Here is a 57,196-nt window from a genome sequence, read left to right as displayed (position 1 = left end):
GAGATGCTGACCGGACGTGCCGATCTACAGCAGCGGCTGACCGAGATGTGGCAGATGTTGCTGCCCGCTGTGGTGCCGCGCCGACGCCTCCCGCGGGCGATGTCAGTTGCCGAGGACGCCCTTATCGACTGGAGCGATCGGTAGGAGCCAACCACGGTTCGGACGTCGCCGTGACGGACATCGCCGACAGCACCGCGCCGTCGTGCTCGAACTGAATACGGAAGACGCCGTCGGTGGAGTCCGTGTCGACGATCACCGAGCACGGGTTGGTCCACTCGGCGAATCCCATGAACCTCACCTCGCAGGAGGTGAAATCCAGTGCCGGTGTTCCGGTGGCCAAGCGTAGAGCCTGACGGGCTGCCTCGAGCATCGTGACGCCCGGCAGGTACTCGACCGAATGGTCGAACATCGCCAGGTTGCGCGGATCCGGCGCGACGGCGATGGTTCCGTCGGATGTGTGCCGCGCCAGCACCACGTCGGACGGATCGAGGCGTCCGACGGAGGACGGCGGGACCACCTCGGTTCCGGCCGGCAGGAAACGGAAGTGGGGGTCGGCAACGGTCGACTTCCGAACCTGCGAATACACCTCGGGTCCGATGGTCCGGACCGACGCCGTCCCCGACGCGACGAGGTGGGTGCCGTTCAGGAGTCGGGCCGAGAGCTTCATGTTGTCCAGCGACTCGTTCTCGAACGTCACGTCGGTCGTGATCGACTCTGCGACAAGCGAGTCTTCGATGTCGTCGACCGACAGCGGGTCCAGGATCTCGAAGCGAGAGTGCTCGATGAACACCACGTGATCGAGTGGCACGCCGTGGTTGACGTGGGAGAAGAGGCTGATTGCCTGGCGTAGAGCCTCGGCCACCATCAACGAGTCGTGGGTTCGGCGAACCGGCGCGAACATGCGATGCGACGTGGGGAACTGGACCGCCGCCCGATGGGTGCCGTCGACGGTCTCGTAATCGGTCAACAGAACGTCGGCCGGAGACCGCCGATGCACGAGGTGTCGTGGAACGGTTGCTGCGTAACTCAAACTCATGAAGCCCCTTAAAACCGACCGACCCGGTTTTTAATAGCACTGTCGAGCCACCGGGATCGCTCGTTCAGTATGTCGCGGACGACCGACAAAACTGACATCGGTCGACGGGATTCATTCATTCGATATACAGAAATAACCGTCACGATCTGTTATCTAGCTCGAACTCGCGGTACCACATGTCCGGTACGTTCCTGCGCCGCGCCTGGGCTCCGGTGGCCTACCCCCGACAGCAAAAATCCCCACCCGGCGAACCGGACGGGGACTGCGCTCCCCCACCTGGACTCGAACCAGGAACCCTTCGATTAACAGTCGAATGCTCTGCCAATTGAGCTATGGGGGATTACCTCGCGGCGTCACACTCTCGTGCGAGCCGTTGGAAACAATAGCGCACACCCCCTTGCTACTACCAAATCGGGTTCTGCCGAGTACCAAATCGCCCTGCTCGAGGTTCGTCGGGCAAGATGGAAGAACAGCCGCACGCCCTATGGGAGGACCTACTGATGATTCGTTTGGTACTGGCGGCCGGAGCTGCTTACGTACTCGGTGCCAAGGCGGGACGTGGCCGGTACGAGCAGATTCGCAAGACGGCGAGCGCCGTCGCGTCGAGCCCGGCCACCAAGAAGGCGATCGAGGTCGGCCGTCAGAAGCTGTCCGATTCCCTGAACACCCAGCCACGACTGGAACCGATGAAGCCGATCGACGACGAGACCCAGGTCTTCGTTCCCCGCGATCAGCTGCGGCGCTAACCGACCTCGGCCACACTCCCGACGGCGAGCTCGAGCAGACTGCGGCGGTACTGCTCGAGGGCGATGAGGTCGCCGAACAGCGCGTTGTAGTCGTCGGGCTTCTCCACCGGCGACATGCGCTGCAGTTTCGATTTGAGTTCCGCCACCTGTTGGCCGACCCATACCTCCTGGAGTCGCGCGAGCACGCCCGAGATGTAGCGGGTGAGGGCGTCGTCGGCCACGCGCATCGGATCGACGGCGAGCTCGGTGACCAACGACACGACAACGGCGTCCTTGGCCTGTTTGGCCACGGCGTCGACCCACTCCCCTCCGCCCAGCCCGGCAGCGGTGCCGCCGGCAGCGGCCACTGCGTCGCGCACGGCCGCGTACGCCGGGTGATGGAAGCTTTCCGGCGGGAGCGAATCGAATACCGTTCCTGCCATCGCGGGCATCTGCAGTACCGCCTTGAGCGCTTCCCGTTGCGGCCACAGGGACGGATCGGTGGGATTGGGGCGCGGCGGCCCGGCGGGGGCTTCGGCGGGCGCTGCCTGACGCTTCTCGAACGCCACGCGTTTTCCACTCGAGTCGCCTCGGGCACCCTTCTTCGCCTCGTCGCGCACGCGGGCGAGCACCATCGCGGTGTCGTCCCACCCGGTCCAGCCGGCGAGCTGCCGCGCGTACTCGTCCCGCAGCGACGCATCCTTGATGCGGGCGACCACGGGGACGGTTCGCTTCAATGCTTCGACTCGCCCCTCGGGCGTATCGAGATCATGTTCTCGCAGCAGCGATTTGACGACGAAAGCGAACATCGGGGTGCGCCTGGCCACGAGATCGCGAACGGCGTTGTCGCCGGATTTCAGGCGTAGATCGCACGGGTCCATTCCGTCCGGCGCGACGGCGACGAACGTCTGACCGGCGATCTTCTGATCACCCTCGAATGCCTTCATCGCGGCGGCCTGGCCGGCCTCGTCGCCGTCGAAGGTGTAGATCACTTCGCCGCGAAAGTAGCTGTCGTCCATCATCAATCGACGCAGCATCGCCAGGTGATCCTCGCCGAATGCGGTTCCGCAGGACGCCACCGCAGTCTTGACGCCTGCCAGGTGCATCGCCATCACGTCGGTGTAGCCCTCGACGATGACGGCCTGATGCGATTTCGCGATCTCCTTGCGCGCCAGATCGAGGCCGAACAACACCTGAGACTTCTTGTACAGCATCGTTTCCGGGGTGTTGATGTACTTACCCGGCATCGTGTCGTCGTCGAACAGCTTGCGCGCGCCGAAGCCGATGACGTCGCCGCTCTGACTGCGAATGGGCCACACCAGCCGACGCCGGAAGCGATCGATCGGCGTCCCCCGCTTACCGGGTGTCGCCAGCCCCGCGTCGACTATTTCCTTGGCCTCGAAGCCCTTGCCCAGCAGGTGTTTGGTGAGGGTGTCCCAGCCGTCGGGCGCGTATCCGCAGCCGTAGGCCAGGGCGGCGTGGCCGTCGAAGTTGCGCTCGGTGAGGTAGTCCCGCGCAGCCTGGGCGTCGGGACCTCCGAGCCTGCCCGCGTAGAACTCCTGCGCGGCCGCGTTCGCGGCGATCAGGCGCGCTCGGGTGCCGCGATCGCGTTGAACCGACGGCCCTCCGCCCTCGTAGGAGATCGAGTAGTTCAACCGATCGGCCAATTGCTCGACGGCCTCGACGAAGGAGATGTGCTCGATCTTCTGAAGGAAGGAGTAGGCGTCACCGCCCTCGCCGCAGCCGAAGCAGTGATAGTGACCGTGATTGGGACGGACGTGGAACGACGGAGACTTCTCGTCGTGGAAGGGGCACAACCCCTTCATGGAGTCGCCGCCCGCGCGCTTGAGAGAGACGTAGTCGCCGACTATGTCTTCGATCCGTGTGCGTTCGCGAATGGCGGCGATGTCGCGTTCAGGAATTCGGCCGGCCACGAAGGGCAGTCTAGTCCCGATCCCGACGCACCCACATTCGGTCGCGAGCGGTCAGCCCCAGCTGGCCTGAGCTCCGAGGGAACGCTTGTCGATCAGTTCGAGTCGGCTCTCGGTGTACGACGCGATCTGGTCGACGACCACTCGGGTGCGTTCGGCATCGCTGTCGGCCCGCTGCCAGGCGGGCACCAGGATGGGGTCCAGCTCGCCCGGAGCCGAGCGCATCAACCACTCGGCGACGCGGTGGATGCGATCGCGCTGACGCTCCTGGCGGATCTTGTGTCCGGCGTCGGACATCACGTACCGCAGGGCCATGGTCTTGAGCAGCGCAACCTCTGAGCCGACGATCGACGGCACCACGAGATCGGCGTCGTAGCGACTCAACGGCGCGGTGCCGTACTTCTCGTGCGTGCCCTCGATGGCGGCGGTGGCGAAGCGGCCGACGAGTTCACTGGTCATGTGCTTGAGCGCCACCGATGCGGCGAGAGTTCCGTCGTAGCGTCCGACCGCGACCACGACGGGCATCCTCGACAGGCGATCCGCGGCCTCGATCAGTTCGTCGACATCGAGTCCGCGAAATTCGGAGACGCCGAGTTCTGCGAGGGCGCGTCGCTCGATCGGATCGGACAGCGCCCGCAGGTCGATTCGAGCGTCGATCACACCGTCCTCGACGTCGTGCACCGAGTACGCCACGTCGTCGGACCAGTCCATGCTCTGCGCTTCGAGGCACTTGTGTTTGTCCGGGGCACCGTCACGCACCCAACCCAGAATGGCGGAGTCGTCGTCGTAGGCACCGAATTTCGCGCCCGGGGCTGGTCGGATCCAGGGGTACTTGGTGGCGGCATCGAGCGAGGCTCGGGTCAGGTTGAGCCCGACGCTGCGACCGTCGGCATCGAGGATCTTCGGCTCGAGTCCGGTGAGAATGCGCAGGTTCTGCGCGTTGCCCTCGAACCCACCGCAATCCTGGGCCACTTCGTCGAGGGCGCGTTCGCCGTTGTGCCCGTACGGCGGGTGGCCGATGTCGTGCGCCAGCCCGGCCAGGTCCACCAGATCGGGATCGCTGCCGAGTCCTTCGGCGATGCTGCGGCCGATCTGGGCAACTTCGAGCGAGTGCGTCAACCGCGTGCGTGGGGTGTCTCCGTCTCGCGGTCCGGTGACCTGGGTCTTGTCGGCGAGCCTGCGCAGTGCGGCGCAGTGCAACACGCGCGCTCGATCGCGCGCGAAGGCGCTTCGGTGCGAGGCGTTGTCTGCCCCGGCCCGCAGTCCCGCGGTCTTGGGCGGTTCGGGGACGAATCGTTCGACGTCGTGGGCCGAGTACGTGCCGGTCATCTACTGGCCTGCCGTGTAGGAGAAGTCCGCGGTGAAGTGGGTCAGCTGATACCACAGCAGAGCGCCTGTCTCCCTGGCGATTCCGTGCGCCTGGGATTCTCTGGTGTAGACAGCCGGACCGGTGCGCGTCGGCGAGGTCCAGGCGTCCAGGCCCGCGTCGCGCGCCATGGTTCGGGTGCGAAGTGAATGCCACGGATCGCTGACCAACACCACCGACGACTTGCCCTGCTCGCGCAGGGTGTTGCTCACGGCCTCGATGCTCTCCAGTGTGTCCGAGCCGGTCTCGACGGCAACGATGGCGTCGGCGGGAACGCCCTGATCGATCAGATAGTTGCGGCCCGATGCGGCCTCGGTGAACAGGTCCCCCTCCTGCTTGCCACCGACGGTGACGATCTCGGGGGCTATACCCTGCTCGTACAGCGACGCGGCCTGGGACAGTCGTGCCTCGAACACCGTCGAGGGGGTGCCGCTGTACTGCGCGGCACCGAGCACCACGATGGCGTCCGCCTTGGAATAGTCGTCGATGCGCGCCACCTGCCACACCCGCACTGCTGTTCCCGCGACCAGCACCAGCGACATCAGCACCACTCCCGCGACGAGCCGACCGGTCCAGCGTCCGAGCGTTCCGAAGAAGCCCAGGCGCTCGGGACCGGGGTCCGGGGCATACCGATCGTCGTACGGATCTCCGTACGAATCTCGGTCGAGAGTTGAATTCACCCCTCGAGTTTGCCAGGCCTGCTCGTCGGCGTGGTCACGGCGCGCCCCGAACGACCTACAGCCACCCTCTGTCCTCGGCCACCCGTACCGCCTCGGCCCGGGTAGTGGTGCCGGTCTTACCGATGGCCGACGACAGATGATTGCGTACCGTGCCCTCCGAGAGGTGGACCTGAGCAGCGATGGATCCCGCCGTCCCGCCCTTGGCGGCCGCCCGGAGAACCTCCTGCTCTCGGGCCGTCAGTGGAGAGACGCCGTCGGTGAGGGTTTCGGTCGCCAGCGCCGGATCGACCACGCGAAGCCCCATGTGCACGCGCCGAACGGCGTCGGCCAACTGCTTGGCTGGGGTGTCCTTGACCACGAAACCCGACGCACCCGCATCGATCGCGCGCCGCAGGTAGCCGGGTCGCCCGAATGTGGTGACGATCAGCACTCTCGACTCCGGTGCGATCAGGGCCAGTTCGGCGGTGACCTCGATACCGTTCTTGCCGGGCATCTCCACGTCGAGCAGGACGACGTCGGGTCGATGTTCGAGAACGGCAGCGGCGACCTCGTCCCCGCGTCCCACCTCGGCGACGACGTCGAGATCCTGTTCGAGCCCCAGCAGAGCTGCCAGCGCTCCCCGCACCAGGGCTTGGTCGTCCGCCAGCAGGAGTGTGATGGTCATTGCGCCTGCGTCCTATTCACCGTGTACCTCCACCCTGAAACCACCGGTCGGCACCCGGGCGATCGTCAGTGCACCACCCGCGGTGGCCACTCGTTCTCCCAGACCCCGCAGACCGTTGCCGCCGGAATCCTTGTCTGCCGGTCCCACTCCGTCGTCGACGATGGAGATGGTCGACGCCGTCAGCGTCACTCGGCAATGTCGTGCGCTCGAGTGGCGGACCACATTGGTCACCGCCTCCCGGATCACCCAACCGAACAGTTCTCGATGTCGCAGTGGCACCACGTCGGCGTCATCGGGAAGTTCGGCATCGATTCCCGCAGCGGTCAATGCGGTTCGTGCACTGGCCAACTCGGATCCGATGTCGACCTGTCGCATGCCCCCGACGGTGCTGCGCACATCGGCAAGTGCTTGCCGGGCAAGGGTTTCCAGTTCGGCGATCTCGACGGCCGCTCGGGCGGGGTCGATCTCGATGAGCCTGCCGGCCAGTTCGCTCTTGACGGTGATGACTGTCAGGGAATGACCGAGGATGTCGTGCACATCCCGGCTCATGCGCTCGCGTTCGGCCACGATGGCCAGGTCTGCCAATTGTTGCCTGGCGACGGCCAATTCGTGATTGCGCTGGAAGACCTGAGTGATTCCCCATGCCGCGGCCGCGCTGATGAGCAGCTGGAAGGCGAAGAAGTTGTCGCGCTCCCAGGAATCGACGAAGCGTGGAGCCGCTTCGACGATCACCACCATCGCCGCCACCAACGCCCAGGCCTGCCGGACCGGCAGGGTCATCATCGCCAGCACCGCTATGTAGACGGTCGCGCCGAAACCGGTGGTACCGACCAAGGCACTCATCGCGAAAGTCAGGGCCACCATCACCCCGAGCGCGATCCATGCCTGCGACGTCGGCAGTGGATGTCCTCGGCGGTGTCCGTTGCGGAAACGCCAGAAGGTGGATGTGAACACGACACCGAAGCCGAGAATCACGACGATCCCGAAGACCCGGGCCGGCACGGATTCCAGAGACAGAATCTCGTTCAACGGATAGATCAGATAGATGAGCCAGATGGCTCCGAACATCCAGCCGTACCGCCAGACCCGGCCCTCGGGGAGATCGGCGGTGAACGTGGTCATGTCGCCCACGGTATCCCTGTGGGCGACACGATCAGTGGTTTCGGTCTCAGGCACGCTTGGTGTCTCTCCGGAACAGCATCGCCGCGCCTGTGACGAAGATCGTCGCCCAGACCACCAGATTGATCACGGCGATCAGCAACGTTCCGGTTTCGGTCCCGGCGAACGCGGCCCGGGACACGGTGGCCAAGCCGTAGAGCGGGGTGAACTGGGCCAACATCGGGAACCATCCGCTGTCACCGAGGGGAACGAAGAGTCCGCCTGCCAGCGCCAGGAACGCGAGCACGGGTCCGAGGATCTGCATCACGTTCTCCGAGGGCAGCAGGTAGCCCATGAACAGTCCGAACGCGGCGAACACCGCCGAGCCGATCCAGCCGATCAGGCCGCTGGCGATCCACACCCAGATCGGCATGTCCGCCCCGAGGAACTTCGCGACGACGAACACCACCACGATCGAGGCCGCGCCCATCGTCATGGCCACGAGCACCTTGGTGACGATGTAGGCGACGGGCCTGAGCGGCGTCAGGCGAAGCTGTCGGCTCCACCCCTGTGCCCGCTCGACCGATACCATCGCTCCCCCGCTGGTCGTTGCCAGCATCGCTCCGTAGACGGCCATGCTGATGGCGATGTAACCGGTGACGTTGCCGTGCGCAAAGGGATAGTCGGTGCGGTAGTCCGACTGCGTGCCGAAGATGACGAAGAACACCGGCGGCATGACCAACGTGAAGATCAGCGTGCGCTTGTTTCGGAACAGTCTGCGGATTTCGAGTCCGAGGAACGTGGTCGAGAATCCGCCCCAGGCAACGGCTCTGCCAGATGTGCGGGTGGTTGTGGACTGCGTGGTCGTGGTCATCGGATGCTCCCGGCGAGGTTGTTTTCGGAGTCGGTGGTCAGGGCGAGGAATGCGTCCTCGAGGTTGCGCGAGACGATTTCGAGATCGGTCGCGTGTGCGTCGTTGAGCAGGTACCGGGCCACCGCGTCGGAGTCGCGTCCGTGGACGATCACCTTGTCGCCACGCGTGTCGACGCGGTCCACTCCCGGCAGAGCCAGCAGCACCGACTGGTCGACGCCGGGCAGCGTGGCGGTGACGGTGCGCCCTGCCGCCAGGTTCTTCACCTCGGCGGCGCTGCCGTCGGCGACGATCTTGCCGTGCCGCACCAGCACGATGCGGTCCGCGTACGCGTCGGCCTCGTCGAGGTAGTGCGTTGCGAACAGCACCGTTCGGCCGGTGCTGGCGTCCTGGCGAATGGCGTTCCAGAAGTCGCGACGTCCTTCGACGTCCATTCCGGTGGTCGGCTCGTCGAGCACCAGCAGGTCCGGATCGGGTAGCAGTGCCAGCGCGAATCGCAGTCGCTGCTGCTGTCCGCCGGAGCATTTGGCCACTCGGCGATCTCCGATGTCGGCGATGCCGGCCCGGGTGAGGACTTCCTTCACCGACCGTGTGCGGGCGAACAGTGCCGACGTCAATTCGACGGTTTCTCGGACGGTCAGGTCGCGAAGCAGACCGCCGGTCTGCATGACGGCCGAGATGCGGCCCTGGGCGATCGCGTCCGCGGGTGTTCCCCCGAACACCGACACCGACCCGGTGGTGGGTGTCGCCAGGCCGAGCATCATGTCGATGGTGGTCGTCTTTCCCGCTCCGTTCGGTCCGAGAAATGCGACGACCTCGCCCGGTTCGATGGACAGGCTGAGCCCGTCGACCGCCCGGACCGAGCCGTAGGTCTTGGTGACGTTTCGCAGTTCGACTGCCTTCGTTGTGGTCATGGGAATCACTCTGCTGCGATCGAGCAGCGTCGACCTCGTTCGAGCGTCACGATTGCGAGGTGACAACTGTCATGCATCCACATCGACCTGCTCGATCTCCTCGCCGCCCAGCCGGTAGATTTCAGCGCATGGCAGTCCAGCACCGGCGGCACAGCAGCGCCACAGTCGTTCGAAAGTCAGCCGCCCGAAGCTCGGTCCATCGATTTCGTCGTCTCGCCGCCGTGGGTGCCCTGACCCTGTTCGCGGCCATCCTGCTCGCGCCGGGGGTCGCCTCAGCAGAGGCTCCGTCGCGCCTGCCCACGCAGATCACCGACAACGTCCAGGCACTCGACCCCGACTCGATGGCCGAGGTACAGACCTCCGTCGACGACCTCTACGGCAGCAGCCAGCTTCGGTTGTGGGTCACGTACGTCGCGGACTTCGACAACATGTCGGCGGCGAGCTGGGCCGAGCAGACTGCATCGAGGAGCGATCTCGGGCAGCGCGACGTTCTGCTCGCGGTGGCGACCGTGGACCGTTCGTACTACCTCGGTGTGAACACCGGACTGTCGCAGATCACCTCGTCCGAGCAGGAAGATATTCGGGTCAATGACGTCGAACCCGCACTGCGCGAAGAAGATTGGTCCGGTGCGGCCATCGCAGCAGCGGGTGCGCTCGGCGACGCGTATGCCTCGAGCGGCAGCGGCGGCTCGTCCGCACCCCTGCTGATCGGCGTCGGCGTACTGGCCGTGGCCGGTGGCGGAGCCGTCGTCTACTCGTCGCGGCGCAAGAAGGCCCGCGTCGCCGCCGAGGTCGAGGCCGTGGCGAAGATCGACCCGAGCGATCCGGCCGCACTGGCCGCCTTCCCCATCGACGTACTCGACACCCGTGCCAAGGAAATCCTGGTCGAGACCGACAATGCAGTACGCGCCAGCGAAGAGGAATTGAACCTCGCTCGTGGAGAGTTCGGAGATTCTGCGGCCGCACCCTTCATCGCCGCCCACGACAACGCCAAACGGGCCCTCGCGTCCGCCTTCGAGATCCGCCAACGCCTCGACGACGCCATTCCGGAAACTCCCGATCAGCGTCGCGCGATGCTCGTCGAGATCATCTCCTCCTGTGGCCAGGCCGATCGCGAACTCGATTCGCGGGTGGAGGAATTCGACGGGTTCCGCGATCTCGTGATGAACGCAGACGCCTACCTCGACGAGCTGACCCAGGCGGTCGTCGGCTTGACGGTGAGAATTCCGCAATCCGAGTCGGTTCTCGCGCAGCTGCATTCGGAATTCGCCGCCTCCGCCCTGGCCTCGATCGCAGACAACGTCACGATGGCCAAGGACCGAATGGCACTGGCCGAGGACAACATCGAGGCCGGCCGCAAGGCGGCAGCACTCCCGCCCGGTAAGCAGGGACCTGCTGTGACCGCCATTCGAACGGCCGAACGAGCCGTCGATCAGGCCAAGACCCTGCTCGACGGCGTCGACCATGCGCGAGACGACATCCGGCATGCCATCGCCACCCTGCCCGACGCCATCGCGGACGTTCGCCGCGACATCGAGCAGGCGCGTGGTTTGGCCGAACACGGTGGGGCCGAACTGCAATCGGCCATGACGGCGGCGCAGGCGGCTCTGAAGAACGCCGAGACGGCGCAGTCCTCGGACCCTCTCGGCAGTTACACCGCGCTCGCGGCGGCCGACGCCGAACTCGAGAAGATCGTCGACGAGGCCTCGGCGGACAAGGCTGCCGAGGACCAACTGCGGGCCCGTCTGGATCGCGATATCGCGGCCGCTCAGGCGCAGATCACCGCGGCCGCGGACTACATCTCGACCCGCCGTGGCGGTGTGGGGGCCGACGCCAGAACGCGCCTGTCCGAGGCCGAACGCCACCTCGGCGCGGCTCGGCAGCTGGGCCAGGACAACCCCGACGAAGCCCTCAAGCATGCTCACGCTGCCAGCCAATTGGCCTCGCGCGCATCGCAGATCGCCCAGTCCGATGTCCAGAACTGGGAGAATCGTCACGGTCCTCGCGGCGGCGGCAGCGGCGGCGGCAACATCGCCGGCGCAGTGCTCGGCGGCATTCTGATCAACAGTGTGCTTCGCGGCGGCGGGGGTGGCGGAGGCTTCGGTGGCGGATTCGGCGGCGGCGGGGGCTTCGGCGGAGGCGGCGGAGGCGGCGGTGGCGGCGGATTCGGTGGTGGTGGCGGCCGCTTCTGACCCACCCCTCGACAGCCGACAGGGCCCGATCTCATCGCGAGATCGGGCCCTGTCGGGTGAGTGAGGTCCTTTACGCGCCGATCAAACGGGAGGCGATGTAGCCCTCGACCTGATCGAGTGCCACGCGTTCCTGCGCCATCGTGTCGCGCTCGCGGATGGTGACTGCGTGGTCGTCGAGGGTGTCGAAGTCGACGGTGATGCAGAACGGGGTGCCGATCTCGTCCTGTCGACGGTAACGGCGACCGATGGCTCCGGCATCGTCGAATTCGACGTTCCAGTACTGACGCAGTTGCTGCGCAAGGTCTTTCGCCTTGGGCGTCAGGTCTGCGTTACGCGAGAGCGGAAGCACCGCGACCTTCACCGGTGCCAGGCGACGATCGAGCTTGAGCACGACGCGCTTGTCGACGCCGCCCTTGGCGTTGGGGGCCTCGTCCTCGGTGTACGCGTCGACGAGGAACGCCATCAGCGAACGCGTCAGACCGGCCGCAGGCTCGATGACGTACGGGGTGTAGCGGGTGTCGGTGGCCTGCTCGTAGTAACTCAGGTCCTGGCCCGACGCCTTGGAGTGCACCGAGAGGTCGTAGTCGGTGCGGTTCGCCACGCCCTCCAACTCGCCCCACGCACTGCCCTGGAAGCCGAACTTGTACTCGATGTCGACGGTGCGCTTGGAGTAGTGCGACAACTTTTCCTTGGCGTGCTCGTAGAGCCGCAGGTTCTCCGGATCGATACCGAGATCGGTGTACCACTTCATGCGGTAGTCGATCCAGTACTGATGCCACTCGTCGTCCTCGCCGGGCTTGACGAAGAATTCCATCTCCATCTGCTCGAACTCACGGGTGCGGAAGATGAAGTTTCCCGGAGTGATCTCGTTGCGGAAGCTCTTACCGATCTGGCCGATGCCGAACGGTGGCTTCTTGCGCGAGGTGGTCAGCACGTTGGCGAAGTTGACGAAGATGCCCTGTGCGGTCTCGGGACGCAGGTAATGCAGGCCCTCTTCGTTGTCGACCGGGCCGAGGAAGGTCTTGAGCAGACCCGAGAATGCACGCGGTTCGGTCCAGGAGCCGGGTTCACCGGTTTCCGGGTCGCGGATGTCGGCGAGGCCGTTCTCCGGCGGGTGGCCGTGCTTCTCCTCGTAGGCCTCGATGAGGTGATCGGCGCGGTACCGCTTGTGCGTGTGCAGCGACTCCACCAGCGGGTCGGAGAACGTCTCGACGTGGCCCGACGCCTCCCACACCTGCCGGGGCAGGATCACCGAGGAGTCCAGCCCGACGGTGTCGTCGCGGCTGGTGATCATGTTGCGCCACCACTGCTTCTTGATGTTCTCCTTGAGCTCGACGCCCAGCGGGCCGTAGTCCCAGGCCGACTTGGTACCGCCGTAGATCTCGCCGCACGGGTAGACGAGGCCTCTGCGCTTGGCGAGGTTGGCGACGGTTTCGACTTTGGACTTGGGTGCCACTGGCGGAGCTCTCCATCTTCGGTTACATCGTGTAAGAGGTGACGGGCGGTTTTCGCCCTGATCAGACTATCTGGCTCGGCGGGCTAAACCGAACAGCGGTCGGGTGCGGAAGTTGACATGCGCACCTGTGCATATCACAATGAATACGATTTGCAATAACAACTACTGCACTAACCTGGTGTCATGACGTCGCTCGTGCAGGGAGAGTCCGCCGACAACGAACCGGCGACCGAAGGAGCCGCAACCGTGTCCACGGATTCGACAGTGGAAGCAAGTTCGACCCACCGGCAGGACCCGGAGCACCCGTTGCACTCCGGCGATCCGTTCGCCGCCGCTCCCCCGGCTCACATCCCGCCGAAGGAGACTCTGACCGCGGCGGGCGACATCCTCCGGGCACTCGCGGCCCCGGTGCGCATCGCCATCGTGCTGCAGCTGCGTGAGTCCGAGCGGTGCGTACACGAACTCGTCGTCGCCCTCGGCGTCACGCAACCGTTGATCAGCCAGCACCTTCGAGTGCTCAAGGCAGCGGGTGTGGTGCGCGGAGAACGCAACGGACGCGAGGTCCTGTACCGATTGGTCGACGATCACCTCTCCCATATCGTCGTCGACGCCGTGGCCCACGCCGAGGAAGGCCGGAACCTGTGACCGACAAGTCCACCGACACCGCGACATCGCGACGACCCGTCGTCGTCGGAGTGCGGGCCACCAAGCAGCGCAGTGCCATCTCCGATCTGCTCGACACCATCGAGGAGTTCAAGTCCGCACAGGATCTGCACGACGAATTGCGCAAGCGCGGTGAGGGTATCGGGCTCACCACGGTGTATCGGACACTGCAGACCTTGGCCGACGCCGGGACGGTCGACGTTCTGCGCACCGACAACGGCGAGTCGGTCTACCGGCGCTGCTCCTCCGGACATCACCATCACCTGGTGTGTCGCTCGTGCGGTTTCACCGTAGAGGTGGAAGGCCCCACCGTCGAGAAGTGGTCGCAGAGCGTCGCCGAATCCAACGGCTTCAGCGACGTGAGCCACACGATCGAGATCTTCGGCACCTGCAGTCAGTGCACCGCAGCCCCCCAGTGATTCCGCTCAGGCGACGACCTCTGCGATGCGAGGTACCAACGCGTCGATGGCGAACGGAATCGACAGCACCGAGTTGTACGTGATCGCTCCACGCTGATCGGTGGACAACGGCACGATCGCATCGCGCCGAGCAGCATCGAGAGTTCCGAAGATCGGGTTCTCCGCCACCACGTCGATGTCGGCACCGGTACCGAGATAGAGCACCAGGTCCGCATCGAGCATCGAAATGTTCTCGGACGAGACCGGAACGAAGAAGTTGGTGCCGTCGTCCTGGGCGCGGATCGATTCCGGGACCTCGAAGCCCAGTGAGGTGACGAATGTGCCGCGGGCATCACCGGGCAGATATGCGCCGAACTGGCCGTCGTACGGAAGCACCACTGCTGCAGTCTTGCCCGCGAACTCCGGATGTTCGTTTCGAACCTGCTCGAGCGCGGCGTCGGTCTGCGCGTTCAACTGCTCACCGCGGTCGCGTTCACCCATCGCGCGAGCGATGGTGTCGGTGGCAACCTCACGATCGACGGCATAGGCAGCAGATCCTGCAGGTCGGGCGACCGTCGGCGCGATGCCGCTGAGCCTGTCGTACGTCGCCTCGTCGAAACCCGCGTTGAGTCCGGTGATGAGATCCGGCGCCAGCGAGGCGATCAGCTCGAAGTTAGGCTCGGACTCCGAGCCCAGCAGCGTCAACGGCGCGTCACCGACCAACTCGTCGGTCCAGGGACCGAGTCCGGTCTCGTAGAACGTGTACCCGGTGTTCCCGACGGGAACGGTGCCGAGCGCGATGACGGCATCGGCGTCGGACACCCCGAGGGTGACGATGCGCGTGGGCTTCTCGGCGATGGTCGTGCTGCCGTAGATGTGGTCGATGACAACCGGGAACGCACCGTCCGCCGACTGCGTCGCCGTGTCGACGTCGTCGGTGGTCGAACAGGCCGTCACGGCCGCACCGAGGGTGATCACCGCCACCACTACCGTGAGCATTCGGGTCCACCGCACAGTCATCGCATCCACCTCTACTAGAAACTAAGTACAGGCAAACCTTAGCTGACGAGTCAGGGAAGTAGGCCCTCACGCGCCTTCTCGACTCCGGCGAGCACCAGAATGAGCATCGTCAACATCGCCTCGTCGTCCAGACCGTTCGCGGGAAAGGTGTAGCGCAACAACACATCCGCGAGCTTGCCGTGGGTGTTGACCGAGATCGCGCCGAATTGCGAGTCCGCATTGCGGTCGGCAACTTTCTTGTGCAGAGCCGGCTTCAGCGGCCGGTCCCAAGCCAAGACCGCGGTGAGCGAGAGCACCTCGAGTTCGGGCGAGAGTCGAACGGCACGCAGCGAGCACAGAGCGCCCGCGTAGTCGAAACCGAGAGATCCCTCGTCGCCGAGTGTCACCGTCGCGAACTGCGAGAGCGCCAACTGGGCGCGGGCCTGCAACGAAAGCCCCTCGTCCGGCGTCCCGTTCGCGTCCTCACTCATACTTGACTCCACCGAATCGTCGGTCCCGCGAGGCGTATTCGATACACGCCTCCCACAGATCCCGACGGTCGAAATCCGGGAAGAGCTTCTTCTGGAACACGAACTCCGCGTACGCCGACTGCCACAGCAGGAAGTTCGACGTCCGCTGCTCCCCCGACGGACGCAGGAACAGATCCACGTCCGGCATGTCCGCCTCGTCGAGGTACTTGGCGACGGTGGCCTCGGTGATCTTCTCCGGGTTCAGCTTGCCCGCGGCCACCTGTCGAGCGATTTCCCTTGTGGCATCGGCAATCTCGGCTCGGCCGCCGTAGTTGACGCACATCGTCAAGGTCATCACGGTGTTACGTTTCGTCAACTCCTCGGCAACCTCGAGTTCCTTGATGACACTGCCCCACAACCTCGGGCGACGGCCGGCCCAGCGAACCCGGACGCCCATCTCGTTCATCTCGTCGCGTCGACGACGAATGACGTCCCGGTTGAAGCCCATCAGGAACTTGACCTCGTCGGGACTGCGCTTCCAGTTCTCCGTCGAGAATGCGTACGCGGACAACCACTGCACACCGATCTCGATGCAGCCACAGACGGCGTCCATCAGTACCGCTTCGCCCTGCTCGTGCCCTGCGGTTCGCGGCAATCCACGATCCTGTGCCCACCGACCGTTGCCGTCCATGACCAGAGCAACGTGACGAGGAATCAGTTCCGGCTGCAGGATCGGTGGCCGCGCACCCGAGGGGTGCGGGTCCGGCGGGCGCACCGCCGGCCGTTCGTCAGGCCGGGGTTGCGGCTCGCGTCGTCGAATCACGGTCCCCATCCTGCCCGACGGTGTCGGCGAACACGGAGTCAGGTTGGGCCAGCGGCACCTGGTGCGGGTGCGAGCGTTCGATGAGCGGAAGGGTGCGCAACTGTCGTTCGAGATGCCACTGCAGATGAGCCGCCACCAGGCCACTGGCCTGCTTGCGGACGGCATCGGAGGTGGTGACGGTGTAGTCCCACTCGCCTCGCTCGAGCGCCACCATCAGGTCGAGTACCCCGGTCGACGGCGTCGCCGAGCCCGGCGGTCGGCAATGCACGCACACCGCACCACCGGCAGCGACGTGGAACGCACGGTGCGGCCCCACCGCGGCGCACCGCGCGCAATCGGTCAGTGCGGGTGCCCATCCGGCGAAGCCCATCGCGCGCAGCAGGTATGCGTCGAGCACCAACTCGGGCGGCCGCACGTGTTGGGCAAGAGCACGCAGTGCGCCCACGGTCAGCTGATGCAGGCGCTGCGCGGGAGCGTGTTCCTCACCGGCCAGACGCTCGGCAGTTTCGAGAACCGCACAGCCGGTGGTGTAGCGGCCGTAGTCGGCCACGATGTCTCCACCGAACGCGTCGACCGTGTGCACCTGGGTGACGATGTCGAGGTTGCGTCCCGGATAGAGCAGCACGTCGATGTGCGCAAACGGCTCCAGCCGTGCACCGAACTTGGATTTGGTGCGGCGAACCCCTTTGGCGACCGCCCGCACGATGCCGTTCTCCCTGGTCAACAGCGTGACAATGCGATCGGCCTCGCCCAGCTTGTGCTGGCGCAGGACGACTGCGTTGTCACGGTATGGCCTCACGTCGTCCAGTGTCCCACGCGCGCAGCGGCGGCGACCGTTCCCGCGCTGACGAGAAGTCGATACTGTGCAGGCGTGGATTTCCATCGGTCGACTCTCGTTGCCCAGGCCGCCGCTCTCGCGTCGGGTCGCATCACCTCGGTACAGGCGGTCACCGAATCGCTCGATCGGATCGACCAGAGCCAACCCACACTCAACGCGTTCCGCCTGGTGCGCCGCGACGCCGCCCTCGCCGAGGCCGCCGAAGCGGACCGGCTGCGCGCCGCCGGCACCACCGCTCCCCTGCTCGGCGTTCCCGTTGCCGTCAAGGACGACGTCGACGTCACCGGGGAGCCGACCGCCTTCGGCTGCGCGGGCAACTTTCCACCGGCCACCACGGATTCGGAGGTGGTGCGCAGACTGCGTGCGGCCGGGGCCGTCATCGTCGGAAAGACCAACAGCCCCGAACTCGGCCAATGGCCCTTCACCGGCGGCACCTTCGGGCACACCCGCAATCCATGGGACCGCGAGCGCACCCCCGGCGGCTCCTCGGGTGGGAGCTCTGCCGCAGTGGCTGCCGAATTGGTCTCTGCCGCTCTCGGTTCCGACGGTGCCGGCTCGGTGCGAATTCCGGCCTCCTGGACCAATCTCGTGGGGATCAAGCCGCAACGCGGACGCATCTCGTCGTGGCCGGAGCCCGAGGCGTTCAACGGCATCACCGTCATCGGCCCGCTCGCACGTACCGTGGCCGACGCGGCACTGCTCCTCGACGTGGTCTCGGGTAGTCACGACGGAGATCTCCATCGTCCGAAACCACTGACCGTCTCCGATGCCGTCGGACGCAACCCCGGCTCGCTGCGCATCGCGCTCAGCCTGCGTAAGCCCTTCATCCCGACGCCCGCACCCCTGGACCCCGAGATCGCGGCTGCCGCGTACGAGATGGCCGCGGTGCTGCGACTGCTCGGACATCGAGTGGTCGTCGACGACCCCGCCTACGGAATGCTGTTGGGGCTCAACTTCTTACCCCGCTCGCTGGCCGGTGTGGCGGCCTGGGTGGACCGTCTGCCGGATCCGTCTCTCGCCGACCCGAGGACCCGAGCCAATGCCAGGAGCGGCCGAGCTCTCGCCGGAGCGCCGCTCCGTGCAGCCCGCGCCGCCGAGCCGCGCATCGGGCGTCGTATCGGCCGATTCTTCGACGAGTACGACATCGTGCTCGCCCCGACGACGGCCACCCCACCGCCGCGGATCGAGGCCATCGACGGCATCTCCAATGCCGACACCGATCGGGTGATCACCGAGCACTGTCCCTACACCTGGCCGTGGAACGTGCTTGGCTGGCCGAGCGTCAACGTGCCGGCAGGGTTCACCACCGCCGGCCTTCCGATCGGTCTGCAACTGATGGGCCACGAATCCTCGGAGCCGCTACTGGTGTCGGTGGCCGCTCAGCTCGAGAACGTGTTGCAGTGGCACCGCAAGCGCCCCGATCCCTGGTGGACCAGGTGAGCGAAACTTCGTAGTCTGCTACGAATTGTCGTGCACGTGCGGCGAAGCCGCTCCGGTCAGAAGCCGAGCTTGCCCATCTGCTTCGGGTCGGTCTGCCAGTCCTTCGCGATTTTGACGTGCAGGTCCAGGTAGATTCTGGTGCCGAGTAGCTTCTCGATCTGCAGTCGCGACGCCGTGCCGACCTCTTTGAGTCGCGAACCACCCTTGCCGATGATGATCGCCTTCTGGCTCGATCGCTCCACGTACATGATGGCGTGCACGTCGAGCATGTTGTCGTGACCCTCGCGGGGGGTGACCTCGTCGATGACGACGGCAAGCGAGTGTGGCAGCTCGTCGCGGACGCCTTCGAGCGCGGCCTCACGGATGAGTTCGGCCATGAGGATTTCCTCGGGCTCGTCGGTCAACTCTCCGTCGGGGTAGAACGCCGGGCCCGGGGGGAGCTCGGAGGCCAACAGGTCGACCAGCTTCTCGATCTGTTCGCCCGATTCGGCCGACACCGGAATGACGTGCGAATTCTCACCGAGCATCTTCGACAGCGACATCAGCTGCTGTACGACGCGTTCCTTCTTGACCTTGTCGATCTTGGTCACGATGCCGATGAGCGTCGTCTTGGGCGCGATGTGCCGCACCTGTTCGAGAATCCACCGGTCGCCGGGCCCGATCTTCTCGTCCGCGGGGATGCAGAGTCCGATGACGTCGACCTCGGAGTAGGTGTCCTGCACCAGGTCGTTGAGGCGTTGACCCAGTAGCGTTCTCGGTCGGTGCAGGCCCGGGGTGTCGACCAGGATCAGCTGGGCGTGCTCTCGGTGCACGATGCCGCGGATGGTGTGCCGCGTCGTTTGGGGACGTGAGGACGTGATGGCGATCTTCGATCCCACCAACGCATTGGTCAGTGTGGATTTGCCGGTGTTGGGTCGACCTACGAAACAGACGAATCCGGATCGGAACTCACCGTTGTTCTGCTCTGACACAAGAGCACCTCCAGATTTCAGTGTTGGCGAGTGACGTCCGACGAGTCGTCGTCCTCGGTGGTTTCTTCGTCCGGTTCGAGCTTCTCGACCAGGACCGTGGCAATACGGACGCGCCCCTTCGGGTCGGCTCCACCTTCTCCGCGCAGCAGGAGTCCGTGGGTGATCACCTGCGAACCGGGCAACGGTACTCGGCCGAGTTCGTAGCCGAGGAGTCCACCGACGGTGTCGACTTCCTCGGATTCGATGTCGATACCGAAGATCTCGCCGAGGTCCTCGAGCGGCAACCGCGAGGACAGCCGATAACGTCCGTCGTCCAGTTCCTCGATGGGCGCAACCTCGTCCGAGTCGTATTCGTCGGCTATCTCGCCGACGATTTCCTCGATCACGTCCTCGATGGTCACCAGTCCGGCGATGCCTCCGTACTCGTCGACGAGCAGGGCCATGTGGTTGCGATCGCGCTGCATCTCGGCGAGCAGACTGTCGAGCGCCTTGGAGTCGGGAACGAAGACGGCCGGACGCATCACCTCGGACACCTGCACTCCGCGGCCACCGTCTGTGGAGTGATACGTCTGCTGCACAAGGTCTTTGAGGTAGACGACCCCCACCACGTCGTCCACGTTCTCGCCGATCACCGGGATGCGGGAGTGGCCGCTGCGCACGGCCAACGAAGTGGCCTGTCCTGCTGATTTGTCGGACTCGATCCACACCATCTCGGGGCGCGGAACCATGACCTCACGGGCGGAGGTGTCTCCGAGCTCGAACACCGACTGGATCATCCGCCGTTCGTCGTCGGCCACGACACCGCGCTCGCGGGCCATGTCCACCAGTTCACGCAGTTCGATCTCGGAAGCGAACGGGCCGTTGCGAAATCCCTTACCGGGGGTGATCGCGTTACCGATGAGAATGAGCAGGCGGCTGATCGGCCCGAGGAGCCACCCGAGTGCACGCAGCGGCAGTGCTGCCGCCAACGCGATCGAGTACGCGTTCTGCCGACCGAGGGTTCGCGGACCGACACCGATCACGACGTAACTGACCAACACCATCGCCACCGCGCTGATCACCAGTGCCGTGGTGGAGTCGATCAACTGCGTCAGGCCACCCGCGAGCAACACCGTGCCGCCGATTTCGCACAGAATGCGCAGCAGCACCATCAGGTTGACGTACCGCGGGCGGTCGCCGACCACCACGACGAGGCCGGCGGCACCGGGGCGCTCGTCCTTGACCATGTCGTCGATTCGCGCCCGCGACACCGTGTTCAGCGCGGAATCGACGGCAGCGAACAGGCCTCCGAGAGGCACCAGAAGGACAGCGAACACGATGAGCGCAGCAGCACTGCTCACGCGCTACGACCCCACACTTCCACCTGTTCGACGACGCAGCTCATCGATCGAGTCCATCGACGAAACCGGCCTTGCCGAGGAGCCGGGCATCGCGGGCGGCCTGTTCGGCAGCCTGTTCCGCTCGCCTTGCGTCCTCGTACCATTCGGCCAGCAGTCGGTTCTGCAGCTCGAACATTTCCTTCTCTTCGTCCGGCTCGGCGTGGTCGTAACCGAGCAGGTGCAACACACCGTGCACGGTCAGCAACGCCAACTCGTGCTCGAGCGAATGTCCCGCAGCTGCAGCCTGATCCGCGGCGAACGACGGGCACAGCACGATGTCGCCGAGCATCGCCGGTCCTGGCTCGGGCGCATCGGGACGACCGCCCGGCTCGAGCTCGTCCATCGGAAACGACATCACGTCGGTGGGGCCGGGCAGATCCATCCACCGCATGTGCAGATCGGCCATCGTGGCCGAATCCACCAGCACCATCGACAGTTCCGCGGCGGGATGCACGTCCATGCCGGCGATCGCGAACCGTGCGACCGAGACCAGCTCGGGTTCGGAGATGTCCATCCCCGACTCGTTGGACACTTCGATACTCATCTAGCCACTACCCACGCTCTCGTTGCCTGCATCTGTCGTTCCGTACGCCTGAATCATCTTCTCGCCGAACGCGGTCCACCGGTCCGCCGTTGCGCCCGATTGGGAATGACGCCTTCCGACGTCGACTCGAACCGCTCGTACGCGTCGACGATCTCCGAAACCAATCGGTGCCGCACCACGTCGCTGCTGGTCAGCTGCGCGAAGTGGATGTCGTCGACGTCGGTGAGGATCTCGGACGCCGCGCGCAGCCCGGATCGCGCGCCACCGGGAAGGTCCACCTGGGTCACGTCGCCGGTGACGACGATCTTCGACCCGAATCCGAGTCGCGTCAGGAACATCTTCATCTGCTCGGCGGTGGTGTTCTGTGCCTCGTCGAGAATGATGAATGCGTCGTTGAGCGTGCGGCCGCGCATGTAGGCGAGCGGGGCGACTTCGATGACCCCCGCCTGCATCAGCTTGGGGATCGCTTCGTCGTCCATCATGTCGTGCAACGCATCGTGCAGCGGGCGCAGGTACGGGTCGATCTTCTCGTGCAGCGTTCCGGGCAGGAAGCCGAGGCGCTCCCCCGCCTCCACTGCAGGACGCGTCAGGATGATGCGGCTGACCTGCTTGGTCTGCAATGCCTGCACGGCCTTCGCCATCGCCAGGTACGTTTTGCCGGTACCGGCCGGGCCGATGCCGAACACGATGGTGTTGGCGTCGATCGCATCGACGTACCGCTTCTGGTTCAGCGTCTTGGGCCGGATCGTCTTGCCGCGGCGCGAGAGGATGTCGAGGCTGAGCACCTCGGCCGGTGAATCCGACACGCCCTCGGTGAGCATGGCGATCGATCGGCGCACCGCATCGGGAGTCAGTGGCTGAGCACGCTTGGCCAGCGCGGCCAACTCGGAAATCACCCGTTCGGCCAGCGCCACATCCGCCACTTTTCCGGTGAGCGTCACGGCGTTTCCTCGTACGTGGATGTCTGCGGTCAGCATCTGCTCGAGCGCCCGCAGATTCTCGTCGGACTGTCCCAGCAGTGGCATCACCGCTTCGGGGGCGAGTTCCAAGGTGGACCGAACGTCACGCTCGGCGGGAAATTCGCTGTGTTCACTCACGTGGTGGCTATGGCCTGCTCTCTGGTGTCGGCTGCTCGGATGTGCACTTGCTATGGATGGAGTTTAACGCCGCAGCAACGATGCGCATTCCCATTAACCGGCGGTGGCACCGAGCACGGCGTCGAGCGAGAGCGCCCAACACCGCGAATCGGGGTTCAGGAAAGCGAAGTGGTCTTCCCCAGGCACGATCGTCAGTCGGGCGTCGTCTCCGGCGGCTCGCGCCAGCGCGACGTACCGCTCGCTCTGCGCGGCGGGCACCTGGACGTCCTCGGCCCCGTGCAGGCAGATCGTCGGGATACCGATGGGTGCACGGGCAGCAGGCGAGGCGGATCGGTACGGCGCGGGGTCGTCCTGGTACCGGGCCTGCAACAGCGCCTCGACCGCCGGGTTGGTGCGTCCCGACGCACCTCGCGGTTCGAGATCGAGAACGCCGGCCTGCGAGACGATGCGTGACGGGCGGACCTTCGTGCCGGTCTCTCCGCCGAGCCACACGGCCAGGTGCCCGCCTGCGGAGTGCCCGATCACGCGCACGTCGTCGATCCCGACCGGGGCGTGGTGCTGCAGTTCCCCCGCGACCACGTCGAGTGCTGCGGTCACGTCGGACTGCATCTCCGGCCAGTGTCCGCCTGCGCCGACGCGTCGGTACTCGATGTTCCACGCCACCGCTCCGGCTCCGGCCACGGCGCGGGCGAACTGGGTACCCAGATTGGATCCGTACTGTCCGCTCCAGAACCCGCCGTGCACCACCACGACCACCGGGGTCGTGTCGTCGACGGGTTCGGCCGGCAGGTAGAGGTGGCCGAACTGCTCCGGGTGGTCGCCGTAGGCGATCTTGATCCGTGCGCTCATGCGTTCTGGAAGTCGGGCGGCAACTGTGCCCACCGCGAGGTCAGAACCCCGAGCGCGCCGAGGGCCACCGCTCCTGCCGTCGAGGTCCGCAGCACCGTAGGGCCGAGCACGACCGGGGTTGCACCCGCCTCGGTCAGGGCGGTCACCTCTCGGTCGTCGAGGCCACCCTCGGGTCCCACGACGATCGCGACCTCGGGCACCGAGTCGAACGGCAGGTCTCGGAACGCCGAGGTGGCCGCCTCGTGCAGGACCGCCACGATTCCACCGCGCTCCACGACGCCGCGCACGAAGGCGTCGACCGCACGCGAATCGTGCAGCTCGGAGACTTCGGGGATGAATGCCCGACGCGACTGCTTGGCGGCCTCGGCCGCGGTACTCCGCCATTTCGCGACGCCCTTGGATGCCTTCGGGCCCTCCCACCGGGCGACGCATCGCGCGGACTGCCAGGGAACCACGGCGTCGACGCCTGCCTCGGTGGCCAGCTCGACGGCCAGTTCCGATCGGTCCGCCTTCGGCAATGCCTGCACCAGCGTCACCACCGGAGTGGGACGCGGCATCTCGCTACGTGCTTGGACTGTCAGCTCCAGTCGGTTCTTCTCCGCTGCGGCCACGACCGTGTCGGCCAGACCGCCCGCTCCGTCACCGAGCAGCACCCGCTCGCCGACGCGGATGCGTCGCACCGTCGCGGCGTGATGACCTTCTTTGCCGTCGAGCACCGCGACCTCGCCGACGTTCGGCAGCGGGGAGAGGTAGAAGACCGTGGGGGCCATCGATCAGCGACCGCTGAAAGCTTCCCGCAACCGCGAGAACAGGCCACCGCTGTGCGCCGAGCCGGTGGTGACCACCTCCGCCGAGTCGCGGTCGCGCATCGACCTGAGCTGTTCGAGCAGATGGGTCTGCTTGCTGTCGAGCTTGGTCGGCACGATCACCTCGAGGTGCGCGTGCAGATCGCCGCGAATGCCCGACCGCAGCTTGGGCATACCGTGACCGCGTAGCACCGTGGTCGAATTCGGTTGTGTGCCTTGCTCGATCGAGATCTCGGTGGGTCCGTCGATGATCGCGTCGACGGTGACCGAGGTGCCGAGTGCCGCGTCGACCATCGGGACGCGGACGGTGCAGTGCAGGTCGTCACCGTCGCGCACGAACACCTCGTGCTGCTGTTCGACGATCTCCACGTACAGGTCACCCGCGGGTCCGCCGCCCGGACCGACCTCGCCCTGCGAGGCCAGTCGGATCCGCATACCGTTGCTCACGCCGACCGGCACCTTGACCGAGATGTCGCGACGCGACCGGACGCGACCGTCGCCGCCGCACTTGCGGCAGGGGTCGGGGATGGTCTCGCCCGCGCCGCGGCAGGTGGGGCACGGACGGCTGGTCATGACCTGGCCGAGGAACGAGCGCTGTACCGACTGCACTTCACCGGCACCTCCGCAGGTTTCGCAGCGGACCGGCTTGGAGTCGCCGTTGGTGCCCGAGCCCGTGCACAGGTCGCACAGGATCGCCGTGTCGACGGTGATGTGCTTGGTCACGCCGGTGGCGCACTCGTCGAGGGTGAGCTTGGTACGCAGCAGCGAGTCCGCGCCCGGCTGCACACGGCCCTTGGGCCCGCGCTGGGAGCCGCCCGCGCCGCCACCGAAGAACGCTTCGAACACGTCCCCGAGGCCGCCGCCGAATCCGGCTCCACCGAAGCCACCACCGCCGCCTCCGCCGCCCTGCTGGAGCGGGTCGCCGCCGAGGTCGACGATGCGACGCTTCTCCGGATCCGAGAGCACCTCGTATGCGGTGGAGATGTCCTTGAACCGTGCCTGCGCGGCCTCGTCCGGGTTGACGTCCGGGTGCAGTTCCCGCGCCAGTTTGCGGTAGGCGCGCTTGATCTCCTGGTCCGTCGCCTGCTGGCCGACGCCCAAAGTCCCGTAATAATCCCGTGCCACGTCGTCTCTTTCGTCCTAGAAGATGAATCTCGTTCGATAGTGCTGTGTGCGGCCGCCCGCGCCCCCGCGGCCGTCGTTCGATCGGTTCTCGCTCGTCGTCAGCGTTCGGCCAGGACCTCGCCGATGTACCTGGCAACCGCGGCGACCGACGCGATTGTTCCTGGGTAGTCCATTCGGGTCGGCCCGAGAACACCCATTCCTCCGAGGACCATGCCAGCCGACCCGTACCCGGTGGAAATCACCGACGTTCCGCGCATCTCCTCGACCTGCGTTTCCTCGCCGATCCGCACCGTCACCGTTCGGGTGTCCTGTGTCACGGCGAGCAGCTTGAGCACCACCACTTGCTCTTCCAGTGCCTCGAGTACCGCTCTGAGCGACCCGGGAAACCCCGCGTCGCCCGCGAAGTCCGCGGCGTTGCGCGTCAGGTTCGCCGTGCCGCCGAGTACCAGGCGTTCCTCGGGGTGCTCGACGAGTGATTCCACCAGCACCGTTGCCGATCGAATCATCGCGTCGCGCAGCGCGGGCGGGGCGTTCTCGGCGAGTTCGGCCACCGCAGCCGACGCCGCCGCCAGCCGCTTGCCTTCCAGCGCACCACCGAGGAGACGCCGCAGCTGAGCCAAGTTCTCGTCGTCGATCACGTCACCGAGTTCGACGATGCGCTGATCGACTCGACCGGAGTCGGTGATGAGCACCAGCAGCAGCCGGGCCGGGGTGAGCGCCACCACTTCCAGGTGGCGCACCGAGGACGCCGACAGCGTGGGGTACTGCACCACGGCCACCTGGCGGGTCAACTGGGCCAGTAATCGAACGCCGCGTCGCAACACGTCGTCCAGGTCGACGCCGTTCTCGAGAAACTCCAGGATGGCGCGACGTTCGGCAGCAGACAGTGGCTTGACGTCGGCTATCCGGTCGACGAACTGCCGATAGCCCTTGTCGGTCGGCACCCGACCGGAGCTGGTGTGCGGCTGGGCGATGTAGCCCTCGGCCTCGAGCACAGCCATGTCGTTGCGCACCGTTGCACTGGACACTCCCAGGTTGTGGCGCTCGACCAGCGCACGCGAACCGACGGGTTCCTGGGTGGACACGTAGTCCGCCACGATCGCTCGTAGAACCTCGAACCGCCTGTCGTCGGTGCTCGACATCGGTGCCCACCTCCGTTCTCGTTTCCAATCGTCGCTCGAGTCTAGTAGCCGGCGAACACATGCTCGTGCAAGGCCTTACTGTGGTCCGAGTGGAAACGTTCTTTCGATTCGGTCCAGCGGCTCGAGGCTCGCGATGATCTTCAAGGGTGTTCGTGACGGAAAGCCGTACCCCGAGCACGGCCTGTCCATCCGAGACTGGTCGAGAATCCCGCCGCGCCAGCTCCGCCTGGACGAGATCGTCACCACCACCAAGGTGCTCGAGCTGGACAGATTGCTGTCCGAGGACTCCACCTTCTACGGCGATCTGTTTCCCCACGCGGTGCAGTTCCGCGGCGTCATCTATCTCGAGGACGGCTTGCACCGCGCTGTGCGTGCGGCACTGAGAAATCGAACTGTGTTGCACGCCAGGGTGTTCGACTACGACGCCCTCGGAGCCTGAGCCAGGTTTTTCAGGCGGCTGCGATGGTGCGCACCACCGCGTCGGCCAGCAATCTGCCCCGGTCGGTCAGCACGAGATGGTCACCCCGGGCCACCATCAACCCGTCCGCGACGGTCTGCTCGGCAGCGACGCGCTCTGCCGGCCCCAGCAGAGTTCTCGGCACTCCCGAGCGGAGCCGCACGGTCAACATCAGCTCCTCGAGGTGTCGATCCTCGGCGCTGAGCAGTTCGCTGCCCAGCACCGGTAGGTGACCTGCGGCGAGGCGATCGGAGTATGCGGCCGGGTGCTTGACGTTCCAGAACCGGGTGCCGCCGATGTGACTGTGTGCACCGGGTCCCGCGCCCCACCAGTCGCCGCCGTCCCAGTAGCCGATGTTGTGGCGGCACTGCGCTGCGGCGTCGGTGGCCCAGTTCGACACCTCGTACCAGGACAGGCCTGCGGCGCTCAACGCCGTGTCGATGCGCTCGTATCGGCTCGCCAGTACGTCGTCGTCGGGGGCAGGCAGCTCACCTCGACGAACCTTGCGGGCCATGGCGGTGCCGTCCTCGACGATCAGCGCGTAGGCCGAGACGTGGTCGACACCGGCGTCGAGAACCGCGGCGAGAGACTGGTCCAGGTCACTGTCACGCTCGCCCGGGGTGCCGTAGATGAGGTCGAGATTGACGTGCTCGAATCCCGCCGCACGTGCTTCCTTGGCTGCGGCGACCGCGCGACCGGGCGTGTGCGTGCGATCGAGCACGGCGAGCACGTGTGGCGCAGCGGACTGCATTCCGAGCGAGATACGAGTGAAGCCCGCATCACGGAGCCGGACGAAGAATCGAGGCGACGTCGATTCGGGGTTGGATTCCGTGGTCACCTCGCCGCCGTCGGTCAGGCCGAAGCTGGACCGCACCGCCCCCAGGACGTCGGCCAACCCGTCGCCCCCGAGCAATGACGGCGTGCCACCGCCGACGAAGACGGTGTCTGCCGTCGGAACGCGGCCCGTACCGGCCCGGATCAGCCCGGCAGCGATGTCCAACTCACGTCGCAGGCCCTCCAACCAGGACTGCGGTGACGCCGACGTTCCCAGTTCACCGGCCGTGTAGGTGTTGAAGTCGCAGTACCCACATCGAGTGGCGCAGAACGGGACGTGCACGTAGATCCCGAATGCGCGGTCCCCCACCCCGTCGAATGCCTCGGTCGGCAGCTCGAAGGTGGACGGGACGGGTAGGACGGTATTCACGCCCTCCAGTGTCCCAGAGTCCAGGCCCACCCGATCCCACTCGCCCTGCCAGCCTATTTACCCCGAAATCGGGGTAAATAGCTGCCGCCGTCGTCCGTCGCCGCGATGACGTGGCACAATGGCTCCCGTGACCGACTCAGGAATTCGACTCGTGGCGCGCCGCCACGTCGATCTCGGCCGTGTCTGCAGCGCGTCGTGTCGACACACGACCGGCTGCTGACCAGCCCTCCTTCGAGCACGTCCATTCGATCCACCGGTTTCCCGCTGTCGTCGAAAGCGCAGATGTCCGCGGTTTCGTCCCGGTTACCGGCCAGCACAAAGATGCAGGAGCAATGCATGTCGTCGACCAGCGACGCGACCACCGACGCTGTCCCCGCCACACCACGGGAGCGCACGCCGCGGCCGACCAAGCGTCGGGCCGAGGGTCAGTGGGCACTGGGTTACCGGGAGCCACTGAACGCCAACGAGCAGTCCAAGAAGGACGACAACCCGCTCAACGTGCGCGCCCGCATCGAGAACATCTACTCCAAGCAGGGTTTCGACAGCATCGACAAGGGCGATCTTCGCGGCCGTTTCCGGTGGTGGGGCCTCTACACCCAGCGCGAACAGGGCTACGACGGCACGTTCACCGGTGACGACAACATCGATCTGCTCGAGGCCAAGTACTTCATGATGCGCATTCGCTGCGACGCGGGCGCGCTGAATCTCGAGCAGCTTCGCACACTGGCGCAGATCTCCCAGGACTTCGGCCGCGACACCGCCGACCTCTCCGATCGGGAGAACGTGCAGTTCCACTGGATCGAGGTGGAGAACGTCCCCGAGATCTGGCGTCGAATCGAAGCGGTCGGCCTGAAGACCACCGAAGCGTGCGGCGACTGCCCCCGTGTCGTTCTCGGCTCCCCGCTCGCAGGCGAGGCCGTCGACGAGATCCTCGACCCCACCTCCGCCATCGACGAGATCGTCGAGCGCTACATCGGCAAGCCCGAGTACTCCAATCTGCCGCGCAAGTTCAAGACGGCGATCTCCGGCCTGCAGGACGTGGTGCACGAGATCAACGACTGCGCCTTCGTCGGCGTGGTGCATCCCGAGCACGGACCGGGTCTGGACCTGTGGGTCGGCGGCGGACTGTCCACCAACCCCATGCTCGCGCAGCGCGTCGGCGTCTGGGTCCCGCTCGAGGACGTTCCCGATGTGTGGGAGGGCGTCGTCTCGATCTTCCGCGACTACGGATACCGCCGGCTTCGCACCAAGGCGCGCCTGAAGTTCCTCATCAAGGACTGGGGCATCGAGAAGTTCCGCCAGGTCCTCGAAGACGAGTACCTGCACCGCAAGCTCATCGACGGCCCGGCTCCCGAGAAGCCCGCTCGGCCCCGCGACCACGTCGGCATCCAGAAGCTCAAGAACGGCCTCAACGCCGTCGGCGTGGCACCCATCGCGGGGCGTGTCTCGGGCACTGTCCTCGCCGCCGTCGCCGACGCTGCCGAGAAGGCCGGATCGGATCGCGTGCGATTCACGCCGTACCAGAAGCTGATCGTGCTCGACGTTCCCGACGAGACGCTCGAACAGCTGATCTCCGATCTCGATGCGCTGGGCCTTCCTGCCCGGCCGTCGCACTGGCGCAAGAACCTGATGGCCTGCAGCGGCATCGAGTTCTGCAAGCTCTCGTTCGCCGAAACCCGCAAGCGTTCACAGGTTCTGGTGCCGGAGCTCGAAGAGCGCCTGTCCGACATCAACAGTCGACTCGATGTTCCGATCACGATCAACATCAACGGCTGCCCCAACTCGTGCGCGCGGTCGCAGATCGCGGACATCGGCTTCAAGGGGCAGTTGGTCGACGACGGAGCCGGGAATCAGATCGAGGGTTTCCAGGTTCATCTCGGAGGCAGCCTCGGTCTGGACAGTGCGTTCGGCCGAAAGTTGCGCCAGCACAAGGTGAACAGCTCCGAGCTGGGAGATTACATCGACAGAGTGGTGCGCAATTTCGACAAGCACCGCGAGGACGGCGAACGGTTCGCTCAGTGGGCCGTGCGAGCAGACGAGGCGGATTTGCGATGAGTACCAGGCTGAATTTGACGGTGGAGGAACTGAAGGACATCGCCGAGCGCGGTGCCCGCGAACTCGACGGGGCGAGCCCACTGGAACTGCTGCAGTGGACCGAGGACACCTTCGGTAACGACTTCATCGTTGCCTCCAACATGCAGGATGGGGTTCTCGTTCACCTCGCTGCACAGGTTCACCCGGGTGTGGACGTGCTGTTCCTCGACACCGGCTACCACTTCGCCGAGACCATCGGAACGCGTGACGCCGTCGAGGCCGTCTACGGCGTCAACGTCGTCAATGCCCGCGCCGAGAAGACTGTCGCCGAACAGGATTCGATCGAGGGCAAGGACCTGTTCGCCCGCGAGCCCAACCGGTGCTGCGCGATGCGCAAGGTCGCACCCTTGAAGAAGGAACTGGCGAACTACAGCGCCTGGGTCACCGGTATCCGGCGAGTGGAGGCCCCCACCCGTGCCAACGCTCCGCTGATCTCGTTCGACGACGCCTTCGGCCTGGTCAAGATCAACCCGATCGCACCATGGTCGGACGAGCAGACGCAGGCCTACATCGACGAGCATTCGATTCTGGTCAATCCCCTCGTCGACGAGGGCTATCCGTCCATCGGGTGCGCACCGTGCACCGTCAAACCTGCCCCCGGAGCCGACCCGCGCAGCGGTCGTTGGGCCGGCAAGGCCAAGACCGAATGTGGGTTGCACGCCTCATGACACTCGACCTCACCTCGGCAACCGTCGGTCGAACCCATCTCGATGCAGATCGGTTCGACACCCTCGACGCACTCGAATCCGAGGCCATCCACATCTTCCGCGAGGTGGCGGGCGAGTTCGAGCGCCCCGTCATCCTGTTCTCCGGCGGCAAGGACTCGACCGTTCTGCTGCACCTGGCGATCAAGGCGTTCTGGCCCGCTCCCCTGCCGTTCGCGCTGCTCCACGTCGACACCGGCCACAACCTGCAGGAGGTGCTGGACTTCCGCGATCACGTGGTCGCCAAGTACAACCTGCGCCTGCACGTGGCCAGCGTCGAGGAGTACCTCGCCGACGGACGCCTCACCGAGCGTCCCGACGGCATCCGCAACCCGCTGCAGACCGTGCCTCTTCTCGACGCGATCTCCGAGAACCGGTTCGATGCCGTGTTCGGTGGTGCTCGACGCGACGAGGAACGCGCCCGCGCCAAGGAACGAATCTTCTCGCTGCGCAACGCATTCGGCCAATGGGAGCCCAAGAAGCAGCGCCCCGAACTGTGGAACCTGTACAACGGCAAGCACTCTCCCGGCGAGCAGGTGCGTGTGTTCCCGCTCAGCAACTTCACCGAACTCGATATCTGGCGCTACATCGCCCGTGACGATGTGGAGTTGGCCAGCATCTACTACGCCCACCAGCGCCCGGTGTATCAGCGCGACGGCATGTGGATGACGCCCGGCGTCTGGGGCGGACCGGCCGAGGGCGAAGAGCTGCAGACCCTGTCGGTGCGCTACCGCACCGTCGGCGACGGATCCACCACCGGTGCCGTGCTGTCCGAGGCCGCCGACAACCAGGCAATCCTCGCCGAAGTAGCGGCGTCACGACTGACCGAACGCGGAGCCACCCGCGGAGACGACCGCGTCTCCGAGGCTGCCATGGAAGATCGCAAACGAGAAGGATACTTCTGATGAGCAGCACGGGAACGCAACTTCTTCGCCTCGCCACCGCAGGTAGCGTCGACGACGGTAAGTCGACCCTCGTCGGACGGCTGTTGTACGACACCAAATCCGTTCTGGCAGACCAGATCGATGCCGTCACACGGGCCTCGGTGGACAAGGGACTGGCGACACCGGACCTGTCGCTGCTCGTCGACGGCCTACGCGCCGAGCGCGAACAGGGCATCACCATCGACGTCGCCTACCGCTACTTCGCGACGCCGCACCGCTCCTTCGTGCTCGCCGATACCCCCGGCCACGTGCAGTACACCCGCAACACCGTCTCCGGCGCGTCGACGGCTCAGCTGGTCATCCTTCTGGTCGATGCCCGAAAGGGTGTCATCACCCAGACTCGTAGGCACGCAGCGGTTCTCGCCCTGCTCGGCGTTCCGCGCCTGGTGCTCGCGGTCAACAAGATCGATCTGGTCGAGGACCCAGCAACCGTGTTCGCCGAGATCTCGGCCGAGTTCAACTCGCTGACCTCCTCGCTCGGGTGGTCCAGCGAGGACGTCATCGAGATCCCGGTGTCCGCACTGCACGGCGACAACGTCGCGGTGAAGTCCGACAAGACCCCGTACTACGACGGTCCGACCCTCATCGAGCACCTCGAGTCGGTTCCGGTCGATGCCGAACCGCACCGGGTCGGTCTACGTTTCCCCGTGCAATACGTGATCCGGCCCCGCACCGCGGAATTCCCGGATTATCGCGGATACGCAGGGCAGGTCGCAGCGGGCTCCGTCGACGTCGGCGACGAGGTCGTCATCCTGCCCTCCGGCACCCGAACCACAGTCGAGCGCATCGACACCGCCGACGGCGAGTTGCGTACCGCTCATGCCGGACGCAGCGTCACCCTCGTCCTGGCCGACGACGTCGACGTCTCCCGCGGCGACACCATCGCCTCACCACAGGATGCGCCCGAGCCGATCGGCGACTTCGAGGCCACTGTGTGCTGGCTCGCCGAGAAGCCGCTTCGCCCGGGTGCTCGTCTGTTGCTCAAGCACGGCACTCGCACCACCCAGGCCATCGTCGGAACACTGGTCGAACGGTTCGACGAGCAGGAGCTCATCGCGCACGAAGGACCGGAGTCGTTGGAGCTCAACGAGATCGGCCGCATCTCCGTGCGCGTCGCCGAGCCGATCGTGGCGGACGACTACGCCGTCAACAGGCACACGGGCAGCTTCCTGCTGATCGATCCGGCCGGTGGCAACACGTTGGCTGCCGGACTCGTGGGTAACGCTCTGGCTGCCGTCGAGCTGGGGTCGGCAGTTCCGGCGTGAGCGCACTGATCGCGGTTGCCCACGGCAGCCGTGACCCGCGTTCGAGCGCAGCGGTCCACCGCGCCGTCGACGTCCTGCGTCGGCGGCGACCGGACCTGGACGTGCGTGTCGCGTTTCTCGATCTTTCCGAGCCCCGCGTCGATCAAGTGGTCGACGACCTGGCCGCTGCCGGTCACAGCCGCATCGTCGCCGTTCCGATGTTGCTGGGCAAGGCTTTCCACGCGAAAGTCGATCTGCCCGAGCTGTTGGACGCAGCGAGGACGCGACACCCTCTCGTGTCGATCAGGCAGGCCGAGGTTCTGGGAGACGACCGACTCCTCATCGAGGCGGTCCGTGATCGGATCGCCGATACCGGTGTCGGAGTCTCCGATTCGACGGTCGGCATCGCCCTGGCCGCCGTCGGCTCCTCGGTGGCGCCGGCGAATCAGCGCACCCGTGTGATCGCACAGAAGCTGGTCGCCGGAACGCACTGGGCCGGAGCCGTGACCTGCTTCGCCACGTCGGTCTCCCCGTCCCCCACCGACGCGATCACACAGCTGCGCGCACTGGGAGCCGACCGCATCGTCGTGGCACCCTGGTTCCTGGCCCCGGGACTGCTCACCGACCGGATCGAAGCGTCGGTGGCAGGCCTACCGAACGTGGTGCACGCCGAGGTCATCGGCGCGCACCCGGCCGTGGCCGAACTGGCGTCGCGCCGCTACGACTCCACCGTCGCACGCGAGTCGGTGGCGTCGGCGATCGTGGGCACACGGGTGGCTCGTACGTAGACGGTCTCGCCCTCGCGAAGGCCGAGAGCCTCGCTGTCTCCGCGGGTGATCTGGGCCGCGAACAGTTCACCGGTGGCCGCGTTCTTCAATTCGACCTTCACCTCGAAGCCGAGGTGCACCACCCGCTCGACGACGGCACGCGTCACACCGGCCGATTCGGCCGTCCCGCTCGCCTGAGCCTGCGCCAACGACGGGTCGCGTCCGACGCGAATGTCGTGCGGCCGCACCAGAAGTCCGTTGAGCCTGGCCACCTGACCGAGGAACGACATCACGAAGTTGTTGGCCGGGCGATCGTAGAGATCCTCCGGGGTGCCGACCTGTTCGATTCTGCCCTTGTTCAGCACCGCGATCCGATCGGCGACGTCGAGCGCCTCCTCCTGATCGTGGGTCACCAGCACGGTGGTGACGTGGACCTCGTCGTGCAGCCGACGCAGCCACGTCCGCAGATCGGCACGCACCTTCGCGTCGAGCGCGCCGAAGGGCTCGTCGAGCAGCAGCACCTGCGGGTCGACGGCGAGAGCGCGAGCCAGTGCCATGCGCTGGCGTTGTCCACCGGACAGCTGCGCCGGGTAGCGGGTCTGGAAACCGGCCAGCCCGACGATCTCGAGCAACTCGTCGACCTTCTTGGCGATCTCGGCCTTGGGCCGCTTGCGAATCTGAAGGCCGAACGCGACGTTGTCACGCACCGTCAGGTGTTTGAACGCCGCGTAGTGCTGGAAGACGAATCCGATCTCGCGGCGCTGCGGACTCACCCACGTCACGTCCTGGCCTGCGAGCACCACTCGACCGGAGTCGAGCTGCTCGAGTCCGGCGATGGAGCGGAGCAGAGTGGACTTGCCCGAACCACTGGGTCCGAGCAGCGCCGTCAGCGATCCCTTGGGAATGTCGATGCTGACGTTGTCGAGCGCGGCGAAATCGCCGTAGTGCTTGTTGCCGCCAACGACGGAGATCTCGATCTCGGGGGATGCCTCGGTCATTGTTTCGTCCTCTTCTTGTCGAGGGCAGTCATCAACAGCAGCACGATGACGGCGATCGCCATGAGCAGTGTGGACGCGGCGTACGCGCCCTGTTGGTTGAAGTCCTCGTATCGTGAATTGACCAGCAGCGTCAGTGTTTGAGAGATGCCGGGCAGGTTGGTCGAGACCATGATGACGGCACCGAACTCGCCGAGCGAACGCGCGACGGTGAGTACGACACCGTAGGTCAGGCCCCACCGGATCGCCGGAAGAGTGATGCGCCAGAACGTCTGCCACGACGACGCACCCAGCGTCGAGGCGGCCTCTTCCTGCTCCTCACCGATCTCGTAGAGCACGGGTTCGACCTCGCGCACGACGAACGGAAGCGTGACGAAGATCGTCGCGATGACCATGCCGGGAAGTGCGAAGATGACCTTGAAGCCGAGGCTCTCGACGCCACCGAACCATCCGTTGGCTCCCCACAACAGGATCAGCGCAACGCCCGTGATGATCGGCGACACCGCGAACGGAAGATCGACGACGGCTTCGAGTACGCCCTTGCCGCGGAACCGTCCTCGCACGAGCGCCAATGCAGTGATCACGCCGAACACGATGTTGATCGGAACCACTATCGCGACGATGAGCAGAGACAACTGCAGGGCGGATTGAGCTGCAGGCGTGGTGATCTGCTCGAAGAACGTCACCACGCCGTTCTCGAAGGTGCGATAGAGAATTGCCCCGAGGGGGAACAGCACCAGAACGGCGAGGTAGAGCAGAGCCACGGTGCGCAGCGTCAACTTGATCGGCAGGCCGATTTTCACGAGATCTGCTCCTCACGTCGGGCCAGGCGATTGCCCACCACGCGAAGTACGAACAACACTGCGAACGCGATCGCCAACAGCACCACCGAGATCGCGGCGGCATCGGTGGGCCGGTCGTATTCGATGAGTTCGCGGATGTACTGCGACGCCACCTGCGTGTCGTTCGGGATGTTGCCTCCGATGAGCACCACCGATCCGAATTCGCCGATCGCTCGGGCGAACGCGAGACCTCCTCCCGACAGCACGGCGGGCAACAGCACCGGCAGCACGATGCGTCGGAAGATGGTCCAGTTGTTCGCACCCAGTGAGGCGGCCGCCTCCTCGACGTCCTTGTCCAGCTCGATCAGCACCGGTTGCACCGCACGCACCACGAACGGCAACGTCACGAACAGCAGCGCGACGATCACCGCGGGCTTGGTTGCGTTGAACACCAATCCGATCGGACTCGCCGGTCCGTAGAGAGACAGCAACACCAGGCTGGCCACGATGGTCGGCAGCGCGAACGGCAGATCGATCAGGGCGTTGACGAATCGCTTACCCGGGAATTCGTCCCGCACCAGGACCCACGCGATGAGGGTTCCCAGGAACAGATTGATCACCGCCGCTGCGACGGACACCAGGAGGGTGACCTTGAACGTGGCCAGTGCACGCGGCACGGTGACCGCATCCCAGAAGCCGGCCAGACCGCCGTCGAACGACTGAACCGTCAATGCTGCCAACGGAAGCAGCACGATCACGCTGAGCCACAACACGGCGACTCCGAGGCCGAACGGCCCCACCGATCCCGGACCCCTGAACTTTCGGCCTTCCCGCCCGGCACGAAACCGTGGTCTCGTGCCGGGCGAGACGGTCGAACCCGCAGCTGCGGCTTCGGTGGTCGAAGATGACATCGATCGCTACCGAGTACTTTCCTGATAGATCGTCGTGATCGCACCGCTGTCACCGAACAGATCGGCATCCACCTGGGTCCAACCACCGAGATCATCGATGGTGTACAGCTGTTCGGGGGTGAAGAACTTGTCGGAGTACTCCGACGCGATGTCGGGGTTCGTCGGTCGGAAGCCCGACTCCGCCCAGATCTTCTGCCCCTCGTCGGTGTAGATGAAATCGTTCAGCGCATTGGCGCGGTCGAGGTTGGCACTGCTGTTGATCACGGCCACTGGATTGTCGATGCGGAACGTGACGGGAACGTCCACGTGCTCGACGTTCTGTCCCTGCTCCTCGATGAGCAGCGCCTCGTTTTCGTAGCTGAGCAACGCATCACCCTGGCCCTGCAGGAAGGCTTCGGTTGCGGCGCGGCCGGATTCGGGCTGAACCGGGAAGTGATCGGCGACGAGGGTGCGAACGAAATCGAGACCGGCCTGCCTGTCCTGGCCGCCGTTGCTCTTCGCCGCGTACGGGGCGAGCAGGTTCCACTTGGCCGAGCCCGAGCTGAGCGGGCTGGGGCTGATCACCTGAACGTCCGGCTTGATCAGATCGTCCCAGGTACGAATGTTCTTGGGGTTGCCCTCGCGCACGACGATGGTCACCACGGAGCCGAACGGCACTCCGCCGTAGGCATTCTGGTTCCAGTCCTCGTCGACCTTGCCCGCCTGCACCAGACGGGTGATGTCAGGTTCGACCGAGAAATTGACGATATCGGCGGGTGCGCCGTCGGCCACCTTGCGAGACTGATTGCCCGATGCGCCGTAGTCGGCGTTGATCGCCGTGCCCTCGCCGTCCTCGGTGGCTGCGAACGCCGGACCGATTGCGTCCCAACCGTTCTTGGGTACGGCGTACCCTACGAGAGTCAATGCGGGACCGCTGGCGGTGTCCGGCTCACCGCCGACGACGTCACTCGATCCACCCCCGCATGCAGTGAGGAGAAGGGTTCCCACGGCCGCGAAGGTGGTCAGTAGGTAGCGAGAGTTGTGCCTCATCGAGAGAGGACCTTTCGTGATGATGTGCAGTGAATGCGAGCTGGGCAGAAGTCGACATGGCCGAAGTCGAACCGGAGCACCACCGTGTCCGCGTGCCATCGCGAGATCACCGTGAACCACAGAGGATTCGCCACGAACCCGACCGCGAGATGCAGGCACGCGGGCAACGGATCGACGGAACCGATTCGACGAAGGAAGAAATCAACAACAGTCGATATCGGCGACTGCCAGGATGCCGACAGCAATCAACGCCAACTGATGGCGGACGCGGTACTCGGCGGCAGAAGACACGGTCAGGAATCTAGCAGAGGATCCGGACCGACTCTAATCGGCTAGCGAGTCAGCAACCAGGCGATGACAACCAGCACCAGGAGCGCGATGAGCGCCAACGTGACCCGAGACCGAGGCATTACTGTCCATCCTTCGTCGTAGTGGTGGTCGCACCCGTCAGCTCCGCGTCGCGAGCAGCCCGTGCATCACGCCCGAGCAGGTGCAGAACCACCGCGAGCACGCGATCGAAGACACGTGCCAGCAGGAACGCGGTAGGCACGATGACCAGCAGCACGACTATCGACTGTGGCACGAACGGCAAACCCGTCACCCACAGTTCGACGCCGTCCCACCAGCGTGCGATCGATTCCACCCTCGCAGCTTAAACCAGCTCGTTCCGCTCTCACGCCACGCCGACCGACGACCAGCAGTGGACGCATGCCGTGGATCGGTCGATGATTACGCCATGACGGCATACGAAGATGTTTCGCCAGTGCCCCCGGTGGCCGACGAGCCCGCCATGGGGTCGGGGCATCCAGGTCTGGGCGGGGTCGAAGTTCAGGGAGCGTTGGGCAGCACCGACGCACCGGTGTCCACCCTGACGTCCTATCGCAGTGCCTTTCCGCCGATCGACGACTACGCGTTCCTCTCGGACTGCGAGACGACCTGTCTGATCGCTCGCAACGGATCGGTCGAGTGGATGTGCGTGCCTCGCCCTGACTCCCCCAGTATCTTCGGCGCGGTCCTCGATCGCAGTGCGGGACACTTCCGGGTCGGGCCGTACGGTCAATCGGTGCCCGCAGCGCGGCGATACCTGCCCGGTGGCCTGATCGTCGAGACGACGTGGCAGACCGAAACCGGCTGGCTCGTGGTGCGCGATGCACTCGTCATGGGACCGTGGCACAACACCGACCAGCGCTCTCGTACTCACAAGCGCGCACCGAGCGACTGGGACGCCGAGCACATCCTGCTGCGCACCATCAAGTGCGTCAGCGGAACGGTCGAACTCGAGATGAGCTGCGAGCCGGCCTTCGACTACCACCGCGCGCCCGCGAAGTGGGAGTACACCGGCAAGGTGTACGAGGAAACCACCGCCACCTGCGAGGCCAGCGCGGGCGGTGATCAGCCCACGTTGAAGCTGACCACCAACCTCCGCATCGGCATCGAAGGGCGCGAAGCCCGCGCCCGCACCCGAATGACGGAGGGCGACAACGTCTTCGTTGCTCTCTCGTGGTCGGATCTGCCTGCGCCGCAGACGTTCGACGAAGCCGCGGACAAGATGTGGCGCACCTCCGAATGCTGGCGGCAGTGGATCACGATCGGCCGATTCCCCGATCACCCGTGGCGGGGCTACCTGCAGCGCAGCGCCCTGACACTCAAGGGTCTGACCTACGCCCCCACCGGTGCCCTGCTGGCTGCGTCGACCACGTCGCTTCCGGAAACCCCTGGTGGAGAACGTAACTGGGACTATCGCTACACATGGGTGCGTGATTCGACGTTCGCGCTGTGGGGCCTGTACACACTCGGACTCGACCGCGAGGCCAACGACTTCTTCGCGTTCATGTCCGACGTGGCGACAACGGCGAACGGCGAGGTCAATCCCCTCCAGGTCATGTACGGCATCGGCGGCGAGAAGACGCTCGACGAGAGTGAACTGCCGCACCTGTCCGGATACGACGGCGCACGTCCGGTACGTATCGGCAACGGAGCCTACGACCAGGAGCAGCACGACATCTGGGGCACGATGCTCGATTCGGTGTACCTGCATGTCAAGTCGCGCGAGCACGTCCCCGAATTCCTGTGGCCCCTGCTCAGGCGGCAGGTGGAGGAGGCGATCGCCAACTGGCGCAAGCCCGATCGCGGCATCTGGGAGGTGCGCGGTGAACCGCAGCACTTCACCTCGTCGAAGCTCATGTGCTGGGTTGCGCTCGACCGAGGTGCCAAGCTCGCCGACATCCACGGCGAGACGGAGTATTCGGCCAAGTGGAACGAGATCGCCGACGAGATCAAGGCGGACATTCTCGAGAACGGCACCGACTCTCGGGGTGTTCTCACTCAGCGCTACGGTGACCCGTCGCTGGATGCGTCACTGCTGCTGGCTCCGCTGCTTCGGTTCCTGCCTGCCGAGGACGAACGCATTCGTGCGACTGTGCTGGCCATCGCCGACGAGTTGACCGAGGACGGCCTGGTCCTGCGCTACCGAACCGACACCACCGACGACGGTCTGGCGGGCGAGGAAGGGACGTTCACGATCTGCTCCTTCTGGCTCGTGTCGGCGCTGGTCGAGATCGGCGAACTTCCTCGCGCCAAGCACCTCTGCGAGCGTCTGCTCGGGTATGCGAGCCCACTCAAGCTCTACGCCGAGGAGATCGACCATCGCACCGGCCGTCATCTCGGCAACTTCCCGCAGGCGTTCACCCATCTCGCGTTGATCAACGCGGTGGTGCACGTCATCCGCGCCGAGGAAGCTCAGGTGGCAGGGCACTTCCAGCCCGCCCACTCCAACCCCTGAGCGGGAGGGCTCAGCGGCCGAGTTGCCTCGCCCATTCGGCGATCAGCTCGGCCGCGGGCTTCGCCTGTGCCCGGCGAAAACCGGTGCCGGCCCACATCGAGAGTCCGGACGGATCACCCGCAGCCGCGGCCTTCGCCCGCATCGGCGCGGTCAGGTAGTGCAGATCGGGATACGCCAGTGGTGCGGCCTCGGAGTTCTCGCGCATGAACTCGTTCACCAACCCCCGCGCAGGTCGGCCGGAGAACGCCCTGGTCACTGCAGTGTCGGAAGCGACCGTCAGTTGCTGTCGATGCACCGGCTTGGTGCCGGCCTCGGGTGTGTTCAGAAACGCGGTTCCGAGCTGCGCGGCATGTGCGGCACCCGAATCGAGCAGTGGCGCAATGTCGTTGCCGTCCATCAGTCCGCCGGCGGCGATTCGCGGTAGATCGGATATCTCACGCACCGCGGTCAGCAGTTCGGTCAGCGGCTCGTCGGGGGCCGAGCCGTCGAAGGTGCCGCGATGCCCGCCCGCTTCGGGTCCCTGCACCACGAGAGCATCCACACCGTTGGCGGTGGCCACCGACGCGTCCGACGCGGTGGCGACGGTGGCCCACACCTCTGTTCCTACGGCGTGCAGTTGCGCGACTTCGTCCGCGTCGAACGTCGCGAACGTGCTCGACACCAGCGGTACCGGGTGCGCGAGCAACCAGGCGAACTTCTCGGCGTAGAAGTCGTCGCGTCGGACCAGCTGTCCCGGCTCCGCGTCGAAACGCTCGAACCAGGACGCGAGGTGCTCGGCATAGGACTTCACGTCCGCACCCGATGGTTCCTCGGGCAGGAAGAGATTGACTCCGAACAGCAGATCGCGGACCGAATCGATCTGCGCCGCAAAGGCGTCGGGGGTCAGCAACGCACCGGCGATCATGCCGAGCCCACCCGCCTCCGAGACTGCACGGGCGAGTTCGGGAGTACTCGGGCCGCCTGCCATCGGCGCACCGACGACGGGAACACGTAACTGCTTCAGAATCGGGGTCGTCACAGTATCGAAATGTACTCGCGCGCCGTTCGTGACCGGATTCGGTGGGGACCGCGCGCCCCTGCTGACAACTGCGCGCCCCTGCTCCGAGGTGAGCGGGGGCGCGCAGTCGGCAGAAAGGGTGTGAGGTCGCTGCCGGCGACCAGGAGCTGCTCTACTTCTTCGGCTTGTCCGACGAGGATTCCGAGGACAGAGCGGCGACGAAGGCTTCCTGCGGCACCTCGACGCGACCGATCGTCTTCATCCGCTTCTTGCCTTCCTTCTGCTTCTCGAGCAGCTTGCGCTTACGGCTGATGTCACCGCCGTAGCACTTGGCCAGCACGTCCTTGCGGATCGCGCGGATGTTCTCGCGGGCGATGATGCGAGAGCCGATGGCGGCCTGGATCGGTACCTCGAACTGCTGACGCGGAATGAGTTCCTTGAGCTTGGTGGTCATCTTGTTGCCGTAGGCGGCAGCAGCGTCCTTGTGCACGATTGCCGAGAACGCATCGACGGCTTCACCCTGCAGCAGGATGTCGACTTTCACCAGCGCGCCGCTCTGCTCGCCGATCTCCTCGTAGTCGAGGCTGGCGTATCCACGCGTCCGGGACTTCAGGATGTCGAAGAAGTCGAAGATGATCTCCGCCATGGGGATGGTGTAGCGCAGCTCCACTCGGGTCTCGGACAGGTAGTCCATACCGCCGAGTTCTCCGCGTCGTCCCTGGCAGAGTTCCATGATGGAGCCGATGAACTCGCTCGGCGAGATGATGGTGCACTTGACCATCGGCTCGAACACTTCCCGCGCCTTGCCCTCGGGCCAGTACGACGGGTTGGTGACGATGTGTTCGGCACCGTCTTCCATTTCGACGCGGTAGACCACGTTCGGCGAGGTCGAGATCAGGTCCAGGTTGAACTCCCGCTCGAGCCGCTCGCGGGTGATCTCCATGTGCAGCAGACCGAGGAAGCCGCAGCGGAAGCCGAATCCCAGCGCGACGGAGGTCTCCGGCTCGTAGGTCAGGGCCGCGTCGTTGAGTTGCAGCTTCTCGAGTGCGTCGCGCAGGTCGGGGTAATCCGAGCCGTCGAGCGGGTAGAGGCCCGAGTACACCATCGGACGGGGTTCGCGGTAGCCGGTCAGCGGCTCGGTCGCGCCCTTGCGGAAGGTGGTGACGGTATCGCCGACCTTGGACTGGCGGACGTCCTTCACACCGGTGATGAGGTAGCCCACTTCGCCGACGCCGAGGCCCTTGGTGGCCTTCGGATCGGGAGAGACGATCCCGACCTCGAGCAGCTCGTGCGTCGAGCCGGTCGACATCATCGTGACCTTCTCGCGCGGGTTCAGCGCACCGTCGACGACGCGGACGTAGGTGACGACGCCGCGGTAGGTGTCGTAGACCGAGTCGAAGATCATCGCGCGGGCCGGGCCGTCGGGATTGCCGACCGGGGCCGGAACCAGCTTGACGACCTCGTTCAGCAGTTCCTCCACGCCCACACCGGTCTTGCCGGACACGCGCAGCACATCGTCGGCCTCGCAGCCGATGATGTGGGCGATCTCGGCGGCGTAGCGATCCGGGTCGGCAGCGGGCAGGTCGATCTTGTTGAGCACCGGAATGATGGTGAGCTCTTTGTCCAGGGCCAGGTACAGGTTCGCGAGCGTCTGCGCCTCGATGCCCTGCGCGGCGTCGACGAGCAACACCGCACCCTCGCAGGCCTCGAGTGCGCGCGACACCTCGTAGGTGAAGTCGACGTGGCCTGGCGTGTCGATGAGGTGCAGCACGAACTCCTCACCGTCGACGACCCATGGGAGCCGGACGTTCTGCGCCTTGATGGTGATGCCGCGCTCGCGCTCGATATCCATCCGGTCGAGGTACTGAGCGCGCATCGACCGGTCGTCGACGACGCCCGTGAGCTGCAACATCCGGTCGGCCAGCGTCGACTTGCCGTGGTCGATGTGGGCGATGATGCAGAAGTTCCTGATCCTGGACGGATCGGTGAACGTCGTGTCGGCGAAGCTGGGCACTCGTATCCTTCGGCTGGCGTGTTCGAAATGAGCGAACGGGTTTCCCTATCGTCCCACGCCGAGAACGGTGCGCCGTCCCCGGCTGTCCGAGTCGGGTGTTCACGTTGCCGCGGTTCGGGCGATGAGCAGCAGCGTCTGCATCGCTACACTCGCCGCATGGCTGGCAACTGGAGCAGATTCGGCAAGGAACTGGGCAAGATCGCGATGCGCGAGGGACCTCGGCTGCTGCGTCAACTGCAGAAGTCCGGAGCCCTGCAGAAGGGCAAGGACGCGATCAGCGGAACGGCCGCGCGCACGTCCGCTCCGGCACCTCGTCCGGGGCGTCCGGTGGCATCGCAGACCAGACCTACAGCGCAGCGCGCCCGCACCATCGAGTACTCCCCCGACCTGGACGGCAAGGCCGACCCCGGTGAGATCGTCTGGACCTGGGTCACCTACGAGGAAGATGCCAGCCAGGGCAAGGACCGCCCGGTGCTGGTCATCGGACGCGAGGGCAACGACCTGCTCGGCCTGATGTTGTCGAGCCAGAGCAGCCGCGACGGAGACCGTGACTGGCAGTCGATCGGGTCCGGGTCCTGGGACGCCGAGGGCCGACCGAGCTGGATTCGACTGGATCGAGTGCTCGATGTGCCCGAGGACGGCATCCGCCGCGAGGGTGCGATTCTGAGCAAGCCCCAATTCGATTCCGTCGCAAACAGATTGCGTCGCGACTTCGGCTGGAACTGATGCGCGCGCGTTGTGCGTCCCGCGAAGGACGCACAACGCGCATCGGGCTCACGCCAACCGGGTGATTTCCACGACCACGTCGAGAGCCGTCGAACCGCCGCCGGAGAAGATGCCCTTCAGCGGTGGCACGTCGGCATAGTCACGGCCGAGTCCGACCGACACGTGCTGCTCGTTGACGGCGATCGCGTTGGTCGGGTCGTAACCCCACCAGGCGCCGGTCCACGCCTCGATCCAGGCGTGGCTCTGGCCCTCGACGGTCGCACCGATCGCGGCCTGCTTCTTCGGGTGCAGGTAGCCCGAGACGTACCGGCTGGGGATGCCGATGCTGCGCAGCATCAACAACGTCAAGTGGGCGTAGTCCTGGCAGACGCCCTTCTTCTCCGACCACGCCTCGACGGCCGAGGTGTGCACGCCGGTGGTCCCCGGCACGTAGGACATCTCCTGGTTGACCCAGTTGGCGATCTCCACCACCGATTCCTGCGGCGGTAGGCCCTTGGACAGCTTCTTCGCCACCGACGCCAGTTGCCTGTTCTTCGGCACGTACTCGGTGTTGTCGAGGACCTCGTTGAAGCGATCGATCACCTGCTCGCTCGCGAGCTCCTCCCAGGAGGCGTTCTCGTCCGGGTAGACGAAGGGGTCGGTCTCGACCACCGACGATCCGGTGACCTCGAGCTCGGTGTGCGGTGCGTGCAGGTCGAACGCCGTCACCGCTGTGCCCCAGTAGTCGGTGTAGCGGTAGGAACGCGTCACCGGGTCGGTCTCGACTCGGTTCAGAATCACGTTCTGCCGGTTGTCACTTCGCGGCGTCAACCGAGCCTCGTTGTACGACGACGTCACCGGTGCGTCGTACTGATAGCCCGTGGTGTGCACGACACGCATACGCCAGCTCACAGTTCACCTTCCAGTTGATCTTCGAATGTTCCCGAGCCGGCGTCCGTCCACGCAACCCACGGAGCTGCATGGAAATACTGCTTGGAGATCGCGTCACCGAGTTCACGGCAGGTTTCCTGCAGGGAGAGCAGGCGCTCCTGCAGATCGTCGAGAATTTCACCGGGACGAAGGAATTCGAGTTCGCTACGAGCGCGGCCGAGTAGGCGCTGCGCTTCGGCGCGTGCACCGACTCGACTGTTGGGCTGATGGTCGAGCTGATCGAGCGAACGTTCCGCCTCGTTGAGTGCGTAGAACACCGAGCGCGGAAAGAGCCTGTCCAGCAACATGAATTCGAGAACTCGCTGGGCGTCGAGCGCGCCGCGGTAGGTGCGCAAGTAGGTGTCGTGAGCACCGGCGGAGCGCAGCACCGTGACCCAAGCCGGCGACGACGGCCGGTCACCGGCTCGCGAGAGCAACAACCGAACGATCATGTCGATGCGCTCGACCGAGCGACCGAGCAGGAGGAAGCGATAGCCGTCGTCGTGACTGAGGGTGGAGTCCGCGAGACCGGCGAACATCGCGGCGCGCTCCTCGATGTAGCTGAAGAACTCGGCCGGGCCGGTGCGCTTGGACGCCCTGATGCGCTCGTTCAAACCGTTGTACGTGGTGTTCAAGCACTCCCACATCTCACTGGACGTGACTTCTCGTGCACCACGGGCGTTCTCACGTGCGCTGGACAGTGAGTCCACGATCGAACCCAACCCGTCCCGGCTGAAGGCGACGACCTCGGTGAGCGACCACACGTCGAGCGAGACGTCCGGCTCGTGCTTGAAGCCGAGCACTCGCAACAACACTCGCGACGTGTGGTCCGGATCGACCGTGGCGTCCTCGAGAAGCTGGTGGACGGTGACGTCGAGAATGCGGGCGGTGTCGTCCGCTCTCTCGACGTACCGTCCGATCCAGTAGAGCGACTCTGCGTTGCGCGCGAGCATTTACTGTCCACCGCCGTTCGAGTCCGAGTTCGTTGCCTGCTGTTGCTGCTGCTGTTGCTGCTGCTGTTGTTGCTGTTGCTGATTCATCTGCTGGTCCATCGTCAGCTCCGGGCCCTGTTCGGCCATCGGCGACTCCGGTGGAACGCTGACGATCTCCTCGCCGGCGAGCTCCTGCTCCTCCAGAGAGGTTCGGGTGGCGAGTACCCAGGTGTCCTTGCTGCCGCCGCCCTGGCTCGAGTTGACCACCAGGGATCCCTCCGGCAACGCAACCCGGGTCAAGCCGCCGGGCAACACCCAGACGTCGTCGCCGTCGTTGACGGCGAACGGCCGCAGGTCGACGTGGCGCGGTACCAATCGATCGCCGATCTTGGTCGGCACCGTCGAGAGCTGCACGACGGGCTGGGCGATCCAACCGCGCGGATCCGCGCGAACCTTCTTGCTGATCGTGGCGAGTTCCTTCGGCGAGGCGTCGGGCCCGAAGACGATGCCGTAGCCGCCCGAGCCTTCCACCGGCTTGATGACCAGTTCGTCGATGCGGTCGAGAACTTCCTCGCACTCGTCGTCGAGCCAGCACCGGAACGTGTCGACGTTGGCCAACAGCGGCTTCTCGCCCATGTAGTAATCGATGATGGTCGGCACGTAGGTGTAGACGAGCTTGTCGTCGCCGACGCCGTTCCCGACAGCGCTCGAGATGACGACGTTGCCTGCCCGAGCGGCATTGACCAGACCTGCAACTCCCAGCACCGAGTCGGGACGGAACTGCATGGGGTCGAGGTAGTCGTCGTCGATGCGTCGGTAGATGACGTCGACCTGACGCTCGCCCTCGGTGGTGCGCATGTAGACGATGTTGTCTCGGCAGAACAGGTCGCGTCCTTCGACGAGCTCGACGCCCATCAGTCGCGCGAGCAGCGAGTGCTCGAAGTACGCCGAGTTGGCGACGCCAGGAGTGAGAACCACCACGGTCGGGTCGGCCTCGTTGAGGGCGGCCGACGCGCGCAGTGCCCGCAGCAGATGCGAGGCGTAGTCACCGACGGCGCGGACGCGGTGGCTGGCGAACAGATCGGGGAACACCCGGGCCATGGTGCGACGGTTCTCCATGACGTAGGACACGCCCGACGGTGACCGGAGGTTGTCCTCGAGGACACGAAACGTGCCCTGCGCGTCGCGAATGAGGTCGATGCCCGCGACGTGGATACGCACACCGTTGGGCGGCGTGATGCCGACCGCCTCTCGGTGGAAGTGCTCGCAGGAGGTCACCAGCCGCTTGGGTACCACTCCGTCGCGCAGGATCTCCTGGTCGCCGTAGATGTCGGCGAGGAACATCTCGAGAGCTTTGACGCGCTGCTTGATGCCGCGCTCGAGACGTGACCACTCGCCCGCCGCGATGACACGGGGTACCTGGTCGAGCGGGAAGGGGCGTTCCTGGCCGGACAGAGAGAAGGTGATGCCCTGGTCGATGAAGGCTCGTCCCAGCGCGTCGGATCTCGCATCCAGGTCCACCGCGTTCGCCGGGGCGAGTGCGGTGTGGATGCCCTTGTACGGAGTTCGGGTGCGCCCGTCGGCGTCGAACATCTCGTCGAAGGCGAGACTGTACTTTCCGACGTCGGAATACCCGCCGAACACTCCGTCGGCTTCGGGTTCGTCACGATCCGCTGACTTGGTTTTGGTCGCTTTGGCCTTGGTGGTGGCATGCGTTGCCGATCGCGGACTCATTCTGGCCATGTTGCTACAGAGACAGGAGTTAGGCGCGGTAGAAGCGTTAATTTCTTGAAACGCATCGTCACCCCGGTCCGGATTGGGTTCTGGCCGATCGTGCTGGTATTCTCGATCTTCGGCGCAGGGCTCCAACGCTCAGCAGCAGACTTCGGGCATTCCAGCATGGATCGCCCTGACCGGAATACCGACGAAGACGACAAGGATTTTACGCGTGGCCAATATCAAGTCCCAGAAGAAGCGGATTCTCACCAACGAGCGTGCACGCCTGCGCAACCAGTCGGTGAAGTCCTCCCTTCGCACCGTCATCCGCTCGTTCCGCGAGGCACAGGCTGCGGGCGACAAGGACAAGGCTTCCGAGATTCTTCTCGATGCAGGCCGCAAGCTCGACAAGGCCGCCAGCAAGGGCGTCATCCACAAGAACCAGGCAGCCAACAAGAAGTCGGCACTGGCTCTCGCAGTCAACAAGCTCTGATACCTCTCTGAGCTCGATCGAGCCCGCCGCATCCGAGAAGGACGCGGCGGGCTTTCTCGTGCGCCGAACTTCCAGTGCGCAGGGCTTGTCCTGCGCTGTGCCTGTCCTGCGCTCTGCGGTCGGTCGACGCTACCTGCCCAGTGATGCGACCTCGGCCACCGCTTTCTCCACTGCATAGTCCGCGTCCGCTGCCTGACCCTTGACGTCGGCGTTCAACTGCGCCACCACACGCAGCGCCTGGGCGATGGATCGACCGTTCCACCCGCGCGCCTGACCCTGCGCCTTCTTGATCTTCCACGGCGGCATGCCCAACTCCCCTGCCATGCGGAAGGGGTCGCCGCGGCCCGCCGAACCCACCAGCGCGATCGTGCGGACGGCGTCGGCCAACGCATCGGCGAGCAACACGTGCGCCACGCCCCGGTGCATGGCCCACCGCAGAGCCTCCAGCGCGCCGGCTCGGTCTCCGATCACCGCCTTGTCTGCGACGTCGAACCCGGACACCTCGGCCTTGCCGGAGTAGTACCGACGCACCGCGGCGAGATCGACCTTGCCCCCGGTATCGGAGACCAACTGCGAACAGGCCGACGCCAATTCACGAAGTTCGTTGCCCACCGACTCGACGACCGCCTCGATCACGTCGCCGCTCACCCGGACGTCGGCGGTACGGAACTCTCCGCGTACGAAGTCGATACGTTCGGCGGGCTTGGTGAGCTTGGCGCACTCGTGCACCTGAGCACCGCATTTCTGCAGCGCACCGACCATCGCCTTGGCCCGGCCGCCGCCGGAGTGCATGACCACGACCACTGCACCCTCGGGCGGATCGGTAGCGGCGTCGAGTACCAGAGCAGCAGCGTCCTTGCCTGCCTCGGCCGCGGCCTCGAGCACCACGACACGATCCTCGGCGAACAGCGAGGGACTGAGCAGTTCGGCGAGTTCCGGGGCACTGGCATCACCGGTGCGCAACCGCGTGACCGGCAGGTCCTCCCCCGGAATCGCAGCATTCGTACGCACCTGAGCCACGATCGCGGCTACCGCGCGATCCATCAGAAGTTCCTCGTCGCCGAGGACCAGATGCAGAGGAGCCACACTCGAAGTCACGACCATGATCGTGCCATGTGCGACCGACACTGCGAGCATCCGCTCGAAGACCGAGCGGTCACCAGAGAACGTGCGCCGTCCACATCGCGAGTGTCGCCATCGCCACGGCCGCGGCCGTCCATCGAAACACCCTGAAACGCAACGCCGTCAGCAGCGCGGTCGTCGAGAACGCTGCCAGTGCTGCGCCCCCGACGCCATCGGGGACCACGACGCCCGCGCCCGGCACCGACGCGGCCCTCTCTGCCACCGTGATCAGCCACCACAGCGGTGCCGACACCAACTGCGCGATCAGCTCCGCGAGCGAGGTGCTGGCGGTGGCGGTCACGGCCGTCAGAAAGCCCACCACGGTGATCGGAGCGACGACCGGTGCCACCAGCACGTTCGCGGCCACTCCCACTACGCTGAACGTTCCTGACACGGCCGCGACCATCGGCGCCGTCACCGCGTGCGCTGCCGCGGCGACCGCCACCACTTCCGCTGCGGCTCTCGGCCAGCCACGGGCCCGAAGCCAGTCGACCCAGATCGGAGCGACGAGTACGAGCCCGGCGGTGGCGAACACCGACAGCACGAACCCGACGTCCACCGCGAGCCTCGGCCACCACGCGAGCAGCCCCAACACCGCACCGCACAGTGCCGGTACCGCTTGCCTGCGCCTGCCGGTGACCAACGCCACCAAGCCGATCGACCCCATCACTGCCGCCCGCAGCACACTCGGCGACGGCCGGGCCACGATCACGAACGCCACGAGTACGACGAACGCCACCGCGACCGTGGTGCGGGGTCCGACCCCGACACCTCGCAACACCAACAGAATCGCACCGATCAGGATCGAGAAGTTCGCTCCGGACACAGCCGTCAAATGTGTGAGGCCTGCCGCCCGAAAATTGTCCGATACCGTCTCGTCCAGCCGCGACACGTCGCCGACCACAAGACCGGGCAGCAGACCCGCACGATCGGGTGGCATCGAATTCTGCGCCACCGCAGCCAAATTCGATCGGAAAGTGCCGGCCGCAGCAGAGATCGTTCCAGGCTCGTCCACGGTCACCGGCGGACCCGAAGTGCGGATCACGGCCACGGTCATGTCCGACCGAATCGGCTCGCCGAGCCTGCCCCGCACGGTGACCACCTGGCCCGGCAGCAATGCCGACCAACTGGACTCCGGTGCGATGATCGCCACCATTCCACCGACGTTCCACGCCTCGCCGCCCACGTCGACGCGCGTCATCGCGGCCTTCACCATCACGGTCGCGGGCCCGGGAGCCGTCAGACGGCGCGGGTCCTCCGCCGGCCGCACCGTCGCGGTGATCCAGGCTCGGTTCTCTGCCGCCGCCGCCACGGGATGCTCTGCCAGCGAGCGCATCTGAAGCCAGATCGCTCCCCCGAAGCACAGCGCCAGCACGATCACCGCCGCCGCACCGGACCGACTCGGACCCGGCCAGGCACGCCGAGCAGACAACCCGTGCAGTGCCACCGCGAGGAGCAGCACCACTGCAACCGCCGAGGCGGTAGCAGCCAGGGCAGCAGCGGGTCCTCCGAGAATCCCGACCGCGGTGATCGACCAGCACACCGCAGCGGCCGGAACCAGTCGCACGTCGAACGGCAGAAGATCCTCGGTCTGTGGCGCAGGGGCGGACTCGGCACCGGTGGTCATCCGACGTGCACCAGGTCGCGGATCTTCGCCAGTCTGCCGGGCCCGATGCCGTCCACCTCGGACAACTGATCCACGGTTGTGAAGCGGCCGTTGATCTCTCGCCACTTCACGATCGAAGTCGCGGTGACCGGCCCTACCCCGGGCAACGCGTCCAGTTCTGCCACGGTCGCGGCGTTGAGGTCCACCGTCCCACCGGGCGCGGAACCTCCGACCCCGGCCGGTACGCCGCTACCGTCTGTCGATGCCTCGATCTCGGATGTCGTACTGCTGACCGGTGGAGCTGCCTCGGGCGGCACGACGCCGACGACGACCTGATCACCGTCGGCGACTCGCGCGGCCATGTTGAGCGCCAGCAGGTCGGCACCCTCGACAGCGCCGCCTGCCGCGGCCAGCGCGTCGGCAACTCGCGAACCCGGTTGCAGCCGAACCAATCCGGGACGCGTCACGAGCCCGACGACGCTCACCACGAGTTCGGCCTCGGCGGTCGGCACAGAATCCACCGTGCCATCGGTATCCACCGTGCCATCGCTGTCCGAGCTGTCGGTCGCGACCACAGCGAGGGGTGGTGCCGGTGCGGGACTCGGTGCGTCCCTGGCCACCGCGAATCCCGCGACCAGCACGACGAAGACTCCGGCCGCCGCCATCGCCAGCGCCCCCTGTTTCCCCGGGTTCACGCGGGCGGATCGCCACCGCGCCGGCAGCAGGGCCGACCACGGGGCACCTTCTCGTTGTGCTTCCGGCAGCAGCCAATCCGGATCCGTGGACTCGGCGTCGGGTCGCACGCCCTCGGGCACGGCACGATTGCGGGAGGAATCGTGTTGTCTGCGCACGGAGTTCAATCGCGCCACCGTGTGCGCCCGATCGTCGTTGCCGCCCATGCTCGAAGACGCTAGTGCGCACGATCGGTTCGTTCACCGAGGACTGCAGGTCGCAGACTGCCCTGTGTACGAACCCGGAGGCTGTGGATGAACGCGGGACGCGACGCGCCTATCGACGTCCGGACGCCACGACGACACCGACCGCGCCCGGGCCTACGTGAGCACCCAGAACGGCACCGAAAGGATAGACGTCGATGCTGGTCGAATGCGGTATCCGGGAGGTCAGCATCGCGGCTACGTCCTCGGCCCGCTCGGGGCACTGCATGTGGTGCACCGCGAGCGCAACCCCCGATTCGTCACCGACCTCCTCCGCCGCAGCGACGGCTGCATCGACCAGCTTGGTCAGCGCCTTGGACGAGGTCCGCGTCTTCTCCCGCAACACGAGTTTGCCGTCGGTGATGTGCAGGACCGGCTTCATCGCCAGCGCCGTGCCGAGCAAGGCGGCAGCGGCACCGATTCGGCCGCCGCGTCGCAGGTGGTCGAGTCGATCGACGACGATGAAGCATCGCGACGTCGTCGACGCGGCGACGGCGTCGCGGTACACCGCGTCCAGTTCTGCTCCCCCGGCGGCGGTGGCTGCCGCAGCCAGCACTGCGAAGCCCAGTCCCATTCCGGCCGAGGCGGAATCGACGACTCGGACGGCCGAGCCCACGTGATCTGCGGCCTGGCGCGCAGCTTCCCAGGTGCTCGACAGTCCCCGAGAGATGTGCAGTGCCACCACACCGGCACCTCGACTGCGTTCGAGAGCCGCGGCGTAGACCTCGGTGAGCTCACCCGGAGAGGCCCCCGCAGTGGTCACCTGCTTGCCCGAAGAGGACTGATCGGGAATCTCGTCGATACCCTCACGGTGGTCGATTCCGTCGACCAGCACGTGCAGTGGCACCAGCGTGATGCCTCGCTCTGCGGCGAGTGAGGCCGGCAGGCAGGAGGAGGAGTCGGTGACGACGGCGACGGTCACGGCGTTTCGGTCATCGATCGGGCGGCGGCGACGGGTCGCAGCACCTCGAGCATCGCATCGGCGACTGCGATGTGGGCGTCCCATCCCCAGTGGATGCCGTCGGGGTTCGCGTCCTCGGACTCGATGTTCGGTCGTACGGCGTCGGCGAGGTCGACCATGGGGACGTTCCTGTCCGAGCTCCACGCACGCAGTGCGCGTACGGCGGGTTCGCGACCGGAGTGCACCTTGCCGTACGCATCGCAGCGGTGCACCGATGGATAGGTTCCGATGACGGGAAGTTCGGGACGCACGTACGCCAGTGCCGCACGGGTCTGTTCCAGATACTCGACGCTGAGCCGCGGCGGCAGCGCGACGGGCCAACCGAGATGCGACAGAACGGGTTGCACCGCTTGGTATCCCGCGCGAACCACGCGCCGCAGGGCAGGCGGTCGGACGTATCTGATCTGCTCCCGGAGCGCAGTCGGCAGCGGTGACGGGAGCGAATCCATGCCGCCGATTCCGAGCACGACGGCACCGGCACGGGGAATGGCTGCCCACACTCGCGGATCCTGGGTCAGGGCCCACCACGCGTCACGACTCGTCCAGCCGATGCGCGCAACCAACTCGACCGTCCAATCCAGTTCCGCTGCAACGAGATTGGGCCACAGTCTCGGGTCGTCGACGGGCAGTCCGCCCTCGGGTCCGTAGTAGCTCAACGAGTCCGCGAGGACGAGCAGCGCGGGCCGCGCCGTCTCAGAGGACGTCACTGGCCACCCGCGCGGAGGCGTTCCACACGTCCAGTCGCCAGGACGGGTTCTCGCCGGGGCCGTGCGCGCCGAGCTGAACCCAGCTGGTGTTCGCGAGGCCTCCGAGTACCGGCCAGCGATCGGTCGGTAGATCGAGCAGCGCGGCGGTGAGCGCCGCGATCAGACCTCCGTGCGCGACGAGGACGAGCGGTCGCTCGCTGCCGCCTGCACCCCACTCGGGGACGCCTGCCGTGAGTTCACGAACCAGCGGCACGCTGCGTCGGGCAACGTCGATGCGGCTCTCCCCACCGGGTGGGGCAATGGTGGCGTCCGCGCGCCAGGCCGGTCGTGCCCCGGGAGCGATGTCGTCGACCTCGGTGTGGGTCAGCCCCTGCCACTGACCGAGATGGGTCTCGCGCAGACGCTCGTCCGTCGACACCGCCACACCGGCTGCGTCTCCGAGCGCGGTCGCAGTGTCCAGAGCTCGCCGCAGATCCGAGGAGACGATCCTGATCGGATCACGCGTCGCCAGCTCGGCGGCGGCCGTCTTCGCCTGGCTGCGGCCGAGCTCGGACAGATCGGTGTCGAGCTGACCCTGCATGCGGTCGGTGGCGTTGTACTCCGTCTGACCGTGCCGAAGCAGGATGAGCCGTCTGATCATTGCTCCGATTCCGGAGCCGGATGCTGTCCGAGACCGGGAACCTCGATGGTCGGGCAGTCCTTCCACAACCGCTCGAGCGCATAGAAGTTCCGCTCCTCGTTGTGCTGGACGTGCACGACGATGTCGGAGTAGTCCAGCAGCGCCCAACGGCCTTCTCTGGTGCCCTCGCGGCGGACCGGCTTGTGTCCGGCCTCACGCAGCTGGTCCTCGATGTTCTCCACGATCGCGTTGACCTGACGCTCGTTGGGCGCGGAGGCGATGACGAAGCAATCGGTGATGTAGAGCTGATCGGAGACGTCCAGAATCACCACGTCGCCGGCCAGTTTGTCGTCGGCTGCGAGCGCGGCGATCCGCGCCATCTCGGCGGCTTCGGCTGTTGCAGTCACTTCGGTGTACTCCCACTCGTATGGCTCGGGTTCTCGGTCATTGCGCTGGTGACCGACCCTGCCGGTTGCTTCTTCTGGGGCGCTGGTTCCGACATGGTGACGGATCCGTCGAGACGCTGAGCGCCTCGTGGTCTGTAGAGATTCCTCTTCGAGATGTATTGCACGACGCCGTCCGGTACGAGGTACCAGACCGGCCGATTCTCACCGGCTCGAAGTCGACAGTCCGTCGACGATATCGCGAGTGCAGGGATTTCCATCAATGTGAGAGTGTCGGCGGGTAGCGATCGAAGGTGGTTGGCCAGATGTTCGACGCCGAGCTCGAACCCGGGACGCGAGACGCCGACGAACTTGGCGAGCTCGAACAACTCCTCCCAGTTCTGCCACGTGAGGATCGACTCGAGCGCGTCCGCGCCGGTGATGAAGAACAGCTCGGCATTGGGATGCTGCGATCGCAGATCGCGCAGGGTGTCGACGGTGTAGGTGGACTTCTCCCGGTCGACGTCCACCCGGCTGACCGAGAATCTCGGATTGGACGCCGTCGCGATGACGGTCATCAGGTAGCGATCCTCTGCCGGGCTGACCGACTTGCCTTCCTTCTGCCACGGGTTTCCGGTGGGGACGAAGATCACCTCGTCCAGAGCGAACTTGTTCGCCACTTCGCTGGCGGCGACGAGGTGCCCGTGATGAATCGGGTCGAAGGTGCCGCCCATCACGCCCAAACGGCGGACGGACTGCCTACCGGTATCGTCGCCGGGTTCGGATTCGCGCTGCACAACCGCCGATTCTACGTCCGGGTTGCCGCTGGGCGTCACACGCCTCACACCGGAAGCAGACGCGAGACCACGGTGGCGAGCTGCTGAGCCGATCGGCACTCGTGCATCGCGATCACGCCGGAGTACACCTTGGCCGCCGAATCGCCGGAACCCCACTGCGATTTCGGTTCCGGATTGAGCCAGTACGCATGCTTGGCCACCGACACGATGTGCGCCAACGCCGGCAGCTTCGGCTCGCGGTAGTTGGTGCGGGCGTCACCGAGAATCAGCACCGAACTGCGACTGGTGACCGCATGGGCGTACTTCTCGTCGAACGTCGTCAGTGCATGGCCGTAGTCCGAGTGTCCGTCGTACGTCACGAGATCGGATTCGCCGATGATTCGGCTCATCGCGGCTCCGAGATCGGAACCGGAATCGAAGAATCGCGTCACCTCGTCGGTGGAGTCGATGAACGCGAAGATGCGCACGCGCGAGAACTGCTCGCGTAGTGCATGCACCAGCAGCAGAGTGAAATTGCTGAATCCTGCCACCGAGCCCGAGACATCGCACAGCACAACGAGTTCGGGGCGTGCTCTCCGAGGCTTGCGCTCGACCAGGTCGATCGGGACGCCGCCGGTTGACATCGACTTGCGCAGCGTGCGACGCAGATCGATCGAGCCGTGTCTGCTTCGGCTGCGCCGCACCGCAAGTCGCGACGCCAGCAGCCGGGCGAGAGGGGTGACGTTACGCCGCAGCGCCGCCATCTCGGTGTCCGAGGCCCGCAGGAAGTCGACTTCCTCGGCGAGCTTGGGCACCCCGTAGCTCGCTACCCGCTCACGGCCCAGCTTCTCTGCCGAACGACGCCTCGTCTCGCTCTCGACCATCTTGCGTAGGTCTGCGATACGTTGCGCGGCAGTGCGTTTGGCGACCTCGGACTCGTAGTCGTCGGTGGGGCGATCGGGCGCGTTTTCGCTGCGCCCGAGCAATCCGTCGAGAATCTTGCGCAGCAACGTTTCGGGCGCAACGTCGCGCAGGGCCTGATACGCCGAGAACGAAGGCCCGTTGGAGGACTTGTACTGTCCGAGTTCCTCGACCATCTGCGCAGCCAGCATCTGGGTCAACTCCGCGGCCTCGGCCGAGTCGTCCGAGAGCAGATCCACCAACAGCTCGCGGAGCGCATCGATGTCGACGTCGCCGGCGTCGGTGCGAGGCAACGCGGTATCGATCTGCCCCGAGTCCCTGGTGCCCGATGCAACCGGAAACCACAGGTCGAACAGGGCGTCGAAGACTCCGCGATGCGTCGGCCGGCGCAACAGTGCACAGGCCAGACCCTCGCGCACGGCCTCCCGATCGAGCAGGTCGAGAACCGACAGGACGCGTCCGGCATCGACCGTCTCCGACGGCCCGACCGAAATTCCACGCCGACGCAGCGCATCGACGAAACCGACGAGGTGACCGGGAATTCCGTGCGGGGCCTGCATGTCAGTTGAGCCGGAGTTCGGCTGCCGCGCGGACCTGGTCCGACTGATGCTTGAGCACCACACCGAGTGTGGAGCGAACCGCATCGTCGTCGAGGGTGTCCATACCGAGCGCCAACAGAGTGCGTCCCCAGTCGATGGTCTCGGCCACCGAGGGCAACTTCTTGAGCTGCATCGCGCGCAGTACCCGCACGGTCTTGATCATCTGCTCGGCGACGGCCTCGGGCAGTTCGGGAACCCTGCTGGCGAGAATCCGGCGCTCGAGGTCGGCGTCGGGAAAGTCCAGATGCAGGAACAGGCAGCGACGCTTCAGGGCTTCGGACAGTTCACGGGTGGCATTGGAGGTGAGCACCACGAACGGCGTCCGCTCGGCCACGATCGTGCCGAGTTCGGGAATGGTGATCGCGAAGTCGCTGAGCACCTCGAGCAGCA

58 protein-coding genes and 1 tRNA gene (2 of these 59 running past the window's edge) are annotated in these 57,196 nt (G+C 65.8%); 15 read left to right on the top strand and 44 right to left on the bottom strand.

Annotated elements, in window-relative coordinates; all coding sequences use genetic code 11:
• Positions 1-144, top strand: partial view of a ScbR family autoregulator-binding transcription factor gene (locus tag CH306_RS19440; protein ID WP_032394476.1) — the end only. Its footprint begins 498 nt before the window's first position; only the last 144 of its 642 coding nucleotides appear in the window; its start codon lies off the left edge, out of view; the stop codon is at positions 142-144.
• Here the strand turns inward: CH306_RS19440 and CH306_RS19435 are convergent.
• Positions 122-1,036, bottom strand: coding sequence for a ScbA/BarX family gamma-butyrolactone biosynthesis protein (locus CH306_RS19435; protein ID WP_094647589.1), 915 nt, complete (start codon positions 1,034-1,036; stop codon positions 122-124). The genes CH306_RS19440 and CH306_RS19435 overlap by 23 nt on opposite strands.
• Positions 1,037-1,303: 267 nt before the next feature.
• Positions 1,304-1,376: transfer RNA gene (locus CH306_RS19430), tRNA-Asn, on the bottom strand.
• A gap of 160 nt (positions 1,377-1,536) precedes the next feature.
• Between CH306_RS19430 and CH306_RS19425 the strand changes: the two genes are divergently transcribed.
• A complete protein-coding gene (locus tag CH306_RS19425) occupies positions 1,537-1,782 on the top strand; it encodes a hypothetical protein (protein ID WP_032394749.1) in 246 nt (81 codons plus the stop codon).
• Here CH306_RS19425 and dnaG read toward each other — a convergent pair.
• From dnaG to CH306_RS19390, 7 genes are read right to left on the bottom strand one after another with little or no spacing between them, the layout of a single operon-like run.
• Positions 1,779-3,695 (bottom strand): DNA primase, encoded by a 1,917-nt coding sequence (gene dnaG / locus CH306_RS19420; RefSeq protein WP_094647587.1) that lies wholly within the window; start codon positions 3,693-3,695, stop codon positions 1,779-1,781. The genes CH306_RS19425 and dnaG overlap by 4 nt on opposite strands.
• Positions 3,696-3,746: 51 nt before the next feature.
• Positions 3,747-5,021, bottom strand: a complete 1,275-nt coding sequence (locus CH306_RS19415) for a deoxyguanosinetriphosphate triphosphohydrolase (RefSeq protein WP_094628773.1) — start codon at positions 5,019-5,021, stop codon at positions 3,747-3,749.
• Positions 5,022-5,738 carry a YdcF family protein gene (locus tag CH306_RS19410; RefSeq protein ID WP_094628771.1) on the bottom strand — a complete coding sequence of 239 codons (717 nt, stop codon included), beginning with the start codon at positions 5,736-5,738 and terminating at the stop codon, positions 5,022-5,024.
• 55 nt (positions 5,739-5,793) lie between these two features.
• Positions 5,794-6,402 (bottom strand): response regulator transcription factor, encoded by a 609-nt coding sequence (locus CH306_RS19405; protein ID WP_094647585.1) that lies wholly within the window; start codon positions 6,400-6,402, stop codon positions 5,794-5,796.
• A 12-nt stretch (positions 6,403-6,414) separates the two neighbouring features.
• Positions 6,415-7,524: a sensor histidine kinase gene (locus CH306_RS19400; protein ID WP_094647800.1), complete on the bottom strand. Its 1,110-nt coding sequence runs from the start codon at positions 7,522-7,524 to the stop codon at positions 6,415-6,417.
• A 46-nt stretch (positions 7,525-7,570) separates the two neighbouring features.
• Positions 7,571-8,374 (bottom strand): ABC transporter permease, encoded by an 804-nt coding sequence (locus CH306_RS19395; RefSeq protein WP_094647583.1) that lies wholly within the window; start codon positions 8,372-8,374, stop codon positions 7,571-7,573.
• A complete protein-coding gene (locus CH306_RS19390) occupies positions 8,371-9,285 on the bottom strand; it encodes an ABC transporter ATP-binding protein (RefSeq protein WP_094647581.1) in 915 nt (304 codons plus the stop codon). Before CH306_RS19390 ends, CH306_RS19395 begins: the two co-directional genes overlap by 4 nt.
• A gap of 128 nt (positions 9,286-9,413) precedes the next feature.
• On the opposite strand from CH306_RS19390, the gene CH306_RS29785 reads away from it, so the two are divergent.
• Complete coding sequence (locus CH306_RS29785) at positions 9,414-11,477, top strand: TPM domain-containing protein (protein WP_373453982.1); 2,064 nt, start codon at positions 9,414-9,416, stop codon at positions 11,475-11,477.
• A 70-nt stretch (positions 11,478-11,547) separates the two neighbouring features.
• On the opposite strand, the gene CH306_RS19380 is transcribed toward CH306_RS29785, so the two are convergent.
• On the bottom strand, positions 11,548-12,933 hold the full coding sequence (locus CH306_RS19380) for a glycine--tRNA ligase (protein WP_032379159.1): 1,386 nt from the start codon (positions 12,931-12,933) through the stop codon (positions 11,548-11,550).
• Positions 12,934-13,116: 183 nt separating this feature from the next.
• Between CH306_RS19380 and CH306_RS19375 the strand changes: the two genes are divergently transcribed.
• On the top strand, positions 13,117-13,578 hold the full coding sequence (locus CH306_RS19375) for an ArsR/SmtB family transcription factor (protein WP_306436624.1): 462 nt from the start codon (positions 13,117-13,119) through the stop codon (positions 13,576-13,578).
• Positions 13,575-14,015: a Fur family transcriptional regulator gene (locus CH306_RS19370; protein WP_094631107.1), complete on the top strand. Its 441-nt coding sequence runs from the start codon at positions 13,575-13,577 to the stop codon at positions 14,013-14,015. The genes CH306_RS19375 and CH306_RS19370 overlap by 4 nt, the downstream gene beginning before the upstream one ends.
• A 6-nt stretch (positions 14,016-14,021) precedes the next feature.
• Here CH306_RS19370 and CH306_RS19365 read toward each other — a convergent pair whose 3' ends face one another.
• The 4 genes from CH306_RS19365 to recO are packed head-to-tail and all read right to left on the bottom strand — an operon-like array spanning position 14,022 to position 17,085.
• The gene (locus CH306_RS19365; RefSeq protein ID WP_082073669.1) at positions 14,022-15,014 is read right to left on the bottom strand and encodes an iron-siderophore ABC transporter substrate-binding protein; all 993 of its coding nucleotides are present in this window, start codon (positions 15,012-15,014) and stop codon (positions 14,022-14,024) included.
• 50 nt (positions 15,015-15,064) lie between these two features.
• Positions 15,065-15,484, bottom strand: coding sequence for a hypothetical protein (locus CH306_RS19360; RefSeq protein WP_045194679.1), 420 nt, complete (start codon positions 15,482-15,484; stop codon positions 15,065-15,067).
• Positions 15,477-16,295, bottom strand: coding sequence for an isoprenyl transferase (locus CH306_RS19355; protein ID WP_045194677.1), 819 nt, complete (start codon positions 16,293-16,295; stop codon positions 15,477-15,479). Before CH306_RS19355 ends, CH306_RS19360 begins: the two co-directional genes overlap by 8 nt.
• Positions 16,252-17,085 carry a DNA repair protein RecO gene (recO, locus tag CH306_RS19350; protein WP_008715506.1) on the bottom strand — a complete coding sequence of 278 codons (834 nt, stop codon included), beginning with the start codon at positions 17,083-17,085 and terminating at the stop codon, positions 16,252-16,254. Before recO ends, CH306_RS19355 begins: the two co-directional genes overlap by 44 nt.
• Before the next feature lie 72 nt (positions 17,086-17,157).
• Here recO and CH306_RS19345 point away from each other — a divergent pair, with 72 nt between their 5' ends.
• Positions 17,158-18,564: an amidase gene (locus tag CH306_RS19345; RefSeq protein ID WP_094647796.1), complete on the top strand. Its 1,407-nt coding sequence runs from the start codon at positions 17,158-17,160 to the stop codon at positions 18,562-18,564.
• Positions 18,565-18,620: 56 nt separating this feature from the next.
• Here the strand turns inward: CH306_RS19345 and era are convergent, their stop codons facing one another.
• The 8 genes from era to hrcA all read right to left on the bottom strand — a co-directional run bounded on the left by era (position 18,621) and on the right by hrcA (position 26,477).
• Positions 18,621-19,535 carry a GTPase Era gene (era, locus tag CH306_RS19340; RefSeq protein WP_094647579.1) on the bottom strand — a complete coding sequence of 305 codons (915 nt, stop codon included), beginning with the start codon at positions 19,533-19,535 and terminating at the stop codon, positions 18,621-18,623.
• A gap of 17 nt (positions 19,536-19,552) precedes the next feature.
• Positions 19,553-20,875 carry a hemolysin family protein gene (locus CH306_RS19335; protein ID WP_032394542.1) on the bottom strand — a complete coding sequence of 441 codons (1,323 nt, stop codon included), beginning with the start codon at positions 20,873-20,875 and terminating at the stop codon, positions 19,553-19,555.
• 40 nt (positions 20,876-20,915) lie between these two features.
• Entirely contained in the window at positions 20,916-21,458 is a 543-nt protein-coding gene (gene ybeY, locus CH306_RS19330; protein ID WP_032394543.1) for an rRNA maturation RNase YbeY, read from the bottom strand.
• 53 nt (positions 21,459-21,511) lie between these two features.
• Positions 21,512-22,555 carry a PhoH family protein gene (locus tag CH306_RS19325; protein ID WP_032394544.1) on the bottom strand — a complete coding sequence of 348 codons (1,044 nt, stop codon included), beginning with the start codon at positions 22,553-22,555 and terminating at the stop codon, positions 21,512-21,514.
• Between the two features lie 93 nt (positions 22,556-22,648).
• Complete coding sequence (locus CH306_RS19320; RefSeq protein WP_094647577.1) at positions 22,649-23,404, bottom strand: alpha/beta hydrolase family protein; 756 nt, start codon at positions 23,402-23,404, stop codon at positions 22,649-22,651.
• The gene (locus CH306_RS19315; RefSeq protein WP_094647575.1) at positions 23,401-24,174 is read right to left on the bottom strand and encodes a 16S rRNA (uracil(1498)-N(3))-methyltransferase; all 774 of its coding nucleotides are present in this window, start codon (positions 24,172-24,174) and stop codon (positions 23,401-23,403) included. Before CH306_RS19315 ends, CH306_RS19320 begins: the two co-directional genes overlap by 4 nt.
• A gap of 3 nt (positions 24,175-24,177) precedes the next feature.
• Positions 24,178-25,335, bottom strand: coding sequence for a molecular chaperone DnaJ (gene dnaJ / locus CH306_RS19310; protein WP_032394547.1), 1,158 nt, complete (start codon positions 25,333-25,335; stop codon positions 24,178-24,180).
• A gap of 98 nt (positions 25,336-25,433) precedes the next feature.
• Positions 25,434-26,477, bottom strand: a complete 1,044-nt coding sequence (gene hrcA, locus CH306_RS19305; RefSeq protein WP_027497502.1) for a heat-inducible transcriptional repressor HrcA — start codon at positions 26,475-26,477, stop codon at positions 25,434-25,436.
• Positions 26,478-26,610: 133 nt separating this feature from the next.
• On the opposite strand from hrcA, the gene CH306_RS19300 reads away from it, so the two are divergent.
• Entirely contained in the window at positions 26,611-26,916 is a 306-nt protein-coding gene (locus CH306_RS19300) for a type II toxin-antitoxin system VapB family antitoxin (protein ID WP_008715485.1), read from the top strand.
• 10 nt (positions 26,917-26,926) lie between these two features.
• Here the strand turns inward: CH306_RS19300 and hemW are convergent, their stop codons facing one another.
• Positions 26,927-28,138, bottom strand: coding sequence for a radical SAM family heme chaperone HemW (gene hemW, locus CH306_RS19295; RefSeq protein WP_094647573.1), 1,212 nt, complete (start codon positions 28,136-28,138; stop codon positions 26,927-26,929).
• A 336-nt stretch (positions 28,139-28,474) separates the two neighbouring features.
• Between hemW and CH306_RS19290 the strand changes: the two genes are divergently transcribed.
• The 5 genes from CH306_RS19290 to CH306_RS19270 are packed head-to-tail and all read left to right on the top strand — an operon-like array spanning position 28,475 to position 33,912.
• Complete coding sequence (locus CH306_RS19290) at positions 28,475-30,193, top strand: nitrite/sulfite reductase (RefSeq protein ID WP_032394756.1); 1,719 nt, start codon at positions 28,475-28,477, stop codon at positions 30,191-30,193.
• Positions 30,190-30,900, top strand: coding sequence for a phosphoadenylyl-sulfate reductase (locus tag CH306_RS19285; RefSeq protein ID WP_094647794.1), 711 nt, complete (start codon positions 30,190-30,192; stop codon positions 30,898-30,900). The genes CH306_RS19290 and CH306_RS19285 overlap by 4 nt, the downstream gene beginning before the upstream one ends.
• Positions 30,897-31,841: a sulfate adenylyltransferase subunit CysD gene (gene cysD / locus CH306_RS19280; protein WP_032394549.1), complete on the top strand. Its 945-nt coding sequence runs from the start codon at positions 30,897-30,899 to the stop codon at positions 31,839-31,841. Before CH306_RS19285 ends, cysD begins: the two co-directional genes overlap by 4 nt.
• Complete coding sequence (locus CH306_RS19275; protein ID WP_045194662.1) at positions 31,841-33,145, top strand: sulfate adenylyltransferase subunit 1; 1,305 nt, start codon at positions 31,841-31,843, stop codon at positions 33,143-33,145. The genes cysD and CH306_RS19275 overlap by 1 nt, the downstream gene beginning before the upstream one ends.
• On the top strand, positions 33,142-33,912 hold the full coding sequence (locus tag CH306_RS19270) for a sirohydrochlorin chelatase (protein WP_094647572.1): 771 nt from the start codon (positions 33,142-33,144) through the stop codon (positions 33,910-33,912). Before CH306_RS19275 ends, CH306_RS19270 begins: the two co-directional genes overlap by 4 nt.
• On the opposite strand, the gene CH306_RS19265 is transcribed toward CH306_RS19270, so the two are convergent.
• From CH306_RS19265 to CH306_RS19240, 6 genes are all read right to left on the bottom strand, one after another.
• Complete coding sequence (locus CH306_RS19265) at positions 33,843-34,889, bottom strand: sulfate/molybdate ABC transporter ATP-binding protein (RefSeq protein WP_094647570.1); 1,047 nt, start codon at positions 34,887-34,889, stop codon at positions 33,843-33,845. The genes CH306_RS19270 and CH306_RS19265 overlap by 70 nt on opposite strands.
• Positions 34,886-35,689 carry a sulfate ABC transporter permease subunit CysW gene (gene cysW / locus CH306_RS19260; RefSeq protein WP_032394553.1) on the bottom strand — a complete coding sequence of 268 codons (804 nt, stop codon included), beginning with the start codon at positions 35,687-35,689 and terminating at the stop codon, positions 34,886-34,888. Before cysW ends, CH306_RS19265 begins: the two co-directional genes overlap by 4 nt.
• Positions 35,686-36,579 (bottom strand): sulfate ABC transporter permease subunit CysT, encoded by an 894-nt coding sequence (gene cysT / locus CH306_RS19255; RefSeq protein ID WP_032394554.1) that lies wholly within the window; start codon positions 36,577-36,579, stop codon positions 35,686-35,688. Before cysT ends, cysW begins: the two co-directional genes overlap by 4 nt.
• 6 nt (positions 36,580-36,585) lie before the next feature.
• Positions 36,586-37,608 carry a sulfate ABC transporter substrate-binding protein gene (locus tag CH306_RS19250; protein WP_032394555.1) on the bottom strand — a complete coding sequence of 341 codons (1,023 nt, stop codon included), beginning with the start codon at positions 37,606-37,608 and terminating at the stop codon, positions 36,586-36,588.
• 201 nt (positions 37,609-37,809) lie between these two features.
• Entirely contained in the window at positions 37,810-37,899 is a 90-nt protein-coding gene (locus tag CH306_RS29845; RefSeq protein ID WP_327205197.1) for an Ms4533A family Cys-rich leader peptide, read from the bottom strand.
• A gap of 118 nt (positions 37,900-38,017) precedes the next feature.
• Entirely contained in the window at positions 38,018-38,251 is a 234-nt protein-coding gene (locus tag CH306_RS19240) for a hypothetical protein (RefSeq protein ID WP_045194654.1), read from the bottom strand.
• 147 nt (positions 38,252-38,398) lie between these two features.
• Here CH306_RS19240 and CH306_RS19235 point away from each other — a divergent pair, with 147 nt between their 5' ends.
• The gene (locus CH306_RS19235) at positions 38,399-40,390 is read left to right on the top strand and encodes a glycoside hydrolase family 15 protein (protein ID WP_373453500.1); all 1,992 of its coding nucleotides are present in this window, start codon (positions 38,399-38,401) and stop codon (positions 40,388-40,390) included.
• 10 nt (positions 40,391-40,400) lie between these two features.
• Here the strand turns inward: CH306_RS19235 and CH306_RS19230 are convergent, their stop codons facing one another.
• Positions 40,401-41,408 (bottom strand): nitronate monooxygenase, encoded by a 1,008-nt coding sequence (locus tag CH306_RS19230; RefSeq protein WP_094647566.1) that lies wholly within the window; start codon positions 41,406-41,408, stop codon positions 40,401-40,403.
• A gap of 151 nt (positions 41,409-41,559) precedes the next feature.
• Entirely contained in the window at positions 41,560-43,407 is a 1,848-nt protein-coding gene (gene lepA / locus CH306_RS19225) for a translation elongation factor 4 (RefSeq protein WP_045194648.1), read from the bottom strand.
• 150 nt (positions 43,408-43,557) lie between these two features.
• On the opposite strand from lepA, the gene CH306_RS19220 reads away from it, so the two are divergent.
• Positions 43,558-44,127 carry a type II toxin-antitoxin system PemK/MazF family toxin gene (locus CH306_RS19220; RefSeq protein WP_032394560.1) on the top strand — a complete coding sequence of 190 codons (570 nt, stop codon included), beginning with the start codon at positions 43,558-43,560 and terminating at the stop codon, positions 44,125-44,127.
• A gap of 48 nt (positions 44,128-44,175) precedes the next feature.
• Here the strand turns inward: CH306_RS19220 and CH306_RS19215 are convergent, their stop codons facing one another.
• The 3 genes from CH306_RS19215 to CH306_RS19205 are packed head-to-tail and all read right to left on the bottom strand — an operon-like array spanning position 44,176 to position 47,561.
• Positions 44,176-45,006, bottom strand: coding sequence for a transglutaminase family protein (locus CH306_RS19215; RefSeq protein WP_032394561.1), 831 nt, complete (start codon positions 45,004-45,006; stop codon positions 44,176-44,178).
• An 8-nt stretch (positions 45,007-45,014) separates the two neighbouring features.
• Positions 45,015-45,989 (bottom strand): alpha-E domain-containing protein, encoded by a 975-nt coding sequence (locus CH306_RS19210; RefSeq protein WP_032394562.1) that lies wholly within the window; start codon positions 45,987-45,989, stop codon positions 45,015-45,017.
• On the bottom strand, positions 45,990-47,561 hold the full coding sequence (locus CH306_RS19205) for a circularly permuted type 2 ATP-grasp protein (protein WP_230596688.1): 1,572 nt from the start codon (positions 47,559-47,561) through the stop codon (positions 45,990-45,992).
• A 355-nt stretch (positions 47,562-47,916) separates the two neighbouring features.
• Between CH306_RS19205 and rpsT the strand changes: the two genes are divergently transcribed.
• Entirely contained in the window at positions 47,917-48,177 is a 261-nt protein-coding gene (gene rpsT / locus CH306_RS19200) for a 30S ribosomal protein S20 (RefSeq protein WP_027497522.1), read from the top strand.
• Between the two features lie 129 nt (positions 48,178-48,306).
• On the opposite strand, the gene holA is transcribed toward rpsT, so the two are convergent.
• The 10 genes from holA to CH306_RS19150 all read right to left on the bottom strand — a co-directional run.
• Positions 48,307-49,281, bottom strand: coding sequence for a DNA polymerase III subunit delta (gene holA, locus CH306_RS19195; RefSeq protein ID WP_176459078.1), 975 nt, complete (start codon positions 49,279-49,281; stop codon positions 48,307-48,309).
• A gap of 52 nt (positions 49,282-49,333) precedes the next feature.
• Positions 49,334-50,926 (bottom strand): ComEC/Rec2 family competence protein, encoded by a 1,593-nt coding sequence (locus CH306_RS19190; protein WP_094647564.1) that lies wholly within the window; start codon positions 50,924-50,926, stop codon positions 49,334-49,336.
• Positions 50,923-51,804, bottom strand: a complete 882-nt coding sequence (locus CH306_RS19185) for a ComEA family DNA-binding protein (protein ID WP_094647562.1) — start codon at positions 51,802-51,804, stop codon at positions 50,923-50,925. Before CH306_RS19185 ends, CH306_RS19190 begins: the two co-directional genes overlap by 4 nt.
• 109 nt (positions 51,805-51,913) lie before the next feature.
• The gene (locus tag CH306_RS19180; protein ID WP_094647560.1) at positions 51,914-52,762 is read right to left on the bottom strand and encodes a DegV family protein; all 849 of its coding nucleotides are present in this window, start codon (positions 52,760-52,762) and stop codon (positions 51,914-51,916) included.
• Complete coding sequence (gene octT, locus CH306_RS19175) at positions 52,759-53,508, bottom strand: diglucosylglycerate octanoyltransferase (RefSeq protein ID WP_094647558.1); 750 nt, start codon at positions 53,506-53,508, stop codon at positions 52,759-52,761. Before octT ends, CH306_RS19180 begins: the two co-directional genes overlap by 4 nt.
• A complete protein-coding gene (locus CH306_RS19170) occupies positions 53,495-54,148 on the bottom strand; it encodes a histidine phosphatase family protein (protein WP_094647556.1) in 654 nt (217 codons plus the stop codon). The genes octT and CH306_RS19170 overlap by 14 nt, the downstream gene beginning before the upstream one ends.
• Complete coding sequence (gene rsfS / locus CH306_RS19165) at positions 54,145-54,534, bottom strand: ribosome silencing factor (protein WP_032394567.1); 390 nt, start codon at positions 54,532-54,534, stop codon at positions 54,145-54,147. The genes CH306_RS19170 and rsfS overlap by 4 nt, the downstream gene beginning before the upstream one ends.
• Positions 54,531-55,244 (bottom strand): nicotinate-nucleotide adenylyltransferase, encoded by a 714-nt coding sequence (gene nadD, locus CH306_RS19160; RefSeq protein WP_045194641.1) that lies wholly within the window; start codon positions 55,242-55,244, stop codon positions 54,531-54,533. The genes rsfS and nadD overlap by 4 nt, the downstream gene beginning before the upstream one ends.
• A 107-nt stretch (positions 55,245-55,351) precedes the next feature.
• Positions 55,352-56,767, bottom strand: coding sequence for a vWA domain-containing protein (locus CH306_RS19155; protein ID WP_094631094.1), 1,416 nt, complete (start codon positions 56,765-56,767; stop codon positions 55,352-55,354).
• 1 nt (position 56,768) lies between these two features.
• Positions 56,769-57,196: the end of an AAA family ATPase gene (locus tag CH306_RS19150; RefSeq protein WP_032394569.1), read on the bottom strand. It continues 454 nt past the right edge of the window; the window shows 428 of its 882 coding nt (coding positions 455-882); its start codon lies beyond the right edge, outside the window; it ends in the stop codon at positions 56,769-56,771.

This window comes from Rhodococcus sp. 15-725-2-2b, from assembly GCF_002259075.1.
In the GTDB taxonomy this organism is placed as follows: domain Bacteria; phylum Actinomycetota; class Actinomycetes; order Mycobacteriales; family Mycobacteriaceae; genus Rhodococcoides.
This window is presented reverse-complemented; position numbering and strand designations above follow the sequence as displayed.

Coding starts and splice junctions, on each gene's coding strand:
- CH306_RS19435 (WP_094647589.1), bottom strand. CDS start 1,036: ATGAGTTTGAGTTACGCAGCAACCGTTCCACGACACCTCGTGCATCGG.
- CH306_RS19425 (WP_032394749.1), top strand. CDS start 1,537: ATGATTCGTTTGGTACTGGCGGCCGGAGCTGCTTACGTACTCGGTGCC.
- CH306_RS19415 (WP_094628773.1), bottom strand. CDS start 5,021: ATGACCGGCACGTACTCGGCCCACGACGTCGAACGATTCGTCCCCGAA.
- CH306_RS19405 (WP_094647585.1), bottom strand. CDS start 6,402: ATGACCATCACACTCCTGCTGGCGGACGACCAAGCCCTGGTGCGGGGA.
- CH306_RS19400 (WP_094647800.1), bottom strand. CDS start 7,524: ATGACCACGTTCACCGCCGATCTCCCCGAGGGCCGGGTCTGGCGGTAC.
- CH306_RS19395 (WP_094647583.1), bottom strand. CDS start 8,374: ATGACCACGACCACGCAGTCCACAACCACCCGCACATCTGGCAGAGCC.
- CH306_RS19390 (WP_094647581.1), bottom strand. CDS start 9,285: ATGACCACAACGAAGGCAGTCGAACTGCGAAACGTCACCAAGACCTAC.
- CH306_RS29785 (WP_373453982.1), top strand. CDS start 9,414: ATGGCAGTCCAGCACCGGCGGCACAGCAGCGCCACAGTCGTTCGAAAG.
- CH306_RS19375 (WP_306436624.1), top strand. CDS start 13,117: ATGACGTCGCTCGTGCAGGGAGAGTCCGCCGACAACGAACCGGCGACC.
- CH306_RS19365 (WP_082073669.1), bottom strand. CDS start 15,014: ATGACTGTGCGGTGGACCCGAATGCTCACGGTAGTGGTGGCGGTGATC.
- CH306_RS19360 (WP_045194679.1), bottom strand. CDS start 15,484: ATGAGTGAGGACGCGAACGGGACGCCGGACGAGGGGCTTTCGTTGCAG.
- CH306_RS19355 (WP_045194677.1), bottom strand. CDS start 16,295: ATGGGGACCGTGATTCGACGACGCGAGCCGCAACCCCGGCCTGACGAA.
- ybeY (WP_032394543.1), bottom strand. CDS start 21,458: ATGAGTATCGAAGTGTCCAACGAGTCGGGGATGGACATCTCCGAACCC.
- CH306_RS19320 (WP_094647577.1), bottom strand. CDS start 23,404: ATGAGCGCACGGATCAAGATCGCCTACGGCGACCACCCGGAGCAGTTC.
- CH306_RS19315 (WP_094647575.1), bottom strand. CDS start 24,174: ATGGCCCCCACGGTCTTCTACCTCTCCCCGCTGCCGAACGTCGGCGAG.
- hrcA (WP_027497502.1), bottom strand. CDS start 26,477: ATGTCGAGCACCGACGACAGGCGGTTCGAGGTTCTACGAGCGATCGTG.
- CH306_RS19300 (WP_008715485.1), top strand. CDS start 26,611: ATGATCTTCAAGGGTGTTCGTGACGGAAAGCCGTACCCCGAGCACGGC.
- CH306_RS19290 (WP_032394756.1), top strand. CDS start 28,475: ATGTCGTCGACCAGCGACGCGACCACCGACGCTGTCCCCGCCACACCA.
- CH306_RS19285 (WP_094647794.1), top strand. CDS start 30,190: ATGAGTACCAGGCTGAATTTGACGGTGGAGGAACTGAAGGACATCGCC.
- cysD (WP_032394549.1), top strand. CDS start 30,897: ATGACACTCGACCTCACCTCGGCAACCGTCGGTCGAACCCATCTCGAT.
- CH306_RS19275 (WP_045194662.1), top strand. CDS start 31,841: ATGAGCAGCACGGGAACGCAACTTCTTCGCCTCGCCACCGCAGGTAGC.
- CH306_RS19265 (WP_094647570.1), bottom strand. CDS start 34,889: ATGACCGAGGCATCCCCCGAGATCGAGATCTCCGTCGTTGGCGGCAAC.
- cysT (WP_032394554.1), bottom strand. CDS start 36,579: ATGTCATCTTCGACCACCGAAGCCGCAGCTGCGGGTTCGACCGTCTCG.
- CH306_RS19250 (WP_032394555.1), bottom strand. CDS start 37,608: ATGAGGCACAACTCTCGCTACCTACTGACCACCTTCGCGGCCGTGGGA.
- CH306_RS19235 (WP_373453500.1), top strand. CDS start 38,399: ATGGGGTCGGGGCATCCAGGTCTGGGCGGGGTCGAAGTTCAGGGAGCG.
- CH306_RS19220 (WP_032394560.1), top strand. CDS start 43,558: ATGGCTGGCAACTGGAGCAGATTCGGCAAGGAACTGGGCAAGATCGCG.
- CH306_RS19215 (WP_032394561.1), bottom strand. CDS start 45,006: ATGCGTGTCGTGCACACCACGGGCTATCAGTACGACGCACCGGTGACG.
- CH306_RS19210 (WP_032394562.1), bottom strand. CDS start 45,989: ATGCTCGCGCGCAACGCAGAGTCGCTCTACTGGATCGGACGGTACGTC.
- CH306_RS19205 (WP_230596688.1), bottom strand. CDS start 47,561: ATGTTCGACGCCGACGGGCGCACCCGAACTCCGTACAAGGGCATCCAC.
- holA (WP_176459078.1), bottom strand. CDS start 49,281: ATGGTCGTGACTTCGAGTGTGGCTCCTCTGCATCTGGTCCTCGGCGAC.
- CH306_RS19190 (WP_094647564.1), bottom strand. CDS start 50,926: ATGACCACCGGTGCCGAGTCCGCCCCTGCGCCACAGACCGAGGATCTT.
- CH306_RS19185 (WP_094647562.1), bottom strand. CDS start 51,804: ATGGGCGGCAACGACGATCGGGCGCACACGGTGGCGCGATTGAACTCC.
- CH306_RS19170 (WP_094647556.1), bottom strand. CDS start 54,148: ATGATCAGACGGCTCATCCTGCTTCGGCACGGTCAGACGGAGTACAAC.
- nadD (WP_045194641.1), bottom strand. CDS start 55,244: ATGGGCGGCACCTTCGACCCGATTCATCACGGGCACCTCGTCGCCGCC.
- CH306_RS19155 (WP_094631094.1), bottom strand. CDS start 56,767: ATGCAGGCCCCGCACGGAATTCCCGGTCACCTCGTCGGTTTCGTCGAT.